This is a genomic window from Pseudocolwellia agarivorans, from assembly GCF_002000085.1.
Classification (GTDB): domain Bacteria; phylum Pseudomonadota; class Gammaproteobacteria; order Enterobacterales; family Alteromonadaceae; genus Pseudocolwellia; species Pseudocolwellia agarivorans.
The window spans coordinates 346,030-395,118 of record NZ_MUZU01000003.1; the positions used below are offsets into that span (position 1 = coordinate 346,030).

The window sequence follows — 49,089 nt, forward strand, 5'->3', positions numbered from 1 at the left end:
CGTATGCGTCTATATTAATTTCTAATAATGTTAATTTAGCCCAATCTGTTGAATGAACTTCACCGTAATGATTGCCTACTTGCACCCAGTCACCAATGCGAAATGGCCTTGTAGAAATAATATATAAAAAGCCAATAAAGCATTGAATAAATTCTCTTGTTGCTAACACTATTGCGACAACAAATGCCGCAATTGAAAAGGCAAATTTTTGAATTTCAAGCGACCAAATATTAAAAAGGCCAATAATAATAAATACGGTAACCGCATTATTAACCATATTAATTTTTAATCGTTTGTTTTGCTTATCTTTACGCTTAATAAATTTAACTAAACTGAGCTTTGTAAGCATCACCAGTAAAATTAAACCGATAGAGAGTACAGCTTTGTTTTCTATTAGCACCTCGACTATTGAACTAACATTTGCACCTGCGGATAACAACATATCAAACACTTGACTAAACACCTTAAAACGCTATTGAGTTGACTCTATTTTGGCATTCATAGTTTGCAGTTTTTCTAACGTACCAACAACCCCTAATTTAGCAATACTTGAGTTTAACTCAGCTTGTTTGGTTTGTACTAAACTAATACCTTCAATAACAATGTCGAATATTTTCCAGTTATCGTCGGTTATTTTCATTAATTTAATGACTGCGGTGTTGGTTTTATTGCGGCTTTCAATATTTAAATATACTTGCGCAATTTTACCACTGTCGGATACCGAGCTTTTGTTAAATACAATTTTTTCATTATTGTAGTTACTTAACAAATTAGCATAGCTGTTGATCAGTTGAATTTGTAATGCTTGAATATAACTTAGCTTCGTCTCTTCAGACATGTCTTTCGCATATTTACCTAACGACTTTAATGCGAAATAACGGGTATTAATTTCAGGTAATAAATGTTGATTCAATACTTTTTTAATTTGCGCGCTATTAAACTCATTACGCTGTTTTAACTGTATTATTTCTTGTTCTATTATGCCAAATGCAACTTTAACTTGCTTTTCAGGTTCGTTATTTACCTCTGCCACAGCTAACATGGAAATAAATAAACTGAGTATAAAAGCAAAGGTTAAACGATTAAGTGTTAGGCTAAATTTGTTGTTCACGTTGTATTCTCTATGGATGAAATGTTGTTTATGGGTTTCAATAAAATACTATTGTAGTAAGAAACATTTTTATTGCTAACGCAATAATTTACAGGGTTTAATCAAATTAATTGATTGGCGCCGAAAATATCCCCATTTATAGGCAAAACTTAGTGGTTATTTAGTTTTATTCTTTGGGTAATTCTGAGGTTAACACCCAATAATAATTAAGTTCTTTCATTTTTATTGAAAACTCTTCAAATTGTAAGGGCTTAGTTACGTAACCACTTGCACCTAATCGATAACATTCCTGAATATCTGGGGTAATCGTTGACGTACTGATCATAACAACGGGTATGTCGCGGAGGTTTTCATCATTTTTAATGATTTTTAATGTTTCTATTCCGCCCTGCCTGGGCATTCTAATATCTAAAAAAACAATATCGGGTCGTATGTATTGGCTTTTATCTTCATACGGAGAGGTATTATTTAAATAAGCAATAGCTTGTTCGCCATCCAAAACATGTTCAATAGAGTTTTTAATATTAAATTCATTAAATGCATCCATCATCAATTGTGCATGATCAACATTATCTTCTACCATTAATGCCGCGATTGGTCTTAAATTGTCCAATATATATCCCTTATATCATTGTTAAGAATTTAAACTTTTATACTAAGTCGTTGATCTTTCAAGATAGATTTCACAGCGACTTTTTAATATTTAGAGACATAACGCAGTCTACATTTCAAATAAGCGTGCTCTTTGGGTTTATTTAAAACTTAACCCTGAAAGACCAACAGACTCTAAATCGATGATCAATTTTCCTTTAAGAAATTGAGAATAAAACAACTCCCAACACCTATTTCTGATTCTACCTGAATACTACCACGGTGATGATCGATAACTTGTTTTACAATACTTAAACCTATACCAGAACCTGGGTATTTACTTTTATCAGCAAGCCTTTTAAATGGGGTAAATATCTCTTTTGTTTTTTCAACATCAAACCCAATACCATTATCTTGTATATATATACTCACGATACGCCCGTTTTCTTTAGAGGACAAGAAAATCTCAGGTACGTTTTCGTTAAACTTTATACTATTGCCGATCAAATTTTGAAAAAGTAAATGAAGCAAACCTGCATTACCTTTAATTGTAGGAAGCGGTGTTTTAATATTCAGAGTAAAGTCTTTATCAACAGACTCTTTTAATAATTCAACAACTTCATTTACAACATCAGCTAAGTTAACTAATTCAAACACTCTTTTTGTAGAGCCCACTAATAAATACTGTTGAAGACTATAGACTAACTCATGAATAGCAGTAGTACTGGTGTTAAGATATTTAAACCAATTTTTTTCATCTGGCGTTAAGGTAACTCGGGCTTCTAAATCGGTTTTTAAAATGTCTGAAATTAATTTAATGTGATTAATTTGGCCATTAAAGTCGTGAGATAAACTCGCACAAAAGGCCTTCATGTCTTTATTGTGTTCTTCAATCACTTGCTGATGCCGCCATCTGTCTATCGCGTATCGGCAAGTGCGGTATAACAATTGCGGAGAGATCTCATTTTTGGGAATATAGTCTTGTATACCCTGGTTTAATAAGTCTTTTGCTATTTGTAAATTATTCAGCGAGGTTAAAATAATAATGGGGGTAGAAAAACGCTGAGAGCCTAACCATTCTATTGTTTCTTCAATAGTTGAATCAGGTAGTTGTAAGTCACATAAACAGGCATCATAGTTCCTATTTAATAGCATAGACTTCCCTGATTCAGCAGTAGCTGCTGACGATATTTTAACGCGTACATCTTTTATTAAATGCAAAGCGTCTTCAATCAGCTCTCGATGATCTGGGTTATCTTCAATAATAAGTACTTTCAAAATGGTTTTCCTTGCCGAGATGACTTATTTGATTAAACTAAAGTAATGCTATACTTGTTATCAATCAAAGTAATTATTTTCTTTTTTAACAATAAAATACGCTATTGAATACTAAAGATAGATACTTACAAATGCACTTATACATATGAACATATTCTGATTGTTATAACGTTATTTGTAGCTGATAAAACGACAATAAGCCAATCAAATGTAAATTAAGGGACGCATATGCACAGTTGCTTACAACAAGGAATGAATCTTAGGCTCATATCATCAAGGCCATCTCCTGTACAGAGCCCAATTAGTTTATTGACTCATGTTTTATCTGAAGCGGTAAATGTCATGAGTATTGCCAATATACACCCCCTATTCAACGTAAACTCCCTTTTTGTACTAACAAAATAAGTAGGCTTTATGCTGTTGATTAAACGATGAAAATAAAAAATATATTACTCACAACACTCCTGTTGTTTTTTTTCACTCTTGAGGTATTTATCACCTTCGACTTTATTGCTCAAGAAAAAGCACTGGAAAAAACGCGAGCACAGGTATACCAAACAATTATTCAATTACAAAATCAAATTGGTTATGTGGGACTTATCCATAATTTTAAAAATTACATGTTAAGGCCTAGTAAAACAGATTATAGAGACAAGGCCTTAAAAAACTTTTCGCAAGCCTCCAAACAAGTAAATACACTTGAAATACTCGGAACAAATATTTTAGGGAAGCTTGAAATGCCACAAACTAAAAGCATGCTATTTGCTTATAAAAGTCGGTTAGACACATTACCTAGCTTAATTAAAAAAAATGTTTCCGCTCGTGAACTCGACAAATACGTGCAATACAATGACATTCCCTCTCGTGATGAAATAGAAGCTGTTTCAAGCCAGCTTTCCCAAGCGCTCAACGAAAAATCTTTAACCCTACTTGATAATAGTACTAGAAATGGTTTCATCATTCTGGCCGCTTTAATGATGACGTTAATGACACTCGTGCATTTCTGGCTTAAAACACAACAAGCGGCACTCATTAAAAGTAACGCTTTAAATACCAAATTAAAAAATAACAAAACGGAGATTGAGCGTTCTCAAAAAATCCTCTTAAATGCGATGCAAGACATTGAAAACGAAAAACAAGCTGCGTCTCAGCTCAATGAACAACTGCTAAATAAAAATAAAGAAATGGAACAGTTTATTTATACCGTGTCACATGATCTTAAATCCCCTCTTGTTACTATAGGCGGTTTTACTAATAACCTCGCAACAGAGTTATCTGAACAATTAACCGAAAAGCAACAATATCGCTTTAGCAGAATTATTGAAAATGTTAACAACATGGAAACTTTACTAGGTGATTTATTAGAGCTATCGAAAATAGTACAACAAGCAATTACGCTAAATGATGTAGATGTAAAAAAAGTATTAAACGAACAATTTTTAGTCCTTGAAAACCCCATTATTGAAAGCAAAGCGGTTATTAATGTCGCGGATAACTTACATACTATTAAGGCTAATTATCGACTGTTTTCAGAGGTAATACTCAACCTGTTAAGCAATGCCTTTAAATACAGAATACCCATGCAACAACTGGTTATTGATATTTATACGACTCAAACAGAAACCACAACAACCCTACACATAAAAGATAACGGAATAGGTATTGACGCTAAATACCATGACCTTGTTTTTGGTATTTTTGAAAGGCTTTCAACTAAAGACGGTACCGGCGTTGGACTAACCATTGTAAGAACAATAATGGACAAACATAAAGGTAAAGTTTCATTAGAGTCAACTCTTGGCGAAGGCTGCTGCTTCTCGGTAGCCTTTCCTAATAATGTAGAAGTTAATGAGAATTAATAGTCAAAAAATAGGATCTAAAGATTGTTTTTACTTCAACTGTTTATAAAAATATCTGAAAAGTAATTAACCAACCACTTCTTTGCATCATTCAGTCAATCGAATAAAGCGTATAACGAGCTATGTTAAAGTGTTCATTACTTTTACTAGGGAAGTCAGGAAACATGTTTCAGATGATGAGCACTTTACCGTCCCAAAAGAAAAGTAGTGTGTAAATGTTTCACATAGTCATGAAAAATATACTCAACCATTACTCGAGTTACACACAGAAAGTTGCCACAAAACACAAACCTACATGATTTAACCACACATTAATCGCCAGAAAAATAAGGGGATTAAGCAAGTTATACCTTAAGAATTATCTTGTTGTTAATATCGGTACAAGTTCTGCATTATCAAGATTATATAAATACCTGTAATCATAAAGGAGTCTTTACTTATAATGCGATTAACAATAAAAACCCCTTGTTATGCGAATAAATTTCAACATTAAGAAATAATTAACGTGTCATTTAGATAATATTTCTTTATATTTGCGACCTTTTATCTATAAATCAGTAAATTACAAAATTTATCATCCCGAATTCGGGTTAACTTGTTATTACATACTGACCATTGAATAAGATTTACCAACTCAATATCAGTTAATCAATGTAAAAAGGAATGACTTTGAAAAAGCGAATCAATTTGTTAGCGGCACTAGCCGCACTAGCAATAACGTCCTCTTATAATGTATTGGCACAAAACGATACGAATAAAGTTCAAGAAGCTAAACAGAAACAAGAACGCCCTACTTATCGCTTTGACCGAAAATGGCTCAAAAATAAAGCAAAAGAGCTTGCGTCTCAAGATTATAAATTACAGCGGATACCTGAAGATAACCCATTAAGTAAAATGAGTTACGACGAATATAAAAAAATACAGTTTGAACGTGGTGCAACTATATGGTCTCGTGAAGATCGTAATTTTAGGCTTACACCTCTTCATCCAGGTTTTTTATTTAAAACACCCGTTAAATTAAATTTAGTCGTTGGTGGTGTTTCTCGCCGCATTTTATATACAACCGATATTTTTAATTACAATGACGAACTTCAAGATATTAAAAAATCAGAAGCCAAAGGTTATTCAGGCTTCAGTGTTACTCATCCTATAAATACGCCTAAAAAGTGGGATGAGTTTATGGTTTTTCAAGGAGGTACGTATTTTAGAGCAGTTGGAGAGTCAAATTGGTATGGATTATCTGCGCGGGGTTTAGCAATTAATACAGCAAAACCGTCTGGTGAAGAGTTTCCAGAATTTACTGAATTTTGGATTGAGCGCCCGAGTAAAAAGAACAAATATTTAATTGTTCATGCCTTAATGCAAAGCCCCTCAGCTACTGGAGCTTTTACTTTTACCGCATCTCCAGGGAAAAACACAGAAATCAAAGTAGAAAGCGTTATTTTTCCTCGTAAAGACATACCTTCTTTTGGTGTAGCACCATTAACCTCTATGTTTTTATTTAACCCTATCAATACAACTCGATTCGATGACTTTCGTCCAGCGGTTCATGATTCTGATGGCTTGTTTATGATAAAAGGTAACGGCGAAAAATTATGGCGACCATTAGCAAACCCTCGTCGTTTAGAAGTATCCGTATTTGAAGATGAGGCTATTAAAGGTTTTGGGCTAATGCAACGCAGTCGTAAATTTACCAACTTTGAAGATATCGAAGCACATTATCAAAAAAGACCGTCTGCTTGGGTTACTCCTATATCTGATTGGGGTAAAGGTCATGTTGAATTAATTGAAATTCCAACAAATGCGGAAATTCACGATAATATTGTGGCTTTTTGGCAACCCAAAGAACCTTTAAAAGCAGGCGAAGAACGCTCTTTTTCTTACAAAGTATCTTGGGGGAACTCAGTTCCAGCAGAATTACATGACGGTCGAATTGTAGCTACCGCTTCTGGGCGTGCTCTTGGTTCTAATACTGTTCGTGACTTTGTTATAGATTATGAAGGGAAAAGCATTCCCGCAGACATGATCATTAATGCTTCAAGTAGTACAGGCAAAATTGTAGGAACTATCAGTAAAGTCATTCCTGAAAATGGTCATTTAAGAGTAGTCGTTAAGTTTGAAGCCGGTGAAGAAGACGTTTCTGAACTGAGAGTTTCGTTAACAAATAAAGATAAGCAATGGGGTGAAACATGGCTTTACCGATGGACACGATAAACTTGAAAGAACAAGCGATACCACCCGAAGCAAAACTAGATATGCCAGCACAAGATTTTAAAAAAAATCTTAATGTGAAACATCGCTGGCAGGGATGGAGAGCTTTAGTAGCAAGGCTTATCACTTTTGGTGGCGCGTTATCTTTAACCGGATACGCAACTTATCAAATGGTATTAATTGTTTCTGAAGGGATGGTTACCGCACTTCAATGGGCGATGGTAAGTTTGTTTGCTATAACATTTGTTTGGATTGCATTAGCGGCATGTGCTGCAGTGTGTGGATTTGTTTTTTCTGGTAAATCTCAGTTTAAAAAAAGAGCGAGCATTTCCGGTAAAAAAACGGTTCTTTTAATGCCTACATATAATGAAGATCCTAGTGAAACATGTGCCGCTCTATATAGTATGGGTGAAAATATTGCAGCAGAAGGACTAGGTGATCTGTTTGAAATATTTATCATTTCTGATTCTAATAACCCTGATGTATGGGTTAAAGAAACGGCCGCTGTTCAACGGTTAAAAGATGCTTTGGCTGGTAAAGTTAATGTTTGGTATAGAAGACGTCACGATAACAAGGCCAAGAAAGCGGGCAATGTTCATGAATTTGTTAGCCGTTGGGGCGCACGTTACGACTATATGTTAGTGCTTGATGCAGACAGCCTACTCTCTGTTGATACATTAAAAACGTTGATGGAAGAAATGGCCACTGATGACAATAGCGGTATTATTCAAACCCTACCGTGCCTATATCGTGGTGATACCTTGTTTGCACGATTACAACAGTTTGCGGGGACTATTTATGGTCCCATTGTGGCGCGTGGCGTAACTGCTTGGCAAGGAGACGATGGTAATTACTGGGGGCATAATGCAATTATTCGTGTGAAAGCTTTCGCTGATACAGCCGGCTTACCCACTCTGGGCGGTATTAAGCCTTTTAAAGGTGATATTTTATCTCATGATTTTGTTGAAGCTGCTCTCATGCGAAGAGCGGGTTGGTCGGTGAGAATGCTGCCTGAACTAAAAGGCTCTTGGGAAGAAAGCCCGCCTAGTTTATCTGATGTTGCTATTCGTGACCGACGTTGGGCACAGGGAAATATTCAGCATTTAGCCGTATTAAAAGCTAAAGGACTCCGCTGGCCTAATCGTTTTCATATGATAACAGGCGTTATGGGATATATGGCTTCGCCATTTTGGTTAGCGCTAATTCTGGTCGGTATTGTTATGGCAATACAAATACACTATGTCAATATTGAATACTTTACCGACGAATATTCGCTATTTCCGAACTGGCCGCTGTTTGATTCTGAACGCATGCTTTTACTGTTTATGTTTACTATGGTTATATTATTAGTACCTAAAGCATTAGGCTTATTAAGAGCTTTTTTTCATAGCCCGTTACGTAAACCTCTTGGTATTATTAGGCTTACACTGGGTGCTATTGTTGAAATGTTTTTTTCAATTCTCTATGCTCCTATTTTTATGCTAATTCACAGTAAACATATTTTTGATATTTTTAGAGGCCGTGATTCAGGCTGGGCTACTCAACAACGACAGTACAAAGGAGCGCCTTGGGGCCTGTTATGTAAGCAGCACTTTTGGCATACCGTTATAGGGGTAAGTATTACCGCTGTTTTGTATTATTACTCACCTATGTTGCTTGTATGGTTATCGCCTACGGTAATTGGCTTAGTTTTTTCGATTCCATTATCCGCGCTAAGTGGTAGTAGAACATTAGCAAAAATGTTTCGTTTCTTTGGTATTTTAAATATACCAGAAGAGGTGAAAGAGTTGCCTATTATGCAGCAGCGCGATCAATTTTCTGAAGCTTTACAAAAAGATATTGAACATCTTGATATTGCTGCGTTACTAAATAATAGCAAGCTTCAACAAGCACATTTTAATATGGCAGGACAAGCACCGGAACCTAAACGAGGCCAACCTAATATAAATAAAATAAGTGCTGAATGTAAAATTAATGATGCCAACCTACAGCAAGAAGCGCTTGATTGGTTTACTAAGCAAGAATTAATGGAAGTGCTATGCGAACCTTTATTATTAAAAAAGTTAGCGCTAAAAGTGGCTTAGCACTTTTATACCCGTTACCAATCAAGAGACTATTTCAGAGCGCATCTTGAATGATAACGGTTATATAGCAAGTCCGTTAAGTTTTTCTCACTTAGCGAAAGTTAAAAAGCCAGTTACTTATGTAGCTGGCTTTTAAATTGGTAATAATGCTTCCAAATTTCACACACTAGCGTTTAGCTTTCCAAAAAGCTACATAGTGACAAATTCTTCGGCAGACGTAGGGTGTATTGCAATAGTATTATCAAAGTCAGCTTTAGTAGCGCCCATTTTCATCGCTACAGCAAAGCCTTGCAAGAGTTCATCACTACCAAAACCAATGCTGTGAATACCAACAATTTTTTCTTCTTTACCTACGCAAACAAGCTTCATGCGTGTTGGATCGCGGTAGTCTTCAGTAATCGCCTGATATAAAGCTGTAAACTGAGAGTTATATACTTTTACGTTTGCTTCGCCGTGTTCAGCAATCGCTTCTTTTTCACTTAAACCTACAGTTCCAATAACCGGATGGCTAAATACTACCGTAGCAATGTTTGAATAATCTAAATGCTCGTCAGGCTTGTTGTTAAATAAACGTTCACATAAACGACGACCTGCCGCTACGGCAACAGGAGTAAGTTGAGCACGGCCGGTGTTATCGCCTACAGCATAAATACCATCAACGTTGGTGTTTTGGTATTTGTCTGTTGGTATAAAACCACGCTTATCTAATTCGATTCCTGTCGCTTCAATGTTGATATTGTCGGTTGCAGGCTCGCGACCAATAGCCCAAATCAGTTTTTCTACAGGACCAACTGATTGACCATTTTCTAGATGAACGGTAATTTGGCCATCGTCATGTTTTTCAATTCGGCTCGGTGTACTGTTGGTATGTAATGTTGGTCCATGTTTCGCCATTTGTTCAACAAGAGTATCACTTAGCATTTCATCAAAAGCGCGTAGTGGTTTTTCTTTTCTTACCAATAAATGTGCATCGGTACCTAACGCATGAAAAACGCCAGCCAACTCAACGGCTATATAACCAGCGCCAATTACAGCAACACTTTTAGGTTGTTCTGTTAAAGCAAAAAAACCATCTGAATCTATGCCGTATTCTGCGCCTTCAATATTTGGAATACTTGGGCGACCACCTGTTGCAATGGTAATATGATCAGCGGTGTATAGCTCGCCATTAACTTCTAAAGTATTTTTATTCACAAACGTTGCAAAACCATCAATTACCGTTACATTATTCGCATCAAAGCCGCGCTGATACGCTGCATGAATACGTTCAATATACGCTTCTCTGTTTTTAACTAATGTTGACCAATCAAAGCCTTGTAATGGTGCTTTAAATCCAAAGTCTGCTGAATAGTTGAGTGCATCCGCAATTTGCCCTGCATACCACATCGCTTTTTTAGGTACACAACCCACATTAACACAGGTTCCACCAATATATTTGGCTTCAATAACCGCCGCTTTTTTGCCTAGTTTAGCTGCGCGATTAGCAGATGCGATACCGCCACTACCACCACCAATAGAAATGTAATCAAAATGTTGAGTCATGTGTGCCTCGATAAGTAAATTTAAATAAGTTAACTGTGCAGACCGAAGAAAGGTAAAAATGCTTTCGTACAGTCCACATTATTATGTGCAAGTCGCTTTAATGAAAAGTGTTTAAGCTCTCGGTTATCAATATATTAATTGATAACCGCAAGAAGTAACGACTTTAGTTAAACCATTATACAAAAATAATGTTTATTTCTCGTCAGAATCTTTTGATAGGTATTGGGTTGTACCTGCTGCATCCATTGGACGACTATATAAATATCCTTGGATATTATGACATTGACGCGCCAATAAATAGTCAAGTTGTTCTTGTGTTTCAACCCCTTCAGCAATGCATTTCATGTTAAGTCGTTTAGCTAACACTATGGTTGCATCCACAATTGCCTCATCGGTATCATCTACACCAATACCGGAGACAAATGAACGATCTATTTTAATCACATGTAGCGGAAGCTGCTTTAAATAAGATAAGGACGAATAGCCCGTACCAAAGTCGTCTAATGCCATTAAAATACCTAGATCCGACAAAGCATTCATTGTACTTATTGCTTTTTTCGGCTCAGCAATTAATGCGCTTTCAGTCACTTCTAACTTAATAGCGCTTGGCGGTAAATCATACTTTTTAAGTTGTGCTTTAATAAAAGGATACAAATTGTCATTAACAAAGTGAAACGGCGATATATTGATTGATAAAAACAATTCTTGATTATGTTTTCTCCACTCAACCAAACGTTGTAAGCCAATGTTTACCACTTGTTCTGTGATGGTAATAATCAAACCTAACTCTTCTGCTTTAGGAATAAACACTAAAGGTGAAATCAATCCACCTTTACTTTGCCAACGCAGTAATAATTCTAAACCTATCGTTTGATTAAGTAATGGGTTTACAATAGGTTGATAATAATTTACAAATTCTTGATTATAAATCGCTTGTTTTAAATTAGATTCAACCTGGAGCCTTTCGGTAGCTTCTTGATTCATACGTTCAGTAAAAAACTGATAGGTATTTCTACCTAACTGTTTAGAGTAATACATAGCAATATCAGCATGATGCAATAATTCATCTGAGTTTTTTGCGTCGTCTGGATATAAAGCAATACCTATACTAGCGCCTACACTCACTATATTAGAGTTCAAATTAACAGGTTCACCTATGGTGGTTATCATTTTTTGAGCAATTTGGCTAAGCTGGGCTGTACCTTTAAAATATTCAAGTAAAACAACAAACTCATCTCCACCAATACGCGCAACAGTATCTCTAGCACGTAAAATAGAGTTTAATCTTACTGTTATTTCTTTCAGCAGCAAATCACCGTTATCATGACCTAAGCTGTCATTTACCTGTTTAAATCGATCAAGATCGATAAAAAATAACGCAATAGAGGATTTCTTTTTATGTGAGTAGTTCATTGCGTCTTGAATGCGTTCTAACAAAAAAGAACGATTAGGTAGGTTGGTTAAATGATCATAATTGGCTAAATACCGTAATTCTTTTTCTGCTGTTTTTTGAGCGGTAATGTCAGTAAAAACACAAATGTAGTGAAGCTGGTTATTCGTGGTATTTCGACTAACCGTAATATTTAAAATAACATGATATTCTACCTGACTATTGATAAATATACGTTCCTCACCTCTCCAGTGTTCTCCTTCATTTAAAGACGAAAAAACCTCTCGATATTTTTTACGCTGGTCTTTATTAAAACCAAATAATTCATTATTAAAATCAAATTCATTTTTCTCCCAGCCAAAAACATCACACAGCGATTGGTTTGCCGTTACACGAGTAAAGTTTTCACTAATAATAAATACCCAATCTTTGGTCTGTTTAAACGCATCACCGTAATATAGAGCACGCTCTTCCGCGGCTTTATTTTCAGTAATATTAGTGTACGAACCCGTTACTCGAGAAGGACTACCATTAGGATAAAACTCAACAATTTTTCCTAAATCTTTATACCATAGCCATTGACCACTTTTACTCTTAAGTCGGTAAGTACAGTTAAAGTTACCTTCCGTATTCTTTTGATTTAAAAAGAGTCTCCATCGCCCAATAAAGTTTTCTTGATCATCAGGGTGAATAAGTTCTACATGCTTTTCAAACGAATAGGAATCGCCATATTTTTTTAACCCTAAATCTTCAGTAGCCCGCTTGGCAAAAATCAAATTATTATGTGCTTGCCAGTCCCATACTTCACTGTTACTTCCAATAAGGGCGAGCTGTAGTCGATTTTCTCGATACTTCACTTCTTCATGTATGCTGAGCAAAGCTTTTCTTTGTAATTGACGTTTATATATCCAGATAGTGATAATAGATAACGTTACAAACAAATAAATAAAGTAAGCAAACGGTGAGGCCCAAGGTGAATAACTGATAGAAAAAACAATTCGGGCAGGTTCCGAGTATTTTCCCGTTAGGGGCGATTTAATTCTTGCTTCAAGTGTATGATTACCTGACGCTAATGTAGGAAAGGTTATACTATTTTCGCTTGTTAACGGGTATTCAACATTATCATGTCCCATCAGTTTAAACTGATATTTAACCTCATTGTTTCTACCAAATGTAAACGCCGAAAAATCAACCCGTATTCCCACATCGTTATAATTCAGAAGTATCTTTTGATCGGGCTCAAATGTTATAGGTAAATTTAATTCTCTTGATAAGACATTAACGTGCGTTACTTTTAACTTAAAACTGGAAGTGTTTTGCGATTGCTGTTTTTTAAAGATTATAGGATCAAAAAGGCTCAATCCAGCCATACCACCATAAGCGAACTTATTTCCATTAACAACGCCACCAGCACCGCCATTAAATTCTTTATTTACTAAGCCATCTTTTACGCCAAAATTTCTAAAATGATGGCTCTCTCTGTTCATCATAAAAAGGCCATCATGACTTGAAAACCAAATATCCCCCTCATTATCTATTTTTAAATTATAAATATTATTATCGATAGGAGAATTACTACTTGAATAATAATACGTTGGCTTAAAGTCCGGAAGCGATAATCCTATAAGTCCTTTTCCAACGAAGCTAAGCCATAATGTTTGGCTTTTATCTATCACCCAATTATCAATGTAAGACCACTCTGAAATATTGGTGCGAGGATGTTGATAGAGACGCTGCGATTGCTTTGTCGTTATATCAATTCCCCAAAGAGAATCGTTATTTGAAAACAATAGCATTGAACTATTGGGTAAAAAACCTAGTATGTTATTTACGTCTTGTTTCACACTTTTATAATTTTTATCTAAAGCAGCATCAAAAAATTTTTCCACCTTAAATTCATCAAGCATTACTTTAAAAATACCTTGAGAATTAACAAGCCAAAGTAAGTTATTTTCATCAACAAAAAAGTTTATTACTTCAGAATGAAATAGTTTATCTATTTCAGGAGAAAAAGCATTTGGTACAATTTTACGAGTTATTGTGTCAAAGACAGTAATACCTTTATAAGTTCCTAGAATTAAATAGTTATTATAATAAGCCATCTGAAAAATATGACTTTCACCATAAAGTTCTTTACGATTTTGTACGGCTAAATAAGATTTTACCTTTTGGTTAACTCCATTAACCAAATTTAGTCCGTTACCGGTAGCAACCCAAAATAAGTCTTTGTTTTTATGGTGGGGTAATATTTTCCATACTTCGTTGTAACTTAAACTTCCAAAACTTTTTTGATTATAAGTAAAATTAGTCACTAACTCGGTTGATGGATCCCATAAATAAACACCAGAAGAATTAGTCCCTAACCAAAAAACACCATTACGATCTTTCGTTATAGAACGAATAATATTGTCTGATGCGTTATCAAATGCATCAGTAAACCCAAATAAATGTTCGAGCCTATTTTCTTTTAATAAAATAACGGATAAGCCTTGATGACTTGCAATATAAAGTTTTTCACCATCTTGATAAAATTGCCAAATCGCTATTCCCTCAGCTAATTTTTTATATTTGGGTAGTTTTTTATCTTGAAGAAAAAAAGCATCAATCTCACTTATATCTAGCACTAAAGCACTGATGTACGTACCAATATATAAATTGTTTTGATAGGTATGCAGCTTATAAACTTTTGATTCTCTAACCGCCGCAACACTTTGCCCTTTACTGCTAATATCGGGAAGTTTTTTCCATTTATTCTGAATCGTGTGGTAAACAAAAAGACCAACATCCGTCGCTAAAAACAAATAATCATTATTCATCACTATATGATGTATCCAATTATCATTTATTAATTCTAACGATAGATCTAGTACCTCAACTGCTGTGCTGTCAGATTTTTTAAAGGTAAATATTTTTTTAGAAGAAGAAATCCAAAACGTGTTGTCGTGTTCTAACACATGAGAAATATATTCATTTTTATTTAATAATGCTTGAGCAACAATCAATTGATACTGAGTGGTTTTAGGATTGTAAGTATAAATACCTTGGTCTAATACGTTAATCCATAAAAGCCCGTCAGAATCTTCAAGCAAAATTCTAATTTCAAATGAATCAAAGTCACCTTGCGGCCCTTTTAATGTTCGAAAAGAGTAACCATCATAAAAATTTAAACCACTCTCAGTGGCTAACCACATAAATCCGGTAGAATCTTGTAATAGAGAATTAACGGTGCCTTGTGATAAACCATCATCAACACTTAACTGAGACAGGCTTAAATTATTAACATTCGCATATAGCTTACTAGTGAATAAGCCACTAACTAAAAATAAAACAAACAACAAAAATGTTGTATTAATTGTCTTCAACATATAACTGAATTTCTACCTGTATTCATGGCAATTCCATTTTATAGACAAATTAAAAAAATTTTCAACGCTTGTCGGAACAACTGATACCTTTCTATCATAGAACACTTTTTTATAGCAAATGACAACACCAAAAAAAACTATTTTTTATATACTTACCACACAATTTATTCATATTACCAGCCAATATCATCAAAAGGCATTACTCAAAAAATCTTTAATTTTTCGCCAAACCTTGAAATATACGTTGAGAGTAATTACATATACTCTACTACTAATCACTAGGTCATCACTTATGGCACATTCGTTACCCGTATTCTCAGAAATTTTACCGAAAAATATTAAATCAAGCGTTGAACAAGCCATCACAAACTGTAAAAAAGTCATTGAAGATGTGCTCTCCTCAACCTCTGAATACACTTGGCAAACGTTAGTAGAACCCATTGATGAAGTAGACGATACCTTAGGAAAATTATTTTCACCTATTTCTCACATGAACTCTGTAGTAAGCAGCGATGAACTAAGAGAAGCTTATGAATCGTGTTTACCTTTGCTGTCTGAATACGGCACTTTTGTTGGTCAACACAAACCACTTTATCAAGCTTATCAACAACTCGCCGACAGCGAGCATTACAACACTTTAAATATAGCTCAAAAAAAAGTAATAGATAATGCCTTACGCGATTTTAAATTGTCAGGTATTGCGTTGGCAGATGATCAACAAAAACGTTATGGCGAAATATCAACGCGCTTATCTGAGCTTAGCTCACAATTTAGTAATAACGTATTGGATGCAACACAAGCCTTCACCATCAATATTACTAATGAGGATGAATTATCAGGATTACCCGAAAGCGCAAAAGAAGCAGCAAAAGCACTCGCCGCTGAACAAAATTTATCTGGCTGGTTGTTCACCCTAGATTTTCCAAGTTATTTACCCGTAATGACCTACTGCGATAACCGTGAATTACGTGAGAAAGTATACACCGCTTTTGCGACTAGAGCCTCAGACCAAGGCCCCAATGCGGGAGAATTTGATAACAGCGAAAATATGCTCGAAATTTTAAATCTTCGTCATGAACTTGCCCAATTATTAGGTTTTAATAACTACGCTGAAAAATCTATTGAAACTAAAATGGCATCACAAACCAGCCAAGTTATTCAATTTTTAGAAGACCTCGCCGCTAAATCTAAAAGCCAAGGCGAAACCGAACTTGCTGAACTTACCGAGTTTGCTAAAACAATTGATGCTTCAGCAACCGACCTTCAAGCGTGGGATTTAGCCTATTACGGCGAAAAGCTGAAACAAGAAAAATACTCAATCTCCGACGAAGAGCTACGTCCTTACTTTCCTGAAAACAAAATTGTTGCCGGTTTATTTCAGGTAGTTCATAAGCTATTTGGTTTAACTATTACTGAATGTAGCGATATTGATACTTGGCATAAAGACGTTAAATTTTATGACGTGTTTGATTCAAACAACAACTTACGCGGTAGCTTTTATTTAGACTTATACGCACGTGCTAAAAAACGTGGTGGTGCTTGGATGGACGACTGCATAGGTCGTAGAGAATTAGCCAATGGCGACATTCAACTCCCAGTCGCTTACCTAACCTGTAACTTTAACAAACCTGTTGGCGGTAAACCGGCATTATTTACTCACGACGAAGTAGTTACCTTATTCCATGAATTTGGCCATGGTCTTCACCACATGCTTACGCAAATTAATGCCAGTGGCGTATCGGGTATCAACGGCGTTCCGTGGGATGCGGTAGAATTACCTAGCCAGTTTTTAGAAAATTGGTGTTACGAGCCTGAAGCACTCGCCTTTATGTCAGGCCATTACGAAACGGGCGAACCTTTACCAAAAGAAATGTTAGACAAAATGCTAGCAGCTAAAAACTTTCAATCGGCTATGCAAATGCTTCGTCAATTAGAATTCTCGTTATTTGATTTTAAAATGCATTTAAACTTTGATGCTTCAAAAGATAACACCAACTACATTCAAAACATTTTAGATGAAGTAAGGGCCGAATACTCAGTAACAAAAGCTCCTAGCTTTAATCGCTTTCAACATGGTTTTGGTCATATATTTGGTGGTGGTTACGCAGCAGGCTATTACAGCTACAAATGGGCTGAAGTACTTTCTGCTGATGCTTTTTCAAGATTCGAAGAAGAAGGCGTATTCAACCAACAAGTAGGACACGACTTTTTAACCAATATTCTTGAAAAAGGTGGTTCACAAGAACCTAGCGAACTATTTAAAGCCTTTAGAGGTAGAGAGCCAAGTATCGATGCGCTACTTCGTCATAGTGGCATTCTTTAAAGGCACGCGCTAAAAGTTAAATTTTAGTATACTGATAAAACTTAAATGCATTGGCTTTTTGGCCAGTGCATTTTTCATTTAACTAACAAGACCCACTTCACTCCATGGACAAATTAGAATCATTTAAAGCGTTATACCAAAGAGCTGCAGACCGCAAAGGTGGTAAGCAAGCACTTAATCTTTTGTTATCTGATGTTGCGCCCTTCAGTAAGGCTGAATTGAAAAATACGCTAACTGATGACCGAGTGCTATCAGCCTTTACCAAAAAAATATTTCAATCGGGTTTTGTATGGCGTGTAGTTGAAAATAAATGGGATAACTTTGAAGAAAATTTTTTTCAATTCAACTTAGAAAAAATATTAATGATGCCTGAAGAAATGATGGAGAGAAAAGCCACAGATCCTAAAATAATTCGCAATTATAACAAAGTAAAAACCATTAAAGCTAATGCTCAAATGATGTTTAACGAACAACAAAATGGTCATTCTTTTATTGAATTTATGGTTAATTGGCCCGCCGATAACATGATAGGTTTATGGGCTTACCTTAAAAAAAATGGTGCACGCTTAGGTGGAAATACCGGCCCTTATGCATTAAGAGCTTTAGGTATAGACACCTTTTTATTAACGCGAGATATTGAAGCCTACTTTCGTGCACACGATATTGTTACTGGCGGCATTCAAACAAAAACCAGTTTAAAAGCCATTCAAGACAGCTTTAACCAATGGCAAACCGAATGCGATTTATCGTTAAGTCAATTAAGCCGACTCGTTGCTTATGCAACTGGCGATAACAACGTACAAGTTGCCTAATACAAAAACCTAGCAACATGAACAAACCAAATGAGTAAGTAAAATGACCGAATTAAATGAAAAATTTGCCCATGTTGCCGTTGGTTATGTAGATAGTACCGATACCGAATTAGCCAAAAAAATCGCTCAAAAATGGCGACTACAATACATAGGCGACGTTGCTTCAGTAACCAAACACCCACAACTGACTTTTTTACTACAAGTTAATTTTCAAACCCTTGAATTAATTAAAATAGACGAACCTAAACTCAGCGCCATTAAAGTCGACTTTGTAGAAGGTGCTGCCGCGCATCGACGTAAATTTGGTGGAGGCAGAGGTCAAGACATTGCCAAAGCCGTAGGCTTAAAACACGGGTTTACCCCACATGTATTAGATGCCACAGCCGGACTCGGACGAGACTCTTTTGTATTAGCATCTTTAGGCTGCCAAGTAACCATGATAGAGCGCATGCCCATTGTAGCCGCCTTATTAGGAGACGGTTTAGCACGTGCAATATTAAATACCGAAGTAGCAGATATTATTAGCAAAATGGAATTAGTGCACAGTTGTTTAACTAAAAACAGCTTTGAACACCTACAACCTGACGTGGTGTATTTAGATCCTATGTACCCACACAGAGAAAAATCAGCGGCAGTAAAAAAAGAAATGCGGGTATTTCAAACCCTTGTTGGTGAAGACCTAGATGCCGACGCATTACTCGCGCCAGCATTAGCGATAGCGAAATACCGAGTGGTAGTAAAACGCCCAACTTATGCGCCACCGTTAGATAACAAGAAGCCATCTACCAGCATTAAAATGAAAAAAAACAGATTCGACGTGTATGTCAATCAAGGTATTCCAAAACTTTAGGGTAGATGCCCTACAAAACAAGGTGTCGCTGAAACCATACTTTGCTAACAGCGACACAAAACATTTCTCGCTACAACCTTAAATTAATCTTATTCAAAATATTTAGTCTCGCTCATGCATCGGGGTTTGATAATACAATACCGATACTAACCCCCATTGAAAGTGCAAAACATATAACAGCAGCTATAGGTAATTCAACAGACCATTGAAACAAAGCAATATCTACTAGTGATTCATTATGAAAGATAACGAATACTGAAAATACCAGTAACAAAAATAGAACCGCCTTTAATATAGTTTTCATATTATCTCCCAATAAAAACTAACTAATACCCACAAGTATTATTTATATTCAAAAGAATTAGACGATTGAACTCACCAGAAGTCACAAAATAAATAACTGAATTATTTTGTGACTTCTACTACTATTGCCGCATCTAACTAATCAGTAACGTTTTTACCCTGCCCCAAAAAAAGTGGGGCAGAATTAATATTAGGAAATACATATGAAACACATACTACTTATTACATGTTTAGCAATTTTATTTACAGGCTGTACATCAACATCAAAATTAGAAGACTATGCGAATAACCCAAACGGCATGTGGGCAGAAGGTAAAAAACTATCAGAAAAAGGTGAAGCTCTTATTAGTAAAGGTGAAAAAGTCATAGAAAATGCGCGCATTAAGGCTAATCAAGGAGAAGCACTTATTCAATCGAGTAATGACGCGATAATAAGAGCAAGACAAGATTATCAATTAGAGGCAGCAAAATCGGGTAGATCAACCAGCCCAAAAGAAGTTGAATACGAAGCCGAACGTTTAGCTGCTATCGGTGAAAAATGGGAAAAAGCGATATCAAATGTAAATAAAGGAAAAGCAGCTATAGCGCAATCTAAAAAAGCAGAGAATGAAGGACAAGAACAAATAGAAAAAGGTCGTCAATTAGTTGAACAAGGTACCAACTTTATTCGTAATAGCCAAAAAATGAGACTTGAACAGACAACAACAACCTTATAATACCCCGTCACATCATTATCTCTAATCTGCTTATCATTAAACCCCATGTAGGGTTTAGGTAAGCAGATTATGTAAATAACGCCCCAAATATTAAATTAACAATAAAAAACTGATTAAACATATAGAGTTAAGAGTAAAGCGATAACGTATCGTTTTATTTTTTTATCACTTGCTAGTCATCCCATGGCTCACTTACACCCTCCCATTAAAGTCATGTATTTTTATTTGTAATCTTTACATGAAAGATAAAACATATTTTAAAAATTAATTTTTTATTATCTCTAAAGTTGTTTATTAAAAATTGAACCATACCTCTTTTTCGACTAAGTCGCTTGCAATTGTTTATAGCTTGTATATGCAATGTTAAAAAAATGAGTCCAAATTAGTATACAGTATATCTTACTGTTTTATTTACAATTAATTACATCCAAACGTTTATCTTTATTGCTTATTGATCATATGTTCATGTTAGTATAATGTTCTGGTAATTAGATATAACCAGTTTTTTTATTAAACTAAAATATGGACTAATTGATGAATAAAATATTCAAATGCTCACTTATTGCGTCGTGTTTATTGACGCAACCTGTTTTTTCTGCTTCGGCTGATAGTCGTATTGATAATCTTATTGAGGCTCTAGATAAAGTAAAAATTTCTGGCTATTTAAATTTAACTGCCGGTACGGCTAAAAACGACAAGCCCTTTTTTGATTATGATAAAAAGTTAAGCACCACGAATGAAACTTGGGGAGGTGTTCAAATTGATTTTAATGCTTCTGAAAATTTAGATTTTACCTTATTAACGAAATTCTTCGCAGAAAGTCGCCCTTATGATGATAGCTTTGGCGTTGATTTAGCTTATTTGACCTACAAACTCTCCGATCAAACTAAAGTGCGTGCAGGGATTTTACGTGTGCCTCTTTATAAGGATAGCGATTATAAAGACACAGGGTTCGCTCAGTTATGGTTGCGTACCCCCGAACTTGTTTATGCAAACAATAAAGTTCAACGACATACAGGTATAGAGGTATTACAAGATTTTTATGTAGGTGATGGAACTATACAAGTACAAGCATTTTATGGTCAAAATGAAGACCCTCGTGCTAAAGCATCAGTAAATAGCAATAAAACCTTTATTATTGATGACATTATGGGTGTACACGCTACATACACTATTGATGAACATTTATTTAAAGTAGGTGCAACAACACGAACTGAGCCAGGTGAATTAGAAGACTTTATTTTCGTGAATAACGCAGGTAAACAAAGACTACACGTGAATGGGTATTATGCCGGTGGTCGCCAAACATTCTATTCTCTAGGTTATGGATATGATAACGGTGAATGGAAAATTGATGCTGAGACTATATTTGAAATCACAGATGGTAGTCGTCAAGACAATGGTAAATATTATGCGTCTGCTGGTTATCGATTTGGAGCTATGACACCTTATATCATGTATCAATATAGAGAGACATTAGATGATAGAAAACGTGGTGTAAATTTTGATGTTTATACTGCACCTGACGGTACTAAAAGTCGTTTTAATTTCCAAAAGTCATATACGCAAGATATTTTATCTTTAGGCGCCCGTTACGACATTTCAAGTAACTTAGCATTTAAAGTTCAAATTGACAGCTACGGAGATACTTCAAAAGGCGTAAATGGTAACGTGCAAAAGCAAGATAATGAATTATACAGTGTTAGCTTACAGGCTGTTTTTTAAGGAGAAGTACCAATGAAAAAATTATTAGTATTAGTAGGTGCACTCTATCTACAAGCAGCATTTGTACAAGCCGAAGTTGTTGTGATTGGTAATCCAAGTATAAAAGCAACGTTAAGCTCTGCAGAAGTCAAAAACCTATTTTTAGGTAAACGTAAAGCATTACCTGATGGAACAAAAATTGATGTTGTTGAATTAGCAAAAGAAAGCCCTATCCGTGAAGAGTTTCATAGTAAGTTTACTAAAAAAACGCAAGCTCAATTAAATTCATATTGGACACGTTTAGTATTTACTGGAAAAGGCAAAATGCCAAAAGAAGCTTCTGATAGTAAGGATCTTATTAGCATGATAGCAAGTAATCCTGGCCTTATAGGTTATATCGATAGCTCAGAAGTAACTTCTGATGTTGTTGTATTAGCTAAGTAATAATATCTGTGTTTAATCAACTTATGCCTAATACCTTAAACGAGGCATAAGTTGGTTAGTGTAAATAAAGAACAGGAGTGTTCATGTTGAATTTAACTATAAGACAAAAAATAATATCAGTATCGTTTGCCGCGTTAGTGGGTTTTATTGCGATTTTTAGCATTAATCACTTTGCATTTTCATCTATGACGAGTAATGCTCAATCAATAAAAAGCAGTTACTATCCAGCATTAATAGCTATAAAAGAAAGTAAATTATATTTAGGTCAAATCGAGTCAACTATTAATATTAGTGTCACAATTAGTGATAGCGATATTCTGGAAGAAACGGTTGCTTTTGCCGATAACATTAGAAACAATTTCAAAATTATTGAAAGTAGCCCTGCTAAATTGAAAGGGGTAACAGACGTTTTACAGCAATTTGAACTGTACTATAAAGAAAGCGTAGGGCTAGCTAATAACTTTATTGTAGGTGATGTAGCAATCGATATGTTACAAAAAACAGCTCAAAAAAATAATGATATGCTTGCTAAATTAAAAAGTGCTTTAAATGCCTTAGACGTTTTAGCCGATGATCAATTAACAGACAGTGTTCAAAATATTGAAAGTAAAGCACACGATGCTCGGTGGATGGCTGCTGCAGTATCTATATTATGGGTAATTTGTTTATTTTTTTATAACTGGCTGCTAAGTAAAAATGTGGTAAGTAGTATTGCTTTAATTACTAAATCATTAACTGAGTTTTCTGATGGGAACGGTGATTTAACAAAAAGATTACATTATAAACATAAAGACGAATTAGGTGAATTAGCGGATAGTTTCGATAAGTTTGTAGACCAACTTCACACGATTATTTCAGAGGTTGTTCACACCACTTCAACGTTAGAAAATATTTCCACAGCGCTTATTGAAAGCACAAACATAGCCAACGAGCAGAATAATAAGCAAAATGACTCAATTCAAGACTCAACCACCGCTGTTAGAGAGCTATTAACTTGTGTTGGTTATATTACAGAAAGCTCTACTAATGCATCGGCCCTTGCACAAAGTATTACACAATCAGCTGAAGCTGGTAATGAGCGATCAATTGAATCTATAGGTTTTATTAATAATTTATTGAGTGAAATTAATGCTACATCAAGCAATGTAGACCAACTGAAAGAACAAGTAGGTAACGTAAGTGGTATTTTAAATACAATACAAGGCATTGCAGAACAAACAAATTTATTAGCATTGAATGCTGCAATAGAAGCAGCTAGAGCTGGTGAACAGGGACGAGGCTTTGCCGTTGTTGCTGATGAAGTTAGAAGTTTAGCGGGAAGAACACATCAATCTACAGTCGAAATTCAAACTTTGTTAAACGAATTAATCTCTTCATCTAATACTGTTGTGGATTCAATGCAACAGAGTGCCTCTGTTACAGAAAAAACGGTTCTAGCGACAGAATCAACGGGTAGTGCCTTGGTTGAAATCAAAGGTATGGTGCATGATATGTTACAGTTAAATGATCAGGTAGCATCTGCAACAGAGGAACAATCGGTGACTTGTAAGCTTATTGATCAATCAATACATTTAATTACTGACATGAGTGAAAGCTCATTGAAACATGGAGAACAACTGGTTGTTTTAGGTGACTCTATTCAAGATGCAAGTCAGAAAATGTATAGTTTAGTTAATCGATTTACGGTTTAATACACCATTAAATTTTTATTAAAACCAATCAAGTATGATTGGTTTTAATATCTAATTTTATTTACTCTTTGTTTCCTCACTACTTACTTGCATAGGATCTATTTCTAATACTGGCGCCGCATCTAAGTCGTCAGCGTCCATCATTATTGCAATACGTTGCATAGAAGAAAGTAGTAGTGATTGCTCCCATTCTTCTAATCGGCAAAAGTTCTTAATAAAATGCTCTTGTAATGGCTTAGGCGAATCAATTAAACACTCTTTACCAATATCTGATAAATATAAACTCACCCTTCTTTTATCTTCTGAACTTCGCACTCGGCGGATTAAGTTTCGGCTTTCAAGCCTATCAAGAATATTTGTGACCGTTGCAGCACTCAAATTAATGGTTTTTGCTATTTGGCTGGCGGTAATTGCTTGTGTTTTTTCAATCTCAAGCATAATTAATAATTGAGGACCCGTTAAACCAGAAGATTTGGTTAATTGCTTAGAATGCAGATCAATTGCTCGAATAACCTTTCGAATTGATATTAGTAGTTCGTCATATTTTTTCATTTAAATTTACATTATCCAGGCGCTATTAGCTTAGTTTAGCACTTTAGCTATACCTGTGAGTAGCCAGATAAAGGATAAACTTTAATTTATCCTTTATAAATCAGGAAATGCATTTAATTTTTATTGTTAACCCTATGTTTTTAATTGTTAATAATATTTAAATTTTATTGAGTTATTAGTGAATACCAAGCTATAAATTACTATATTACTTTGTACTAAATATATATTTAGTGATGCTTTTAATAGCAAAAGCAAAAATTAAACATCGTATTTCTAGCATGGAATTTGAAAACAATAGTTAGAATTGATACTATTTCAATTCGAATGATTGATTTACTTTTTATGAGAAGGTTTTTGTGAGTATTAATAATTGTATTTTTGAAGAATATGTAAAGGCCGCTGGTATTGAGTTTATACACGACAATATTGCAAACACATTAATTATTGAAGATGTGGGTAATACTGATTTAAATAGTTTTGTACCCTTAGTAAAAGAGTATGCATTTCAGCGAAAAATTGCCAAAATAAGCATTAAAGTAAAGGAGTCTAGCGCGGTATATTTTTTTCAGCACGGCTTTAAGGTTGAAGCTTCTATAATGGCTTACTATGGCTTACAAGATGCTTTTTATATTGTTTATTATTTAAAAGACTCCTACCTAGAAAATCAATTTGAAGAAAAACACGATGCTATTTTAGATGCTTCTTTTGTTAACAATGATGAACATCAAATTAATTTAGATAATAGTGATATTACAATATCGTCTGGTTCCATTGAGCCGTTAATAGCCGATAAAAAACAGTTAGTTTATTCTGGCAGAAAAATTCCAACCCCAAATTCTAATGAAAGCAATCAGTTTTACGCACAAATAAATAATGAAATTGCTGCTACAGTTAACGCTTACCATTGTAAAAAAAGAAACGTTGTCGAGTTTTCAAATTTTACCGTAAATGCTGAATTAGAAACGAATGATGTTATTACCCATTTATTAACTGAAATGGAAAATCATTATGCTTCTATTAATTGTAAAACAGCATACACAACAGTGCCCGCAAGCAGCTTGATGATTAATACAAGGTGTGCTGTAAATGATTTTGAATTTGGAGGTCGACTGATGAACGAGTCGTTTTTTAAAGGAAAATTAGATAGTTTAAATGCTTGGTCTAAGCAATTATAAGAGATAGCCCAAATGTCTTTCGTTTCAAAAGAAACATCCGGAGTTGAATTACGCGAATATATTGCTAATTACACTCTGGCACTTAATGAAAAATTCCATACAGATTCAATTCAATCTTTACTGGAAAAAAGAGCTGAATTTTTTGATGAATTATTAATATCACTCTGGACTTCGTTTGAATTGCATAACTCACCTTTATCTATTAATGCCGTTGGTGGCTATGGCCGAAAAAGGTTACATCCTCAATCAGATATAGATTTAGCAATTATAAGCGAAGGCGATATTTCTCAAAAAGTTGAAGAAACCCTTTCTTGTTTTTTAACTAAGCTTTGGGATTTAGGTACCGACATTGGCCACTCAGTCAGAACAATTGAAGAATCTATACAACTTTCTCAAAAAGACATTACGATAGCAACCAACCTCTTGGATTTAAGACCTCTTCATGGGCCTCAAGCACATGCCAAAACAATAAAAGACGCACTCTATGGCAATAAAATTCTAACGAGTAAAGTGTTCTTTCAAGAAAAAATGCTCGAACAAGAGAACCGTCATCAACAAGCCAAAAATACCGCCTTATATTTAGAGCCAAATTTAAAAAATAACCCCGGCGGTATGCGCGATGTACAAACTATTCAATGGATAGCACAAAAACATTTTTTGACCGATACCGCCAGTACAATCAAATCTACCGGATTTTTAACCGCAGACGAAACCTCCGAGTTATTAGAGTCTTATGATTTTGTTTGTCGTGTTAGATGGGCATTACACTCAGTTGTTAATCGTCCTCAAGAAAACCTATTATTCGATTATCAATCGGCAGTCGCTAGGTTCATGCGTTTTGGTAGTGGTGAAAATACACAACACGCCATCGAGAGTATGATGGGCTTTTTGTTTAGGGCCATGACACGTATCCGCGAGCTTAATCAAATGCTCAAAGACTCTTTCCTGTTTGACATATTAAAGCATCAGCCTAATCAGCCAGAATGTATTATTGATGAGTATTTTTCTGTTTGTAATCACCTTATTCAAGTACGCTACGACGAAGCTTTTATTGATAAAAGACAGGTAATAAGACTCTTTTTATTGATAGCTGAACACGATGATATTCATGGAATTGCCCCTGAAACCATTCGCTTATTAAGGCAAACGAGACGACGTTTATTAGGTGAACTTAGCTGTTACCAAGGCTGCCAAGAAGAATTTATTGCATTATTACAGCATCCGAAAGGACTTAAAACCGCGCTGAGTTTAATGCATAGATACGATATTTTAGCGTCTTATTTCTCCCATTGGGAACGTATTCAAGGCCAAATGCAATACGACATGCATAATGCTTACACAATAGACGAACATACTTTTAAAGCCGTGCAAGCTATTGATAGCTTTAGTCATGACTTTGATAAAAAGAGCTTTGTTTATATTGTTAATCAATATGTTAAAGATAAAAATGCTTTGGTTATGGCGACACTTTGTCATCATATTTCAGGTAAGCAAGTTGGCGATGATCATCAACTGAGTGCTGTAATTGCTAAAGAATTTGCAGAATTACATCAACTTAAAAGCTCAAGTATTAAACTGATTTATTGGCTTGTGACGCATCAAGAGTTACTGATCACTACCATACAAAGTCATGACATTGCAGATCCTGAAATTATTAAACGCTTAGCCAAAACAGTCGGTTCAGTTGATAAACTCAACGCACTTTTTGTGTTTACAGTAGCCGACATGATCGCCACCAACGAACAATACTGGAATGAATGGCAAGAGTGCCAGCTAAAACAACTTTACTTATCAACCCGAACGGCTTTAAAGCAAGGTATAGAAAACATATTTGAATCGCGTACCTTAATTAGAGAAAACAAAAGTGAAGCCAAGTTATTACTCGCTAATATGAATGTAGAAGAAGCCCGCATTACTTCGTTATGGGCTAATTTACCTAATCATTTTTTCAGTAGTAATAGTGTTGATGAAATTGTATGTATTAGCGATCAAATATTAAATCATTCAGTAAATAATAATGTTGTTTATATACCTGAGGGAGTGTCTTCAGGTTCAACTAATTTAATTGTTTACACAAAAGACAGGCCTAAACTTTTTGTAGATATATTCAACGTGTTAGCTGGCGCAAAACTCAGTGTAAAAGATGCGCAAATAATGCAAACGAAAGACGGGAATGTATTAGAAATTATTAAATTACTCGACAATAACAACGAACCCATTGTTGAAGAATACCGTTTATCTCAAATTGTTAAACGTGTTGAAAAGTCTATTCACAATGAAGTGTCTAATCACAATTTGACCACACCAAGGTTTGTAAAACATTTTGAAAACACCACAGCTGTTGAGTTTTTAAAGTCGAGTAAAAAGAATAAATCATTATTAAAAATAAATACCTTAGACGACCCCTGTTATATGGAAAAAATCTGTTTGGTATTTTCGCAGCTCAACTTAACTATTCATTCAGCAAAAATAAGCTCGCTAGGTGAATCGACAGAAAATGTATTTTTAGTCTCTAAAAATGGTGACGAGCAATTATCAAATGAAGAACAAGGCGAGTTAACAGATCTTTTGGTAGAACGTACCGCTTAATAGTCTTGTATACCCGTTGCAACCAACATATGGAAGATTGCAACGGGGATAGAATCCACAGGTTACTTTTTCAATAATTTCATCACCACTTATAATTATTCTTACTTCTCTTTTGAAAAATATGCCCTAAAGTAAAAATAAAGTACCTAACCCTAAAAAGGCAACAAACCCGACAATATCAGTTACGGTTGTTAAAATAACCGAACCAGAAAGCGCAGGGTCAATTTTTAGTTTATCTAAAATAACGGGCACAAAAATTCCAGCGCAAGCTGCTGCAATAATATTTAATAAAATGGCAATGCCTATCACCATGCCTAGTAAAGGATCTTTAAACCAAGCTACAGCTACTAAGCCTATTACTATTGCCCATATAATTCCGTTAAGACTACCCACTTTAAATTCTTTAACTAACAATATTTTAAAATTAGCTGGGTTAACTTGTTTTAGCGCTAACCCACGTATCATTAAGGTGAGTGTTTGGCTGCCCGCTATACCTCCCATACTTGCCACAACAGGCATAAGCACAGCTAAGGCAACAACCTGCTGTAACGTAGCTTCAAACATACCAATAAATGCACTGGCTAAAAATGCTGTTAATAAATTAATACCTAACCAAATAGCACGACCTTTGGCACTTTTTCGCACAGGAGAGAATAAATCTTCATTCTCATCCATACCTACGCTACCCATTAATTGCCTTTCATTGTATTCAAGCAAAAGTTCTGATGCGGTTGTTACATCAATTCTGCCCAGTAACTTTTGATTTTCATCGACTACAGGTAATGATCCAAAACCCGATAGTTGCACATCTTTTGCTACAAGCTCGCATTCAGCGTTTGCCGATATCACTAAAAAATCATCTAATGCAATATCTACCAGGGGTAAATGTTCTGGTAATCCATATAACTTAGCTATTGGTACAGCTTCAGAAAAATGCCCTGAACGGTTCACTAAAAAAATCATGTCTGTATGTCGAGGGACTTCTCTGCGAATTAGTCGCATCGCGTCTCGCACTCTAGCATTAATAGGTAATACTAAAAAATCATGGGAAATCCAGTGGCCTATTTGTTCTTCAGGATATTGATTCGCTCGGGTAAAGTATTGTTTTTGTTGCCTATCCATTGCTTCATAGGCACGTTCGACTAACTCAACAGGTAAAGAGTCTGCTAATTCAAGCAGGTCTTCAGAATCAATACCGACAAATAATTTATCCCATTGTTCTGGATTCGTCTCTTTAATAAGGACTTCTCTGGGATCACAACGCATCTGTAATAAAGTATTAAGTTGCTTATGTTCAGGGATCGTTTGCCATAAAATAATCCGTTCATCTATTGGCAAAGATTCTAATAATAAAGCCACTTCGTCTTCATTAGCCTGAGCAATAAATAGTGAAGCATTATCTATATCTGCATTGAGATCAGAATGGCTAATAACCTCTTCAATTAAATCAGGTAAGGGTTCTGACATATTATGCACTCCAGCGGCTGGGTTGATTATTGAGTTATTTTGTACGAGTTATATTTTGACGAGAGTTATAGCGTAAAAGTCACAATAAAAATATATTAATTTTTTTGTGACTTTTACGCTTCTGTATTCGTCTATAAGAACAATAACCTAAAAATAGGTTTACCGTGTGGATTAAGTCTGCAAGTTATGAGTCAATTGCAGGAAGAGAGTATAACCGACACATTGAAATACTTATTTTTAACTTAAACAAAGCTCATACTTGAGAAACGAATAAGCGCTAGAATTAATAAAATTTAATCATAGGATACATAAATGAATTTAGATGAAGACGAACTAAAGCTGATGTGGCAAGAAACAATTCCCACAACTAATGAAGATAAAGCCTTGAAGAAAGTGTTAGAGAAATCTTCAAAAGTAACAGCAGCTAAAGATGTTACTGGACTATTTTTTGGCTGGATTTGGGTCGTGTTTTTAGGTTTTGGTGCATCTATGTATTCAGCAAAACGTAAACTTGAGTTACATAGCCAAGGCAATGGAAAAAAACGCATGTTAAAACAAAAAATAGTAACTAAACAAGCGGAACAGTTGAACACTTATACCGGAGATTCAAAATGAATTTAGATGTTTGGACACAATCACTCAGTAATGCACTCTCCAAATTTTGGACAGAAATAGCAGGTTTTTTACCTAACTTATTAGCGACGGTTTTGGTTATTTTAGTAGGATTGTTTATTTCTAAAATAATCACTAAATGGGTTGCTAAAATTATAGAAAAATTAGGATTTGATAAGCTTTGTACAAAATTAAATGTGAGTAAAATTTTAAAAACATTGGGGTTAAAGTCGACTCCTTCAGAAATGATAGGACGCTTATTACACCTATTTTTTGTATTAATTATTCTTGTTGCTGGCGCTGAAACACTTGGATTAGATAGGTTTTCAGCCATTTTAGATACCTTTGTGCAATACCTTCCTAAATTATTAGGCGCACTGGTTATTACTTTACTGGGTTTATTTCTTGCTAAATCAGGTAAAAGCAAAGTTGAAACATCACTTGATAACATAGGCGTGGAATACGGTTCCTCTGTAGGGCGTGTATTACAAATACTGGTGTTAGCGATTACTTTTTCATTAGTTATTGGGCAACTTGAGCTTGAAACAGAATTACTAAATACCATTTTCACCGTATTAATTGCCAGTTTAGGTGTCGCACTTGCGTTAGCCTTAGGCTTAGGTACTAAAAGTATTGCAAACAGTATTGTTTCGGGCATTTACGCCAGAGAGCAATTAATGCCGGGTGATGAAGTAGAATTTGAAGGCTTTGTTGGTAATGTTGTTGCGGTAAGTACCGTAAATACATTACTTGAAAATAAAGAAGGCCGTAGATTAAGTGTACCAAATCAAGACTTATTAACTCGTAAGTTTATTGTTACGCCGTTGAATGATTCAATTAAGTAAAACACTAACAATGAGTTAATTATGAAAACACCAGAGAACGAGAAAAATCTTGTCTCTGATCGGTTATTACAATTAGATGATTTAGAGCTAGTGCGTATTGCGAGCCTTCAATTACCTTATGTAACAACAGCTTATGAAGTGCTTTTCCATCGATATCATAATAAATTAATACAAATATGTTATCGATACTTAGACTCGAAAGAAGAAGCAGAAGAAGCTGTTAATGACACCATGCTAAATGTTTTTAACAACCTTAAACGCTTTGAACAACGAGCGAGTTTTAAAACATGGATATACAGAATTGCCTACAATCAGGCGTTAACTAGGTTAAGAAAAAAGAAATTAGATCAAGTCGATTTAGATGAAGCTGAAAATATAATTTTAGAAGACGCCTCAGAAGATTTGACTGAGAGAAGTAGCCAACTTAATCATATGTTGGCTCGACTTAGCTTAGAAGAGCGTTCTATAGTTGTTTTTCGTATTGCTGGCGATCTTGAGTTTAATGATATTGCTCTCATAGTAGAGCAGAAGTTAAGCACAGTGAAGATGCGCTATAAACGAGCATTAGAAAAAATGGCTGGCACTGTAAGCGCTGACGATCAAGATATAGATAGTGGTTAATTAAGTAGAGGTGTTAGGTCTTATTATTCCTTATTTTAAGACCTAATAGCTCAAACTTAGAAGGCGTATAGGGTAAGTACCATTAAAAATATAACATTAGCCATCACTTCATTTGTAAATGTACTGTGATACATTTATTCGCATCAGTAACGGAATCACGCCCTTAGCATCTATGACTAAAGCGACGACAAGTTAAATAAACAGTTTGACTTTTTAACACTAAATATCATCCCCTACTTTTCGTATTTAACTCTCTTCTTTTTTATATTCTTAAAAAACTTATCAAATAATTAATTTAAATGTGACTTTTCAATTATTAGTGTCGTCTACCTTTATGAAAATAGTTTTATTAACTATATACCCGTTGTTATTCAATATCTGTGCAATAAGTATTTGATTGGTAATGGGTATATAAACATGAATTAAAAGGTGAAGTAAAAATGAAAAAGAAATTTATCGCATTAAATATGCTGGCTCTTATGTCTCACGGTGCACTTGCTGAAGATAACTCTGTAGAGAAAGAATCTTGGTTTGGTGGTTTTGTAGAATATTATAATGCAGACAATGAGAAGTTTCTTCCTGCTCCTCAGTTTAACGATGGCTTTGGTTTAGGTCTTGAATATGGAATCCGCTTTAGTCCTTCTTGGGCGAGCAGAATTGAATGGTCGCATGTGAACTTAGAGACTAAAGGACCGAAACAAAGTATTGGCGGAGATAGAGGAGGTATTGATGTATTGTTTTTCCCTCAGCAGTCTGATTACTACGTATTTACTGGATTAAAAATAGAAAAGTATGATGATACTCAACGTCTTGTTAATGTGGGATTAGGGCGTCATTGGAAAACTAATTCCAACTTTAAAATTATTACGGAAATTGCTGCTCATCACGACTTTGGCGAAGGCTTTAATGATCATAGTGTCAAAGTAGGCTTTTCGTATGCTTTTGGTGGTGAGAAGAAAGCTACCCGTTCAGCAGCACGTATTGAAGATACAGATAGGGATGGTGTTCAAGACAATAGAGATTTATGCCCTAATACACCCGCGAATAGTCGCGTAGATAATACAGGCTGTGTTATGGCTAAGCCGGTTGTTGCAGACAGTGACAATGATGGTATCCCAAACAATAAAGATGCCTGTGCTAATACACCATCAATCGACAAAGTAGACAGCAAAGGCTGTAGTATATTTGAAGATAAAGAAGTTAGAATGCAGCTAGATATGAAGTTTGCTCATAACTCGAGCATCGTAAATAAAAACGATATGTCTCAACTAGAAGCATTTTCAACATTTTTGACACGATTTCCTAATACGAAAGTCGTGATAGAAGGCCACAGTTCGTCACTAGGCGATAAGCAGTATAACGTTTGGTTATCGAAAAAAAGAGCTGAGTCAGTAAAAAACATTCTAGTTAAAGAATATAACATTAATTCTGATCGTATTGATGTTGTAGGCTACGGTGACGCTAAGTTACTAGATAATAGTGGAACGATTAAAGCGCATAAAGTTAACCGACGTATAATGGCTAATGTAACAGCTGTAGAACGCAAAAAAATCACCAAATAAACAATATAATTTAAGGGAGCTATAGTCTCCCTTTATTTTTTAGTTTCTTTTTAGAAGGAAATAAAAATTATAGATTACTCAGATCTTTCCATTCATCTTCATTAAGAATTTTTTCAGCGTCTAAAAGGATAAGTAATTCGCCGCCTTTGTTTGACACTCCTTCAATAAATTTGGCTGTTTCATCATTTCCTACATTAGGTGCAATATCAACATCACTTGCCTGAAGGCTAATCACTTCTGCAACACTGTCCACTAAAATGCCAATAATTTGTGTTCCAACTTCTAGAATAACAATACGTGTGTCATCCGTAACATCTTGCTCAGGTAAAGAAAACTTTTCTCGAGTATTTAAAACACTAATCACATTACCGCGTAAATTAATAATGCCTAAAACATAACTAGGTGCCCCTGGTATAGGAGAGATTTCACTATAACGTTGAATCTCTTGTACCTTTAATACTCGAATACCATAGTTTTCACCGTTTAAACTAAACTTTACCCACTGTGTGGTTTCATTTTGTGCATTATTTTCAGCTGCAGCTTGATTCATATTTAAACTCCGTTTGTGCATTTTCAAGGTAAAGTATTAAATACTTTAGTTGCTATAGTTTAATTATACAATTAAAAGAAAGCTAAGCCTTAATTTTATTAAATCTTACTGATTTATTAATATACGAACTATTTTATGATAAAAACAAACTATCCTGTTTTAATCATTACCTATTTATAAAACATTCATGAATTACATTGATTAACTATTACGGCACGCATAAAAAAACCTTTAACACAGGGCTACTGCGTTAAAGGCTCAACAACCTGATTTAAAAGGTTTAAGTTGGAAATTGCATTTCAGGTACGTGATTAGGTACGACGAGTTCACCGGCTGTAAGTTTAACAATTTCTTCAACTGATACACCGGGTGCGCGTTCAAGTAAATGGAACTTCCCTTCTTTAATTTCAAGAAAAGCTAAATCAGTCAGTACTTTTTTAATACAACCTTTGCCTGTTAGCGGTAAAGTGCATTCTGCTAAAAGTTTTGATTCACCATGTTTTGAAGCATGCGTCATGGTTACAATAATGTTGTCTGCGCCAGCCACTAAATCCATTGCGCCGCCCATACCTTTAATTAATTTACCAGGGATCATGTACGAGGCAATATTACCTTGGCAATCCACTTCAAAGGCACCTAAAACAGTTAAATCGACATGTCCGCCACGTATCATGGCAAAAGACTCAGCACTATCGAACAACGACGCACCTGTGGCCATGGTTACCGTTTGTTTACCGGCATTTATTAAGTCAGCATCCACTTCTTCGTCTGTTGGAAATTGCCCCATACCTAATAAACCATTTTCAGATTGAAGCATAACTTCTATACCTTCAGGCACATAATTGGCCACTAAGGTTGGAATACCTATGCCTAAATTGACGTAAAAGCCGTCTTGTAATTCTTGCGCTACGCGCTGCGCTAATTGTTCTCTTGATAAAGCCATAATATATACTCCTTAAGCTGAAGGACGTGTAGTACGTTGTTCAATTACTTTCTCAAAGTTACCCAAAATAACTCGGTCAACATAAATACCCGGTGTATGAATATGATCTGGATCTAATTCTCCCGGTTGAACAATTTCTTCTACTTCAACTACAGTAATTTTACCGGCAGTTGCTGCCATAGGGTTAAAGTTGCGTGCAGTTTTACGAAAAACTAAATTACCGTAGGTGTCAGCCTTCCACGCTTTAACTATGGCAAAGTCGCCTTTAATCGATTCTTCTAAAATGTAATGTCTGCCATTAATTTCACGCGACTCTTTACCTTCAGCAACGGGAGTGCCGTAACCTGTTGCAGTAAAAAAAGCAGGAATACCAGCACCTGCCGCACGCATTTTTTCAGCTAATGTACCTTGTGGTGTTAGTTCTACTTCTAACTCACCACTCATCATTTGGCGTTCAAATTCTTCGTTTTCGCCCACGTAAGAAGCCACCATTTTTTTGACTTGCTTGTCGTGTAACAAAATACCTAAACCATGATTTGTTGTTCCGCAGTTATTTGATACAACAGTGAGGTTTTTAGTACCTTTATTTTTAATTTCTTTAATTAAATTTTCTGGAATACCACAAAGACCAAAACCACCAGCTATCAGTGTCATGCCATCTTCTAAGCCAGACATAGCCTCTTCATAGCTGTTTACCACTTTATTAAAACCCGACATGATATTTGTTCTCCAAAATATAAATCAGCAAAAAAACATTTAATAGCTAATATTGAATCACGCTTAAAGTTTTATCAAATTTAAAGAATCAAACCATTAATAAATTAAATTTATATTTAACACGCATTGTTAAATATGCGTTAAATGCAATAACGTAACTTTTACATAACCCTTACTAATTAAAGGATGTAATAAATTCGTCACATTCCGTATGCCATAATTTATATACACTTATTAATTAAGAAAATAACATGCGTGTTTCCTCCTTCTTTAGACTATCAAGTATCACCATTTTTGCCTTTGCATTAACCTTTATCGCTACTTTGTATTGGGTTTTGAATACTTATAAAACCAGCAGATTAATCAGTAACGACTATCAAATCATAAAAAACCTTGTGTCTATTAAGCTCAACAACATCATTACAACTTATTTAGAAACAGGTAATGCCACACTACTTACAGAAGCCGATATTACATTAGAAGAAATCACCCATAACGCTAAAAATATGTCGAGCAACAACATAGCGTCAGACATTGAAAATAAAGTAACTGAGCTACAGTTACTGCTTTCCACCAAAATAAGAGCATTAGGCAAACTCAGTGGCGACCCTGCCGCACTTTTACGTAATAACGAGCAAACCATTAGCGCTATTATTATTGATTTAAAAAAATATGTAGATGTATCAAACAGTATTAACACAGCTCAAAAAGAACAATACACCAATATACTGCTTATCCTTTCCAACCAATTAACCACCTTAATTAATCTTAGAGAAAAAGTACTGGTTAATAACGCGATACGCGACTCGATTGATTTAGCCATAGCCGATTTGTCTATCAGCAGCCAAAAACTGCAAGCCTTTCCGCTGTTAGGTATTATTGAAGAAAAAACCGCTGACGATGAATTAAGTTTCGATGATGATGAAGAAGCCACAGATTTAAGTGAGGAAGTACTTGATGAGTTGCTATCGCTAACCAACAGATACAAAAATGAATTAAACACCACCCTCGCCAATCAAACTGAACAAATTAGCGGTAAAAAACAACTTTCAAGCCAACTCAATGAACTAAAAATTATTGTAGAAAGCGGCGAACAAAGCATTGTGGAACAACAAATAACAACGGAGCAACAAACTCAACGCATTACCATAGGGTTAGTGATTGGTTTACTCGTTTATTTATTAGGTAACTTTTTTTTACAAAAGCGCATTGTGCTAAAGCCTTTACAACTTTTAAGAAACAGCTTTGTACAACTCGTAGAAACAGGTGATGTAAACAATATTACAGGGATTAATGAAAAAACCGAACTGGGTGAAATATCTACAAGCTTTAATGAACTTGTTGGCATACTCAATAAACAAGATGCACAAAAAGCCGAGCAACTTGGCTTAGTTTCTAATGCTTTGCAAACCATGCAAAATCAAGCCACTGCTATTAACAACACCTCTGGAGAAGCAAGCCAACAGGTTGAAAATGCGCAATACCTGATGATCACACTGAGTGAAGCAACCGATAGGGTCAATGAGTTGTCAAAGCAAGTTGTAGACAACGCTAACAATACTCAACACGCCATGAACACAAGCCAAGAACATGTATCACAGGTGATTAAAGCCAGCGAGTTAACTAATATTGCGGCTCAAACAGGTAAAAATGAAATTTTAAAACTAATTCAATCAGTAAATAGCGTAAGTAGTATTGTAGAAGTGATAGGTTCGATAGCCGATCAAACAAATTTATTAGCCTTAAACGCGGCTATTGAAGCAGCTAGGGCAGGCCAACATGGTAGAGGATTTTCTGTAGTGGCTGATGAAGTAAGGCAACTAGCCTGTAAAACTCAAGATTCTTTATTACAAATTAGCGGTCGCCTTACCCAATTACAATCTGTCAGCAAAAGTATTGAAGAAACAATTTTAGGTATTGAATTCGCATCAAACAAACAACAAACCATTGCCACTCAATTACAAAGTAACGCAATACAAGTATCTGAACATGCGCAAGCTTCAGCAACCGTAGCTCAAGATACGCTAGGACAAATAACATTACAGCGTGAACAATACACTGTTTTTGAAAAAGCCATGATCCAAGTAAACCAACAAGTAGAGCAATCTAAACAGCTCGCTGAAATTATTGTTAACGACGTAACTGATCAAGTAAAAGACATTAATACTACTCTCAATTTAAGTACTTAATTTTTCTGGGCTTGTTAACCTTTCACGATTACTTTCATAGCCTATCAACAAAATAGAACATGTGATATGCAGCAAGCTACTCGATCATACGCAAATTACCACTAGGCAAGCTCTCTGAAAATCATCTAGAATGGATTGATAGCACAGAGAGGCCAAGCCAATGAGTAAGTCTTTATGTAAGTGGAAAAAAAAGGAAATTGAAAAAGGACTTCATGAACTAGCACATATTGTTGATAAACCCCGCTTTGTCTGTAAAGATTGTGCAAGAGCAGCACACGACAAAGGGTTTCTTTGTAAACCAGTTAAATTACCATTATCTAATTAAACTATTTTAAGGACTATTCATGATCAAGCAAAACGAAAAAATGCCAACGGGTGAACTACAAGAACTAACAAGTGAAGGTATGATCACGCACAATACCGACGAGTTATTTGCTAACAAAAAAGTGGTTTTATTTGCCGTACCTGGTGCCTTTACACCAACCTGTTCAGAATCACATTTACCAGGCTATGTTGTATTAGCCGATCAGCTACAGGCTAAAGGTGTTGATCAAATTATTTGTTTATCAGTTAACGATGCCTTTGTTATGAATGCTTGGGGCAAAGCAAGTAATGCAGAACACATTACTATGGTTGCAGATGGTGATGCTAGCTATACAAAATTACTCGGTTTAGAACTAGACACTGCAGCTTTTGGTGGCGTACGCTCTCAACGCTACGCAATGGTGATCGATAACGGCGTGGTAACTAACTTACTTGTTGAAAAACCGAAAGAATTTGAAGCAAGTAAAGCTGAAACGGTATTAGCAAGCTTATAAGCGACACTAACACTATTCATATCACTAAAAGAAATGAAAACCATTATCATTATATGTCACTGTTTTTATTATGGTTTTCTTTCTATTTTCACTTGAAGTCTTATGATAAACAAGGCAAGATCCATTCAACTTTAAAACACTAGAGAAACATCATGCTAAAAGCTCCAATGGTTGAAAAACTAAATACACAAATTAATTTAGAATTTTATTCGTCAAACCTTTATTTACAAATGAGCGCTTGGTGTGAAGAAAAAGGCTTTGAAGGTGCGGCTCAGTTTATGCGTAAACACGCTGCCGAAGAAATGGACCACATGACACGTTTATTCACTTACGTGAGTGAAACAGGTGCATTACCTATTTTAGGAGCTATTGATGCACCGCCACATGAGTTTAAATCTTTAGCTGACATTTTTGAAAAAACCTACGAGCACGAATGTTTAATTACCGAACGTATTAATTCTTTAGCGCATGAAGCTTTTACTAATCAAGACTATTCAACATTTAACTTCTTACAATGGTATGTTGCTGAGCAACACGAAGAAGAAACACTTTTCAAAAGCGTATTAGACAAAATTAACTTAGTGGGACACGACGGACACGCATTGTTCTTCGTTGATAAAGATTTAGCAGAAATGGCAAAAGCAGGTACTTCACCAAGTATTATGTCACCAGCTAACGCTTAAGTTATTCTATTTAAAAAGCTCGCTGTACCCTTTCAATCATTAATGAAACGGATATAGCGAGCTTTTTTGTTTAAAGATTATTTTGACTAAAGTAACTTTACGATCGCCTTATTGCGTTTGCTTCACCAGATTCACGCTATAACCCGACACTGAGTTAACATCGGTTTCAATAACCATAAACATATCGTTTGAGTCTTCATCCATTATCATTTCAAAGCTCGACAAAATAACACTGCTACCATCAATTTCTGCAATAGCGAACACCTGATAGGTGTTATTACGTAAGCTAATTGATTCGGCTTCTGAATATTTTACAGCCCGAGTAAGTGACGCGGTAGAAATGGTTTCATTGTCTCTCACAAAATAAACTTTAACCTGATTAAAATTTGTGTCATCAACTAAATTAACCATAGACACGCTATGATCATATAAGCTGTCTTTCGTACTATTGCTTACCGCTAAAGAGTTGACTTTAACTTCAATGTCATCAACCTTTCCATCATCATCTGTGTCTATATCTTTTTCTGTAAGATAAAAGAAAAAGGTTTTATAGGTGTTTTCTACCAAACTAAGTAAATGATTGCGCAATAAAAACCCGCCATTGTCGGTTGATTTAATATCAATACTGTAATCACCATTATTTAATGTTAACGCGCTACTTAACTGACCTTGCTCTAGCTCGGCAATGTCTTCGTTTTGATAAACCCCTCTTATAGCTACATCAAACTTACCTTGATAATCAGGTAATAATGTATGTGTTTTGATAGCATTGTAGGCTTTGAATTTAGCTACAGCGTCAGCGTCTAAATATTCTTCAGTAAACGAGTTAGATATTTTGTCTAATGCATAAGGTGAGGTTCCTGCTCCAATGTTTTCTCGTACTACCAGAGTATATTGTGCTGGATATTCGTAAGTCACTTCTTTTGATTTAAATAGCACCTCGGTTTGGCCCGCTTTGGTGATGTAAAAAATATAACTGCCTTGATCAAACTTTTTGTTTTCTGAAAGCTCGGTATAGCTGTATTCGCCTATGAGTTGAGCTTCGTTAAATGTTTCATCATTTTTAGATAAATACACATCAATGTCTTCGTTATTTACATAAGCATTAAGTATTCGCAGGTTGAACTGTTTGTTTTCTTTGTCTTCTGTATTATCTACTATCGCAATGTCATAAAAATTCACTTTAGGCGACGCTACACTGTTACTTAGCACAACTAACTGCATGGTTTTTTCTTTTACTGTGAAGCTACCTTCGTCAATTATTTTTAAGTTTTCGCGTTCACTACTGTCTTTATTTTGCCAAGCAACTTCATAAAAGTAGTCATTCGCTTTCACCTCATAGCTGGTATTGGCCTTGGTATATTCTATGTTTTTAAAGGTGGTTTCTACCTTATCTTTTTCACTGCTTTCAAGGTCTTCATCTACAGTAAAAAACATAGCGGGTGAATCTTTAGACGCATTGTAAAACTTCACAAAACCATTATTACTATTCTTTTTTTCTTCATCTTTACTGTCTGATCCACAACCCGTTAATACCAGCATGGCACTAAACACTAATGCAGTCGCTTGCTTAACATTCATGTTCACTCTATTACAAAAATTCATAATCCATCCTTCAATATGCTCAATAAAACATTAAAATTGATTAACTTCGATAAACAGACTACTAATGATCTACCGAAATTTGAAAAAAACTATATTGCTGAAAACGATTATAAATAGATGTAATAATTACATTTATTCACAATAATGATACACATGGTTACATCAAGCAGTGAGTAACTTTATTCGCTTATACAGCTTGTTCTCACTTATAATAAATCCATAAAATTTTGAACACTTAATTAGGCTGTATTTTGATTTCTACTGACGTACTTATTATTGGCGCTGGTGCCGCAGGTTTAATGGCTGCAGCTACGGCTGGATATCGCGGCAAAAAAGTAATTGTTGTTGATATGGGTAAAAAGCCCGGTAGAAAAATATTAATTAGTGGTGGCGGCCGTTGCAATTTTACAAACGAAAACGCAACGCCTGAAAACTACTTATGTAGCAATCCGCATTTTGTAAAATCAGCCCTTAGCCGTTACGGTTCTCAAAGCTTTATTGAATTAGTGGAGCGCCATGGTGTTGAATATCATCATAAAACATTAGGCCAACTGTTTTGTGACAACAGTGCACAAGACATCGTAGACGTTTTGATGACCGAATGTGATTGGGCCGGTGTAGAAGTACATTTACGTAGCGAAGTTTCTAGCATTACTAAAAACGAGCAAGGTTTTTTAGTGTCTACGACCAACCAACAATATCAATGTAATTCATTGATTATCGCTTCTGGCGGATTAACCATGCCTAAACTGGGCGCTTCCCCAATTGGTTATAAGATTGCAGAACAGTTCGGCCTAAAAGTATTACCTACAACCGCAGCTTTAGTGCCTTTTACCCTGCACGATTTTGACAAAGAACGCTTCGACGGACTTTCAGGTATTAGTATTCCTACCGAAGTTACCAGCGAAAATGGCGTTACCTTTAAAGAAAATATTCTTTTCACTCACCGAGGTTTATCTGGCCCCGCCATTTTACAAATATCGTCTTTTTGGCAAGCAGGACAGGCAGTTACATTAAATTTATTACCAGAGCAATCGATCACTTCGCTTATGGAAGAATGGCGTGAAAGTAGCCCGAAAAAATCACTTAAAAACATGCTAGCCACCCTACTACCTAAAAGCTTTATTGAAGCTATGGTAAGTAAAAACGAAATAACTGACAAAGCCATTAATCAGCTAAGTAAAGAAGAAATCACGCAAATAAGTAAATACTTACATACTTGGATAATTAAACCTAATGGGACTGAAGGCTACAGAACTGCAGAAGTAACCTTAGGCGGTGTGGATACCGACGAACTTAGCTCAAAAACTTTTGAAGCGAAAAAAGTACCTAACCTGTATTTTATTGGTGAAGTAATCGACGTTACTGGTTGGTTAGGAGGCTATAATTTTGCCTTTTGTTGGGCTGCAGGTGTAGCGTGTGGGTTGGCGGTTTAACCCAGTAGCGGCAATAAAATCCCCTCACGATAAGAATAAACGTCAAAAATTTTTACATACTTAATATTATTATTTTCAATAAATCACATAATAAGCTGTTAATAAAGAGTTTTATTTTTATGGCTTACTTTGTGCTAGAGTATTAGTTGTTTAAAGTATATTTCCATAAAATTTGGAAAAAATGAGAGGTAACATGAGTTCTAAACTATTAAGCATAGCGTTGACTATTTTGGTTTTATTTTCTGCAAGTAGCGTACATGCCAACCTGATCACTGGAGACGTTTATTTAGACGCTGCTGGTGAACGTTGGGAATATGTAACTCTTTTTGATTTAGTTGGCAACAACAATCCTAAAGCCGAATCCTCACCTCATTGGAGTATTGCTAAACCAGTTAATGGCTTAGAAGCTGCAGCATACTTTTTAGATGGAAACACCAGTAATTACGCTTTAAGTGCTTTTTCATCAACTTTTGATATGACAACAATAAGCACTGGTGCAAATATCGTAAACCATTTAGCTTGGTACGATGGTAACCTAGGCGCTATATCTAGACTTGCTGAAAATATTGTTGCTGACGCTAATGGCGACAATCAATACAATAATAAGCAAGATTTTTCGGCTTGGATTGATGACCGTGCAGTAAGTGGTGATTATATTAATTACATCTTCAAAAAAGTAGCTAACGTTCCAGAACCTTCAACATTAATTATTTTTGCAATTGCATTATGTGGTTTAAGTGCTCGTCGTTTTAAGGCTCTTGCCTCTAAATAGAACAATAATTTTCTTATTTTTTTTAAGTGGCGATATTGTAAAATATCGCCATTTTTATTTTTACTCTTCAGCCCTTTTACCTCATCATTTAAATAAAAGAACCTTCACCTTTCTAAGCCATTTTTATTTTCTTCTACTCTGTTTAAACACCTTCTTTATTTAATTAAATAATGGCGAGTATGTATTATCTAGATGAGTGGTTCATATACTGCTATAGTCTTATATAATAAGAGTTAATGTCCATATTTGTGAAAACAAATTAATAAACATTAACTTGGTGAATAATCTGCGTATGTAGTGATATATAAAACCTCATTATCAATTATTTCTACGTAAAGACTTCAACATTAGCAATTGATTAAGTAAATTATTAGGGATGTAGTTCATGAACAGTTTTGTGGCTTCAAAAAATGCAAAAATAACTGATATCAAGGGAATCGTTAACAGCGATCCAGGTGTGGATATTCCGTTAAATGTTGGTGATAACATAACTGCTGGTACAAAAATTGTTTTTTCAGAAAATAGTGAGATAACACTTACTTTTAATGACGGAAGTCAGCAACGTGTCTCTAGTGATACTTCAAGCGATGCGCTCACTATTGAGAATGTTGAAGATGATGTTAGTGAGATTGTAAATACAAATTCAGAAAACACAGTACTCGATGATATTAATGCGATCCAAGAGCTAATTGAGTCAGGCGATGATGTAGAGCTTCCTGATACTGCTGCTGGTGATATTCTAAATAATAGCGGAGGTAGTTTCACCAGACTTGATAGAAGTGCTGCAGAAACACTAGCACAAGCAGGTTATGACACAGCAGAATTGACTAATGGTTTTATCACTCCGACCGTCCCAAATACTGAAATTAACGCTCCAGCAACTCCGACTTCATCAATATCAGATCTTACCGACGCTAATGAAACATTAACGATCGGTGAAGATAATACGCTCAACGGTAACTTGCTTACAAACGCTTCAAGCACCGATGGCACGCCGGTTATCACGGAATTCACCGTGGGTGGTAATACCTTCACCCTCGATCCATTGGGTACAACCGCTACCCTTGCTGAAGGTGAGCTAACCATTAATCCTAATGGAACCTTTACGTTTGTGCCGACCGCCGATTACAACGGTCCGGTGCCTGAAGTGCTGTATACCGTTTCTGATGGTGTGAATACTGAAACCTCTACCTTGAATATCGAGGTGACGCCTGAATCTGATTTAACGGATGATAATGAAACCCTATCTGTGCCAGAAGATGGGACGTTAAACGGTAACTTGCTTACAAACGCTTCAAGCACCGATGGCACGCCTGTGATCACTGAATTCACCGTGGGCGGCAATACGTTCACCCTCGATCCAATAGGCACAACCGCAACGTTAGCGGAAGGTGAATTAACCATTAATCCTAACGGAACCTTTACGTTTGTGCCGACAGCCGATTACAACGGTCCGGTGCCTGAAGTGCTTTATACCGTTTCTGATGGTGTAAATACTGAAACCTCCACCTTGAATATCGAGGTGACGCCAGAATCTGATTTAACGGATGATAACGAGACTCTATCAGTAGCAGAAGATGGTTCACTTTCAGGTGATCTATTAGCCAATGCTACTAGTACCGACGGTACACCAACCATCACGGAATTCACGGTAGGTGGTAATACCTTCACCGTCGATCCACAAGGTACCACCACAACGTTAGCGGAAGGTGAATTAACCATTAACCCTAATGGAACCTTTACCTTTGTACCAACAGCCGATTACAACGGCCCAGTTCCTGAAGTGCTGTATACCGTTTCTGATGGTGTGAATACCGATACGTCTACCTTGAATATTGAGGTGACGCCTGAGTCTGATTTAACGGATGATAACGAGACTCTATCAGTAGCAGAAGATGTTTCACTTTCAGGTGATCTATTAGCCAATGCTACTAGTACCGACGGCACGCCTGTGATCACTGAATTCACGGTCGGCGGTAATACTTTTACTGTCGACCCCTTGGGTACGACCGCAACGTTAGCGGAAGGCGAGTTAACCATTAACCCCAATGGCACGTTTACGTTTGTACCGACTGCGGATTACAACGGTCCGGTTCCTGAAGTCCTTTATACGATTTCTGATGGCGTGAATACTGATACGTCTACCTTGAATATTGACGTAACACCTGAGTCTGACTTAACCGATGACAACGAAACCCTCAGTGTGCCTGAAGATGGTTCGCTAACGGGCAATCTATTAACGAATGCCGCAAGCACCGACGGCACGCCCGTTATTACGGAATTTACGGTGGGCGGTAATACCTTTACCATCGATCCGCTGGGTACAACCGCAACGTTAGCGGAAGGTGAATTAACCATTAACCCTGATGGAACCTTCACGTTTGTGCCAACAGCCGATTACAACGGTCCGGTGCCTGAAGTGCTTTATACCATTTCAGATGGCGTGAATACGGATACGTCAACACTCAATATCGACGTAACACCTGAATCTGATTTAACCGATGACAACGAAACCCTCAGTGTGCCAGAAGATGGCACGCTTTCAGGCAACTTGCTCACCAATGCGGCAAGCACCGACGGTACGCCAGTTATTACGGAATTTACCGTAGGTGGTAATACGTTCACCGTTGATCCACTAGGTACAACCACAACGTTACCGGAAGGTGAATTAACCATTAATCCTAATGGCACGTTTACGTTTGTACCCACGGCTGACTACAACGGCCCTGTACCTGAAGTGCTTTATACGATTTCTGATGGCGTCAATACTGATACGTCTACCTTGAATATCGACGTAACACCAGAATCTGACTTAACGGACGACAATGAAGTATTAACCACCGCTGAAGATACCGACCTTTCAGGCGATCTATTAACGAATGCAGCAAGCACTGACGGCACGCCTGTGATCACCGAATTTACGGTGGGCGGCAATACTTTCACCGTCGATCCGCTAGGTACAACGGCAACGTTAGCGGAAGGTGAATTAACCATTAATCCTAATGGAACCTTTACCTTTGTACCAACAGCCGATTACAACGGTCCGGTACCACAAGTGCTTTATACGATATCCGATGGCGTGAATACCGATACGTCTACTTTGAATATCGAGGTGACGCCTGAATCTGATCTCTCCGATGATAATGAAACCCTATCTGTGCCAGAAGATGGCACGTTAAACGGTAACTTGCTTACAAACGCGGCAAGCACTGACGGTACGCCAGTTATTACTGAATTTACCGTGGGTGGCAATACTTTCACTGTCGATCCGCTGGGTACAACCGCGACTCTTACTGAAGGCTCTCTCACCATTAACCCTGATGGAACCTTCACGTTTGTGCCGACAGCTGATTACAACGGTCCGGTACCACAAGTGCTTTATACTATTTCAGATGGTGTGAATACCGATACGTCTACCTTAAATATCGAGGTGACGCCTGAATCTGATTTAACGGATGATAATGAAACATTAACGATCGGTGAAGATAATACGCTCAACGGTAACTTGCTTACAAACGCTACTAGCACTGACGGTACGCCTGTGATCACTGAATTTACGGTGGGCGGCAATACTTTTACTGTCGATCCACTAGGTACAACCGCAACGTTAGCGGAAGGCTCGCTCACCATTAACCCTAACGGAACCTTCACGTTTGTACCGACAGCTGACTACAACGGCCCTGTACCTGAAGTGCTTTATACGATTTCTGATGGCGTGAATACCGATACATCTACACTCAATATTGAGGTGACACCTGAGTCGGATTTAACAGATGACAACGAAACACTCAGTGTGCCTGAAGATGGCACGTTAAACGGTAACCTCCTCACTAATGCGGCAAGTACCGACGGCACGCCTGTGATCACGGAATTTACGGTCGGAGGTAATACTTTCACTGTCGATCCACTAGGTACAACCGCAACGTTAGCGGAAGGCTCGCTCACCATTAACCCTAACGGAACGTTTACGTTTGTGCCGACAGCTGACTACAACGGTCCGGTTCCACAAGTGCTTTATACGATTTCTGATGGCGTAAATACTGATACCTCAACACTCAATATCGACGTAACACCTGAGTCTGACTTAACCGATGACAACGAAACCCTCAGTGTGCCAGAAGATGGTTCGCTTTCAGGCAACTTGCTCACCAATGCGGCAAGTACCGACGGCACGCCTGTGATCACGGAATTTACGGTCGGAGGTAATACTTTCACTGTCGATCCACTAGGTACAACCGCAACGTTAGCGGAAGGCTCGCTCACCATTAACCCTAACGGAACGTTTACGTTTGTACCAACAGCCGATTACAACGGCCCAGTTCCTGAAGTGCTGTATACCGTTTCTGATGGTGTGAATACCGATACGTCTACCTTGAATATCGAGGTGACACCTGAGTCGGACTTAACAGATGACAACGAAACCCTCAGTGTGCCAGAAGATGGCACGTTAAACGGTAACTTGCTCACCAATGCGGCCAGCACTGACGGCACGCCTGTGATCACTGAATTCACGGTCGGCGGTAATACCTTCACCGTCGATCCATTGGGTACAACTACAAGGTTAACGGAAGGTGAATTAACCATTAATCCTAATGGTACTTTCATCTTTGTACCAACAGCCGATTACAACGGTCCGGTACCTGAAGTGGTTTATACCGTTTCTGATGGTGTGAATACCGATACCTCTACCTTGAATATCGACGTAACACCTGAGTCAGATTTAACGGACGACAATGAAGTATTAACCACCGCTGAAGATAATACGCTCAACGGTAACTTGCTCACAAACGCTTCAAGCACCGATGGCACGCCGGTTATCACGGAATTCACGGTAGGTGGTAATACCTTCACCGTCGATCCACAAGGTACCACCACAACGTTAGCGGAAGGTGAATTAACCATTAACCCTAATGGAACCTTTACGTTTGTGCCAACAGCCGATTACAACGGTCCGGTACCTGAAGTGGTTTATACCGTTTCTGATGGTGTGAATACCGATACGTCTACCTTGAATATCGAGGTGACGCCTGAATCTGATTTAACGGATGACAACGAAACCCTCAGTGTGCCTGAAGATGGCACGTTAAACGGTAACTTGCTTACCAATGCGGCCAGCACTGACGGCACGCCTGTGATCACTGAATTTACGGTGGGCGGTAATACATTCACCGTCGATCCGCAAGGTACCACCACAACGTTAGCGGAAGGTGAATTAACCATTAACCCTAATGGAACCTTTACGTTTGTGCCCACCGCCGATTACAACGGTCCGGTACCTGAAGTGCTGTATACCGTTTCCGATGGTGTGAATACCGATACGTCTACCTTGAATATCGAGGTGACGCCTGAGTCTGATTTAACGGATGATAACGAGACTCTATCAGTAGCAGAAGATGGTTCACTTTCAGGTGATCTATTAGCCAATGCTACTAGTACCGACGGTACACCAACCATCACTGAATTCACGGTAGGTGGTAATACCTTCACCGTCGATCCACAAGGTACCACCGCAACGTTAGCCGAGGGTGAGCTAACCATTAATCCTAATGGAACCTTTACGTTTGTACCTACGGCCGATTACAACGGTCCGGTACCTGAAGTGGTTTATACCGTTTCTGATGGTGTGAATACCGATACGTCTACCTTGAATATCGAGGTGACGCCTGAATCTGATTTAAC

General features: G+C 36.5%; 36 protein-coding genes (1 of these 36 only partly in view). 23 read left to right on the forward strand and 13 right to left on the reverse strand.

The annotated features are described in order from the left end of the window. The 4 genes from B0X80_RS07190 to B0X80_RS07205 all read right to left on the reverse strand — a co-directional run. Nucleotides 1-442 carry the 5' portion of a mechanosensitive ion channel family protein gene (locus B0X80_RS07190; RefSeq protein ID WP_077339199.1) on the reverse strand. It extends 398 nt beyond the left edge of the window, so the window shows 442 of its 840 coding nt (coding positions 1-442); the start codon lies at nucleotides 440-442; its stop codon lies beyond the left edge, outside the window. Between the two features lie 30 nt (nucleotides 443-472). Next, complete coding sequence (locus tag B0X80_RS07195; RefSeq protein ID WP_077339154.1) at nucleotides 473-1,111, reverse strand: MlaC/ttg2D family ABC transporter substrate-binding protein; 639 nt, start codon at nucleotides 1,109-1,111, stop codon at nucleotides 473-475. Nucleotides 1,112-1,277: 166 nt separating this feature from the next. Then, nucleotides 1,278-1,724 (reverse strand): response regulator, encoded by a 447-nt coding sequence (locus B0X80_RS07200; RefSeq protein WP_077339155.1) that lies wholly within the window; start codon nucleotides 1,722-1,724, stop codon nucleotides 1,278-1,280. A 185-nt stretch (nucleotides 1,725-1,909) separates the two neighbouring features. Beyond that, nucleotides 1,910-2,980, reverse strand: coding sequence for a hybrid sensor histidine kinase/response regulator (locus tag B0X80_RS07205; protein WP_077339156.1), 1,071 nt, complete (start codon nucleotides 2,978-2,980; stop codon nucleotides 1,910-1,912). Nucleotides 2,981-3,411: 431 nt separating this feature from the next. On the opposite strand from B0X80_RS07205, the gene B0X80_RS07210 reads away from it, so the two are divergent. From B0X80_RS07210 to mdoH, 3 genes are all read left to right on the forward strand, one after another. After that, nucleotides 3,412-4,839, forward strand: coding sequence for a sensor histidine kinase (locus B0X80_RS07210; RefSeq protein WP_077339157.1), 1,428 nt, complete (start codon nucleotides 3,412-3,414; stop codon nucleotides 4,837-4,839). Nucleotides 4,840-5,508: 669 nt separating this feature from the next. Beyond that, nucleotides 5,509-7,053, forward strand: coding sequence for an OpgD/OpgG family glucan biosynthesis protein (locus tag B0X80_RS07215; protein ID WP_175623897.1), 1,545 nt, complete (start codon nucleotides 5,509-5,511; stop codon nucleotides 7,051-7,053). Next, complete coding sequence (mdoH, locus tag B0X80_RS07220) at nucleotides 7,029-9,134, forward strand: glucans biosynthesis glucosyltransferase MdoH (RefSeq protein WP_077339159.1); 2,106 nt, start codon at nucleotides 7,029-7,031, stop codon at nucleotides 9,132-9,134. Before B0X80_RS07215 ends, mdoH begins: the two co-directional genes overlap by 25 nt. Nucleotides 9,135-9,323: 189 nt before the next feature. Here the strand turns inward: mdoH and gorA are convergent, their stop codons facing one another. Together gorA and B0X80_RS07230 are read right to left on the reverse strand one after the other, a co-directional pair. Further along, nucleotides 9,324-10,676 (reverse strand): glutathione-disulfide reductase, encoded by a 1,353-nt coding sequence (gene gorA / locus B0X80_RS07225; RefSeq protein WP_077339160.1) that lies wholly within the window; start codon nucleotides 10,674-10,676, stop codon nucleotides 9,324-9,326. Nucleotides 10,677-10,868: 192 nt separating this feature from the next. Continuing rightward, nucleotides 10,869-15,431 (reverse strand): EAL domain-containing protein, encoded by a 4,563-nt coding sequence (locus tag B0X80_RS07230; protein WP_077339161.1) that lies wholly within the window; start codon nucleotides 15,429-15,431, stop codon nucleotides 10,869-10,871. Nucleotides 15,432-15,723: 292 nt separating this feature from the next. On the opposite strand from B0X80_RS07230, the gene prlC reads away from it, so the two are divergent. The 3 genes from prlC (at nucleotide 15,724) to B0X80_RS07245 (ending at nucleotide 19,416) form a co-directional block, all read left to right on the forward strand. Next, a complete protein-coding gene (gene prlC / locus B0X80_RS07235; RefSeq protein WP_175623898.1) occupies nucleotides 15,724-17,754 on the forward strand; it encodes an oligopeptidase A in 2,031 nt (676 codons plus the stop codon). Nucleotides 17,755-17,858: 104 nt separating this feature from the next. Continuing rightward, nucleotides 17,859-18,566, forward strand: a complete 708-nt coding sequence (locus B0X80_RS07240) for a DNA-3-methyladenine glycosylase I (RefSeq protein ID WP_077339162.1) — start codon at nucleotides 17,859-17,861, stop codon at nucleotides 18,564-18,566. A 43-nt stretch (nucleotides 18,567-18,609) separates the two neighbouring features. Next, nucleotides 18,610-19,416: a class I SAM-dependent methyltransferase gene (locus tag B0X80_RS07245; RefSeq protein WP_077339163.1), complete on the forward strand. Its 807-nt coding sequence runs from the start codon at nucleotides 18,610-18,612 to the stop codon at nucleotides 19,414-19,416. Nucleotides 19,417-19,528: 112 nt separating this feature from the next. Here the strand turns inward: B0X80_RS07245 and B0X80_RS07250 are convergent, their stop codons facing one another. Then, the gene (locus B0X80_RS07250; protein ID WP_077339164.1) at nucleotides 19,529-19,720 is read right to left on the reverse strand and encodes a hypothetical protein; all 192 of its coding nucleotides are present in this window, start codon (nucleotides 19,718-19,720) and stop codon (nucleotides 19,529-19,531) included. A gap of 202 nt (nucleotides 19,721-19,922) precedes the next feature. On the opposite strand from B0X80_RS07250, the gene B0X80_RS07255 reads away from it, so the two are divergent. From B0X80_RS07255 to B0X80_RS07270, 4 genes are all read left to right on the forward strand, one after another. Continuing rightward, on the forward strand, nucleotides 19,923-20,435 hold the full coding sequence (locus B0X80_RS07255; RefSeq protein ID WP_077339165.1) for a hypothetical protein: 513 nt from the start codon (nucleotides 19,923-19,925) through the stop codon (nucleotides 20,433-20,435). A gap of 534 nt (nucleotides 20,436-20,969) precedes the next feature. Further along, nucleotides 20,970-22,160, forward strand: coding sequence for a porin (locus B0X80_RS07260; RefSeq protein ID WP_077339166.1), 1,191 nt, complete (start codon nucleotides 20,970-20,972; stop codon nucleotides 22,158-22,160). Nucleotides 22,161-22,172: 12 nt separating this feature from the next. After that, complete coding sequence (locus B0X80_RS07265; RefSeq protein ID WP_077339167.1) at nucleotides 22,173-22,583, forward strand: type 2 periplasmic-binding domain-containing protein; 411 nt, start codon at nucleotides 22,173-22,175, stop codon at nucleotides 22,581-22,583. Nucleotides 22,584-22,666: 83 nt separating this feature from the next. Continuing rightward, the gene (locus B0X80_RS07270; protein ID WP_077339168.1) at nucleotides 22,667-24,274 is read left to right on the forward strand and encodes a methyl-accepting chemotaxis protein; all 1,608 of its coding nucleotides are present in this window, start codon (nucleotides 22,667-22,669) and stop codon (nucleotides 24,272-24,274) included. Nucleotides 24,275-24,331: 57 nt separating this feature from the next. Here B0X80_RS07270 and B0X80_RS07275 read toward each other — a convergent pair whose 3' ends face one another. Further along, a complete protein-coding gene (locus tag B0X80_RS07275) occupies nucleotides 24,332-24,826 on the reverse strand; it encodes a MarR family winged helix-turn-helix transcriptional regulator (RefSeq protein ID WP_076419497.1) in 495 nt (164 codons plus the stop codon). 356 nt (nucleotides 24,827-25,182) lie between these two features. Between B0X80_RS07275 and B0X80_RS07280 the strand changes: the two genes are divergently transcribed. Together B0X80_RS07280 and glnD are read left to right on the forward strand one after the other, a co-directional pair. Then, nucleotides 25,183-26,001: a hypothetical protein gene (locus B0X80_RS07280; protein ID WP_077339169.1), complete on the forward strand. Its 819-nt coding sequence runs from the start codon at nucleotides 25,183-25,185 to the stop codon at nucleotides 25,999-26,001. Nucleotides 26,002-26,013: 12 nt separating this feature from the next. Further along, entirely contained in the window at nucleotides 26,014-28,590 is a 2,577-nt protein-coding gene (gene glnD, locus B0X80_RS07285) for a [protein-PII] uridylyltransferase (RefSeq protein WP_077339170.1), read from the forward strand. A gap of 126 nt (nucleotides 28,591-28,716) precedes the next feature. Here the strand turns inward: glnD and B0X80_RS07290 are convergent, their stop codons facing one another. Beyond that, the gene (locus B0X80_RS07290) at nucleotides 28,717-30,057 is read right to left on the reverse strand and encodes a magnesium transporter (RefSeq protein ID WP_077339171.1); all 1,341 of its coding nucleotides are present in this window, start codon (nucleotides 30,055-30,057) and stop codon (nucleotides 28,717-28,719) included. Nucleotides 30,058-30,369: 312 nt separating this feature from the next. On the opposite strand from B0X80_RS07290, the gene B0X80_RS07295 reads away from it, so the two are divergent. From B0X80_RS07295 to B0X80_RS07310, 4 genes are all read left to right on the forward strand, one after another. After that, the gene (locus B0X80_RS07295; RefSeq protein ID WP_175623899.1) at nucleotides 30,370-30,672 is read left to right on the forward strand and encodes a hypothetical protein; all 303 of its coding nucleotides are present in this window, start codon (nucleotides 30,370-30,372) and stop codon (nucleotides 30,670-30,672) included. Continuing rightward, nucleotides 30,669-31,514: a mechanosensitive ion channel family protein gene (locus B0X80_RS07300; RefSeq protein ID WP_077339172.1), complete on the forward strand. Its 846-nt coding sequence runs from the start codon at nucleotides 30,669-30,671 to the stop codon at nucleotides 31,512-31,514. Before B0X80_RS07295 ends, B0X80_RS07300 begins: the two co-directional genes overlap by 4 nt. A gap of 21 nt (nucleotides 31,515-31,535) precedes the next feature. Next, the gene (locus B0X80_RS07305; RefSeq protein ID WP_077339173.1) at nucleotides 31,536-32,135 is read left to right on the forward strand and encodes a sigma-70 family RNA polymerase sigma factor; all 600 of its coding nucleotides are present in this window, start codon (nucleotides 31,536-31,538) and stop codon (nucleotides 32,133-32,135) included. A 440-nt stretch (nucleotides 32,136-32,575) separates the two neighbouring features. Beyond that, nucleotides 32,576-33,697 (forward strand): OmpA family protein, encoded by a 1,122-nt coding sequence (locus B0X80_RS07310; protein ID WP_077339174.1) that lies wholly within the window; start codon nucleotides 32,576-32,578, stop codon nucleotides 33,695-33,697. A 67-nt stretch (nucleotides 33,698-33,764) separates the two neighbouring features. Here B0X80_RS07310 and B0X80_RS07315 read toward each other — a convergent pair whose 3' ends face one another. From B0X80_RS07315 to B0X80_RS07325, 3 genes are all read right to left on the reverse strand, one after another. Next, on the reverse strand, nucleotides 33,765-34,247 hold the full coding sequence (locus B0X80_RS07315; RefSeq protein WP_077339175.1) for a chemotaxis protein CheW: 483 nt from the start codon (nucleotides 34,245-34,247) through the stop codon (nucleotides 33,765-33,767). Between the two features lie 280 nt (nucleotides 34,248-34,527). Beyond that, complete coding sequence (locus tag B0X80_RS07320) at nucleotides 34,528-35,190, reverse strand: 3-oxoacid CoA-transferase subunit B (protein ID WP_077339176.1); 663 nt, start codon at nucleotides 35,188-35,190, stop codon at nucleotides 34,528-34,530. Between the two features lie 12 nt (nucleotides 35,191-35,202). Then, nucleotides 35,203-35,907: a CoA transferase subunit A gene (locus tag B0X80_RS07325; protein ID WP_077339177.1), complete on the reverse strand. Its 705-nt coding sequence runs from the start codon at nucleotides 35,905-35,907 to the stop codon at nucleotides 35,203-35,205. Between the two features lie 251 nt (nucleotides 35,908-36,158). Between B0X80_RS07325 and B0X80_RS07330 the strand changes: the two genes are divergently transcribed. The 4 genes from B0X80_RS07330 to ftnA all read left to right on the forward strand — a co-directional run bounded on the left by B0X80_RS07330 (nucleotide 36,159) and on the right by ftnA (nucleotide 39,597). Then, nucleotides 36,159-38,096 carry a methyl-accepting chemotaxis protein gene (locus B0X80_RS07330; RefSeq protein ID WP_077339178.1) on the forward strand — a complete coding sequence of 646 codons (1,938 nt, stop codon included), beginning with the start codon at nucleotides 36,159-36,161 and terminating at the stop codon, nucleotides 38,094-38,096. Between the two features lie 160 nt (nucleotides 38,097-38,256). Continuing rightward, nucleotides 38,257-38,421, forward strand: a complete 165-nt coding sequence (locus B0X80_RS20435; RefSeq protein ID WP_175623900.1) for a hypothetical protein — start codon at nucleotides 38,257-38,259, stop codon at nucleotides 38,419-38,421. Between the two features lie 19 nt (nucleotides 38,422-38,440). After that, the gene (locus B0X80_RS07335; RefSeq protein ID WP_077339179.1) at nucleotides 38,441-38,914 is read left to right on the forward strand and encodes a peroxiredoxin; all 474 of its coding nucleotides are present in this window, start codon (nucleotides 38,441-38,443) and stop codon (nucleotides 38,912-38,914) included. 152 nt (nucleotides 38,915-39,066) lie between these two features. Next, nucleotides 39,067-39,597 (forward strand): non-heme ferritin, encoded by a 531-nt coding sequence (ftnA, locus tag B0X80_RS07340; protein ID WP_076419506.1) that lies wholly within the window; start codon nucleotides 39,067-39,069, stop codon nucleotides 39,595-39,597. Nucleotides 39,598-39,705: 108 nt separating this feature from the next. On the opposite strand, the gene B0X80_RS07345 is transcribed toward ftnA, so the two are convergent. Next, entirely contained in the window at nucleotides 39,706-41,202 is a 1,497-nt protein-coding gene (locus B0X80_RS07345; RefSeq protein ID WP_139345297.1) for a DUF4397 domain-containing protein, read from the reverse strand. Nucleotides 41,203-41,453: 251 nt separating this feature from the next. Between B0X80_RS07345 and B0X80_RS07350 the strand changes: the two genes are divergently transcribed. The 3 genes from B0X80_RS07350 to B0X80_RS07360 form a co-directional block, all read left to right on the forward strand. Next, nucleotides 41,454-42,638 (forward strand): BaiN/RdsA family NAD(P)/FAD-dependent oxidoreductase, encoded by a 1,185-nt coding sequence (locus tag B0X80_RS07350; protein WP_077339181.1) that lies wholly within the window; start codon nucleotides 41,454-41,456, stop codon nucleotides 42,636-42,638. A gap of 193 nt (nucleotides 42,639-42,831) precedes the next feature. Further along, nucleotides 42,832-43,410 (forward strand): PEP-CTERM sorting domain-containing protein, encoded by a 579-nt coding sequence (locus B0X80_RS07355; RefSeq protein ID WP_175623901.1) that lies wholly within the window; start codon nucleotides 42,832-42,834, stop codon nucleotides 43,408-43,410. Nucleotides 43,411-43,795: 385 nt separating this feature from the next. Beyond that, nucleotides 43,796-49,089 (forward strand): retention module-containing protein (locus tag B0X80_RS07360; RefSeq protein ID WP_139345298.1); only part of this gene is annotated, 5,294 nt, incomplete at its 3' end.

Coding starts and splice junctions, on each gene's coding strand:
- B0X80_RS07210 (WP_077339157.1), top strand. CDS start 3,412: ATGAAAATAAAAAATATATTACTCACAACACTCCTGTTGTTTTTTTTC.
- mdoH (WP_077339159.1), top strand. CDS start 7,029: ATGGCTTTACCGATGGACACGATAAACTTGAAAGAACAAGCGATACCA.
- gorA (WP_077339160.1), bottom strand. CDS start 10,676: ATGACTCAACATTTTGATTACATTTCTATTGGTGGTGGTAGTGGCGGT.
- B0X80_RS07230 (WP_077339161.1), bottom strand. CDS start 15,431: ATGTTGAAGACAATTAATACAACATTTTTGTTGTTTGTTTTATTTTTA.
- prlC (WP_175623898.1), top strand. CDS start 15,724: ATGGCACATTCGTTACCCGTATTCTCAGAAATTTTACCGAAAAATATT.
- B0X80_RS07240 (WP_077339162.1), top strand. CDS start 17,859: ATGGACAAATTAGAATCATTTAAAGCGTTATACCAAAGAGCTGCAGAC.
- B0X80_RS07245 (WP_077339163.1), top strand. CDS start 18,610: ATGACCGAATTAAATGAAAAATTTGCCCATGTTGCCGTTGGTTATGTA.
- B0X80_RS07250 (WP_077339164.1), bottom strand. CDS start 19,720: ATGAAAACTATATTAAAGGCGGTTCTATTTTTGTTACTGGTATTTTCA.
- B0X80_RS07255 (WP_077339165.1), top strand. CDS start 19,923: ATGAAACACATACTACTTATTACATGTTTAGCAATTTTATTTACAGGC.
- B0X80_RS07260 (WP_077339166.1), top strand. CDS start 20,970: ATGAATAAAATATTCAAATGCTCACTTATTGCGTCGTGTTTATTGACG.
- B0X80_RS07265 (WP_077339167.1), top strand. CDS start 22,173: ATGAAAAAATTATTAGTATTAGTAGGTGCACTCTATCTACAAGCAGCA.
- B0X80_RS07270 (WP_077339168.1), top strand. CDS start 22,667: ATGTTGAATTTAACTATAAGACAAAAAATAATATCAGTATCGTTTGCC.
- B0X80_RS07275 (WP_076419497.1), bottom strand. CDS start 24,826: ATGAAAAAATATGACGAACTACTAATATCAATTCGAAAGGTTATTCGA.
- glnD (WP_077339170.1), top strand. CDS start 26,014: ATGTCTTTCGTTTCAAAAGAAACATCCGGAGTTGAATTACGCGAATAT.
- B0X80_RS07290 (WP_077339171.1), bottom strand. CDS start 30,057: ATGTCAGAACCCTTACCTGATTTAATTGAAGAGGTTATTAGCCATTCT.
- B0X80_RS07295 (WP_175623899.1), top strand. CDS start 30,370: ATGAATTTAGATGAAGACGAACTAAAGCTGATGTGGCAAGAAACAATT.
- B0X80_RS07300 (WP_077339172.1), top strand. CDS start 30,669: ATGAATTTAGATGTTTGGACACAATCACTCAGTAATGCACTCTCCAAA.
- B0X80_RS07305 (WP_077339173.1), top strand. CDS start 31,536: ATGAAAACACCAGAGAACGAGAAAAATCTTGTCTCTGATCGGTTATTA.
- B0X80_RS07310 (WP_077339174.1), top strand. CDS start 32,576: ATGAAAAAGAAATTTATCGCATTAAATATGCTGGCTCTTATGTCTCAC.
- B0X80_RS07315 (WP_077339175.1), bottom strand. CDS start 34,247: ATGAATCAAGCTGCAGCTGAAAATAATGCACAAAATGAAACCACACAG.
- B0X80_RS07320 (WP_077339176.1), bottom strand. CDS start 35,190: ATGGCTTTATCAAGAGAACAATTAGCGCAGCGCGTAGCGCAAGAATTA.
- B0X80_RS07325 (WP_077339177.1), bottom strand. CDS start 35,907: ATGTCGGGTTTTAATAAAGTGGTAAACAGCTATGAAGAGGCTATGTCT.
- B0X80_RS07330 (WP_077339178.1), top strand. CDS start 36,159: ATGCGTGTTTCCTCCTTCTTTAGACTATCAAGTATCACCATTTTTGCC.
- B0X80_RS20435 (WP_175623900.1), top strand. CDS start 38,257: ATGAGTAAGTCTTTATGTAAGTGGAAAAAAAAGGAAATTGAAAAAGGA.
- B0X80_RS07335 (WP_077339179.1), top strand. CDS start 38,441: ATGATCAAGCAAAACGAAAAAATGCCAACGGGTGAACTACAAGAACTA.
- ftnA (WP_076419506.1), top strand. CDS start 39,067: ATGCTAAAAGCTCCAATGGTTGAAAAACTAAATACACAAATTAATTTA.
- B0X80_RS07345 (WP_139345297.1), bottom strand. CDS start 41,202: ATGAATTTTTGTAATAGAGTGAACATGAATGTTAAGCAAGCGACTGCA.
- B0X80_RS07355 (WP_175623901.1), top strand. CDS start 42,832: ATGAGTTCTAAACTATTAAGCATAGCGTTGACTATTTTGGTTTTATTT.